Origin of the sequence: Sphaerospermopsis kisseleviana CS-549 (assembly GCF_028329225.1) — a bacterium.
GTDB lineage: Bacteria > Cyanobacteriota > Cyanobacteriia > Cyanobacteriales > Nostocaceae > Sphaerospermopsis > Sphaerospermopsis kisseleviana.
In genome coordinates this window covers 57,672-115,342 of the sequence record NZ_JAQMTI010000108.1, presented here as the reverse complement: position 1 = coordinate 115,342, position 57,671 = coordinate 57,672, and the positions used below count along the sequence as shown (strand labels likewise).

General features: G+C 37.3%; 47 protein-coding genes and 2 pseudogenes (2 of these 49 cut by a window edge). 32 read left to right on the top strand and 17 right to left on the bottom strand.

Annotated features, from left to right (window positions below):
• From PN497_RS09130 to darT, 4 genes are all read right to left on the bottom strand, one after another.
• Positions 1 to 920, bottom strand: the 5' portion of a protein-coding gene (locus PN497_RS09130) for a vWA domain-containing protein (RefSeq protein ID WP_096572997.1). Its footprint begins 853 nt before the window's first position; only the first 920 of its 1,773 coding nucleotides appear in the window; the start codon lies at positions 918 to 920; its stop codon lies beyond the left edge, outside the window.
• The gene (locus PN497_RS09125; RefSeq protein ID WP_096572998.1) at positions 910 to 1,974 is read right to left on the bottom strand and encodes an AAA family ATPase; all 1,065 of its coding nucleotides are present in this window, start codon (positions 1,972 to 1,974) and stop codon (positions 910 to 912) included. The genes PN497_RS09130 and PN497_RS09125 overlap by 11 nt, the downstream gene beginning before the upstream one ends.
• 346 nt (positions 1,975 to 2,320) lie before the next feature.
• Positions 2,321 to 3,370: a type II toxin-antitoxin system antitoxin DNA ADP-ribosyl glycohydrolase DarG gene (gene darG / locus PN497_RS09120; protein WP_096572999.1), complete on the bottom strand. Its 1,050-nt coding sequence runs from the start codon at positions 3,368 to 3,370 to the stop codon at positions 2,321 to 2,323.
• A 209-nt stretch (positions 3,371 to 3,579) separates the two neighbouring features.
• Positions 3,580 to 4,209, bottom strand: a complete 630-nt coding sequence (gene darT / locus PN497_RS09115) for a type II toxin-antitoxin system toxin DNA ADP-ribosyl transferase DarT (protein ID WP_096573000.1) — start codon at positions 4,207 to 4,209, stop codon at positions 3,580 to 3,582.
• A gap of 61 nt (positions 4,210 to 4,270) precedes the next feature.
• On the opposite strand from darT, the pseudogene PN497_RS09110 reads away from it, so the two are divergent.
• A pseudogene (locus PN497_RS09110) lies at positions 4,271 to 4,456 on the top strand (element excision factor XisI family protein); the annotation flags it as partial.
• 495 nt (positions 4,457 to 4,951) lie between these two features.
• On the top strand, positions 4,952 to 6,349 hold the full coding sequence (locus PN497_RS09105; protein WP_096573002.1) for a hypothetical protein: 1,398 nt from the start codon (positions 4,952 to 4,954) through the stop codon (positions 6,347 to 6,349).
• A 31-nt stretch (positions 6,350 to 6,380) separates the two neighbouring features.
• On the opposite strand, the gene PN497_RS09100 is transcribed toward PN497_RS09105, so the two are convergent.
• Positions 6,381 to 7,988, bottom strand: coding sequence for a hypothetical protein (locus tag PN497_RS09100; protein ID WP_096573003.1), 1,608 nt, complete (start codon positions 7,986 to 7,988; stop codon positions 6,381 to 6,383).
• 391 nt (positions 7,989 to 8,379) lie between these two features.
• Between PN497_RS09100 and PN497_RS25910 the strand changes: the two are divergent.
• From PN497_RS25910 to PN497_RS09075, 6 genes and pseudogenes are all read left to right on the top strand, one after another.
• A pseudogene (locus PN497_RS25910) lies at positions 8,380 to 8,497 on the top strand (IS630 family transposase); the annotation flags it as partial.
• A gap of 42 nt (positions 8,498 to 8,539) precedes the next feature.
• Positions 8,540 to 9,394, top strand: coding sequence for a bile acid:sodium symporter family protein (locus PN497_RS09095; RefSeq protein ID WP_096573004.1), 855 nt, complete (start codon positions 8,540 to 8,542; stop codon positions 9,392 to 9,394).
• 66 nt (positions 9,395 to 9,460) lie between these two features.
• Entirely contained in the window at positions 9,461 to 11,815 is a 2,355-nt protein-coding gene (locus PN497_RS09090) for an arylsulfatase (RefSeq protein ID WP_096573005.1), read from the top strand.
• A gap of 244 nt (positions 11,816 to 12,059) precedes the next feature.
• Positions 12,060 to 12,443 carry a hypothetical protein gene (locus PN497_RS09085; protein WP_190647363.1) on the top strand — a complete coding sequence of 128 codons (384 nt, stop codon included), beginning with the start codon at positions 12,060 to 12,062 and terminating at the stop codon, positions 12,441 to 12,443.
• Positions 12,444 to 12,858: 415 nt separating this feature from the next.
• Positions 12,859 to 13,308 (top strand): hypothetical protein, encoded by a 450-nt coding sequence (locus PN497_RS09080; protein WP_096573006.1) that lies wholly within the window; start codon positions 12,859 to 12,861, stop codon positions 13,306 to 13,308.
• A gap of 15 nt (positions 13,309 to 13,323) precedes the next feature.
• Positions 13,324 to 13,938 (top strand): PIN domain-containing protein, encoded by a 615-nt coding sequence (locus tag PN497_RS09075; protein ID WP_096573007.1) that lies wholly within the window; start codon positions 13,324 to 13,326, stop codon positions 13,936 to 13,938.
• Between the two features lie 404 nt (positions 13,939 to 14,342).
• Here PN497_RS09075 and PN497_RS09070 read toward each other — a convergent pair whose 3' ends face one another.
• The 5 genes from PN497_RS09070 to PN497_RS09050 form a co-directional block, all read right to left on the bottom strand.
• Positions 14,343 to 15,491, bottom strand: a complete 1,149-nt coding sequence (locus PN497_RS09070) for a cytochrome P450 (protein WP_190647361.1) — start codon at positions 15,489 to 15,491, stop codon at positions 14,343 to 14,345.
• A 346-nt stretch (positions 15,492 to 15,837) separates the two neighbouring features.
• The gene (locus PN497_RS09065; RefSeq protein WP_096573009.1) at positions 15,838 to 20,037 is read right to left on the bottom strand and encodes an SNF2-related protein; all 4,200 of its coding nucleotides are present in this window, start codon (positions 20,035 to 20,037) and stop codon (positions 15,838 to 15,840) included.
• Positions 20,038 to 20,228: 191 nt separating this feature from the next.
• Entirely contained in the window at positions 20,229 to 20,960 is a 732-nt protein-coding gene (locus PN497_RS09060) for a hypothetical protein (RefSeq protein ID WP_096573010.1), read from the bottom strand.
• Between the two features lie 4 nt (positions 20,961 to 20,964).
• Positions 20,965 to 21,312, bottom strand: coding sequence for a hypothetical protein (locus tag PN497_RS09055; RefSeq protein ID WP_096573011.1), 348 nt, complete (start codon positions 21,310 to 21,312; stop codon positions 20,965 to 20,967).
• Between the two features lie 329 nt (positions 21,313 to 21,641).
• Positions 21,642 to 22,220, bottom strand: a complete 579-nt coding sequence (locus tag PN497_RS09050; protein ID WP_096573012.1) for a PDDEXK family nuclease — start codon at positions 22,218 to 22,220, stop codon at positions 21,642 to 21,644.
• 231 nt (positions 22,221 to 22,451) lie between these two features.
• Between PN497_RS09050 and PN497_RS09045 the strand changes: the two genes are divergently transcribed.
• Positions 22,452 to 24,122, top strand: coding sequence for an ATP-binding protein (locus tag PN497_RS09045; RefSeq protein WP_096573013.1), 1,671 nt, complete (start codon positions 22,452 to 22,454; stop codon positions 24,120 to 24,122).
• Between the two features lie 369 nt (positions 24,123 to 24,491).
• Here the strand turns inward: PN497_RS09045 and PN497_RS09040 are convergent, their stop codons facing one another.
• The gene (locus PN497_RS09040) at positions 24,492 to 25,094 is read right to left on the bottom strand and encodes a helix-turn-helix domain-containing protein (RefSeq protein ID WP_137668265.1); all 603 of its coding nucleotides are present in this window, start codon (positions 25,092 to 25,094) and stop codon (positions 24,492 to 24,494) included.
• Positions 25,095 to 25,297: 203 nt separating this feature from the next.
• Between PN497_RS09040 and PN497_RS09035 the strand changes: the two genes are divergently transcribed.
• From PN497_RS09035 to PN497_RS08975, 13 genes are all read left to right on the top strand, one after another.
• On the top strand, positions 25,298 to 25,654 hold the full coding sequence (locus tag PN497_RS09035) for a hypothetical protein (RefSeq protein ID WP_096573014.1): 357 nt from the start codon (positions 25,298 to 25,300) through the stop codon (positions 25,652 to 25,654).
• A 255-nt stretch (positions 25,655 to 25,909) separates the two neighbouring features.
• Positions 25,910 to 26,515 carry a hypothetical protein gene (locus PN497_RS09030; RefSeq protein WP_096573015.1) on the top strand — a complete coding sequence of 202 codons (606 nt, stop codon included), beginning with the start codon at positions 25,910 to 25,912 and terminating at the stop codon, positions 26,513 to 26,515.
• Between the two features lie 201 nt (positions 26,516 to 26,716).
• Positions 26,717 to 27,067 (top strand): hypothetical protein, encoded by a 351-nt coding sequence (locus PN497_RS09025; RefSeq protein ID WP_371851459.1) that lies wholly within the window; start codon positions 26,717 to 26,719, stop codon positions 27,065 to 27,067.
• 82 nt (positions 27,068 to 27,149) lie between these two features.
• Entirely contained in the window at positions 27,150 to 30,029 is a 2,880-nt protein-coding gene (locus PN497_RS09020; RefSeq protein WP_096573104.1) for a hypothetical protein, read from the top strand.
• Between the two features lie 654 nt (positions 30,030 to 30,683).
• On the top strand, positions 30,684 to 31,442 hold the full coding sequence (locus tag PN497_RS09015) for a hypothetical protein (protein ID WP_096573017.1): 759 nt from the start codon (positions 30,684 to 30,686) through the stop codon (positions 31,440 to 31,442).
• A 94-nt stretch (positions 31,443 to 31,536) separates the two neighbouring features.
• Entirely contained in the window at positions 31,537 to 32,679 is a 1,143-nt protein-coding gene (locus PN497_RS09010; RefSeq protein ID WP_096573018.1) for a hypothetical protein, read from the top strand.
• Between the two features lie 39 nt (positions 32,680 to 32,718).
• Positions 32,719 to 33,501 (top strand): hypothetical protein, encoded by a 783-nt coding sequence (locus PN497_RS09005; RefSeq protein WP_096573019.1) that lies wholly within the window; start codon positions 32,719 to 32,721, stop codon positions 33,499 to 33,501.
• A 169-nt stretch (positions 33,502 to 33,670) separates the two neighbouring features.
• A complete protein-coding gene (locus tag PN497_RS09000; RefSeq protein ID WP_190647355.1) occupies positions 33,671 to 35,386 on the top strand; it encodes a TrbI/VirB10 family protein in 1,716 nt (571 codons plus the stop codon).
• Between the two features lie 42 nt (positions 35,387 to 35,428).
• Positions 35,429 to 36,217 carry a hypothetical protein gene (locus PN497_RS08995; protein ID WP_096573021.1) on the top strand — a complete coding sequence of 263 codons (789 nt, stop codon included), beginning with the start codon at positions 35,429 to 35,431 and terminating at the stop codon, positions 36,215 to 36,217.
• 212 nt (positions 36,218 to 36,429) lie between these two features.
• Positions 36,430 to 37,716 carry a hypothetical protein gene (locus PN497_RS08990; RefSeq protein ID WP_096573022.1) on the top strand — a complete coding sequence of 429 codons (1,287 nt, stop codon included), beginning with the start codon at positions 36,430 to 36,432 and terminating at the stop codon, positions 37,714 to 37,716.
• Positions 37,717 to 38,224: 508 nt separating this feature from the next.
• Positions 38,225 to 39,955 (top strand): type IV secretory system conjugative DNA transfer family protein, encoded by a 1,731-nt coding sequence (locus PN497_RS08985; protein ID WP_096573023.1) that lies wholly within the window; start codon positions 38,225 to 38,227, stop codon positions 39,953 to 39,955.
• 78 nt (positions 39,956 to 40,033) lie between these two features.
• Complete coding sequence (locus tag PN497_RS08980) at positions 40,034 to 40,354, top strand: nucleotidyltransferase family protein (protein WP_096573024.1); 321 nt, start codon at positions 40,034 to 40,036, stop codon at positions 40,352 to 40,354.
• A 72-nt stretch (positions 40,355 to 40,426) separates the two neighbouring features.
• Positions 40,427 to 42,715, top strand: coding sequence for a hypothetical protein (locus tag PN497_RS08975; RefSeq protein ID WP_096573025.1), 2,289 nt, complete (start codon positions 40,427 to 40,429; stop codon positions 42,713 to 42,715).
• A 152-nt stretch (positions 42,716 to 42,867) separates the two neighbouring features.
• Here PN497_RS08975 and PN497_RS08970 read toward each other — a convergent pair whose 3' ends face one another.
• From PN497_RS08970 to cmr1, 6 genes are read right to left on the bottom strand one after another with little or no spacing between them, the layout of a single operon-like run.
• Positions 42,868 to 43,737 carry an RAMP superfamily CRISPR-associated protein gene (locus tag PN497_RS08970; RefSeq protein ID WP_096573026.1) on the bottom strand — a complete coding sequence of 290 codons (870 nt, stop codon included), beginning with the start codon at positions 43,735 to 43,737 and terminating at the stop codon, positions 42,868 to 42,870.
• Entirely contained in the window at positions 43,734 to 44,168 is a 435-nt protein-coding gene (locus PN497_RS08965; RefSeq protein ID WP_236103999.1) for a hypothetical protein, read from the bottom strand. The genes PN497_RS08970 and PN497_RS08965 overlap by 4 nt, the downstream gene beginning before the upstream one ends.
• The gene (gene cmr4, locus PN497_RS08960) at positions 44,165 to 45,259 is read right to left on the bottom strand and encodes a type III-B CRISPR module RAMP protein Cmr4 (protein ID WP_015364339.1); all 1,095 of its coding nucleotides are present in this window, start codon (positions 45,257 to 45,259) and stop codon (positions 44,165 to 44,167) included. The genes PN497_RS08965 and cmr4 overlap by 4 nt, the downstream gene beginning before the upstream one ends.
• A 7-nt stretch (positions 45,260 to 45,266) precedes the next feature.
• Positions 45,267 to 48,038: a CRISPR-associated protein Csx11 gene (locus tag PN497_RS08955; RefSeq protein WP_096573028.1), complete on the bottom strand. Its 2,772-nt coding sequence runs from the start codon at positions 48,036 to 48,038 to the stop codon at positions 45,267 to 45,269.
• Positions 48,028 to 49,440, bottom strand: a complete 1,413-nt coding sequence (locus PN497_RS08950; protein WP_096573105.1) for an RAMP superfamily CRISPR-associated protein — start codon at positions 49,438 to 49,440, stop codon at positions 48,028 to 48,030. The genes PN497_RS08955 and PN497_RS08950 overlap by 11 nt, the downstream gene beginning before the upstream one ends.
• 10 nt (positions 49,441 to 49,450) lie before the next feature.
• Positions 49,451 to 50,470 carry a type III-B CRISPR module RAMP protein Cmr1 gene (gene cmr1, locus PN497_RS08945; protein ID WP_096573029.1) on the bottom strand — a complete coding sequence of 340 codons (1,020 nt, stop codon included), beginning with the start codon at positions 50,468 to 50,470 and terminating at the stop codon, positions 49,451 to 49,453.
• 276 nt (positions 50,471 to 50,746) lie between these two features.
• On the opposite strand from cmr1, the gene PN497_RS08940 reads away from it, so the two are divergent.
• The 10 genes from PN497_RS08940 to dnaN form a co-directional block, all read left to right on the top strand.
• On the top strand, positions 50,747 to 51,616 hold the full coding sequence (locus tag PN497_RS08940; protein ID WP_334310634.1) for a bifunctional DNA primase/polymerase: 870 nt from the start codon (positions 50,747 to 50,749) through the stop codon (positions 51,614 to 51,616).
• A 9-nt stretch (positions 51,617 to 51,625) separates the two neighbouring features.
• The gene (locus PN497_RS08935; RefSeq protein WP_096573031.1) at positions 51,626 to 52,093 is read left to right on the top strand and encodes a hypothetical protein; all 468 of its coding nucleotides are present in this window, start codon (positions 51,626 to 51,628) and stop codon (positions 52,091 to 52,093) included.
• A 1-nt stretch (position 52,094) separates the two neighbouring features.
• Positions 52,095 to 52,529 (top strand): hypothetical protein, encoded by a 435-nt coding sequence (locus PN497_RS08930; RefSeq protein ID WP_096573032.1) that lies wholly within the window; start codon positions 52,095 to 52,097, stop codon positions 52,527 to 52,529.
• On the top strand, positions 52,529 to 53,275 hold the full coding sequence (locus PN497_RS08925; protein ID WP_096573033.1) for a hypothetical protein: 747 nt from the start codon (positions 52,529 to 52,531) through the stop codon (positions 53,273 to 53,275). The genes PN497_RS08930 and PN497_RS08925 overlap by 1 nt, the downstream gene beginning before the upstream one ends.
• Positions 53,254 to 53,961, top strand: coding sequence for a prokaryotic E2 ligase family D protein (locus tag PN497_RS08920; protein ID WP_096573034.1), 708 nt, complete (start codon positions 53,254 to 53,256; stop codon positions 53,959 to 53,961). The genes PN497_RS08925 and PN497_RS08920 overlap by 22 nt, the downstream gene beginning before the upstream one ends.
• A complete protein-coding gene (locus PN497_RS08915) occupies positions 53,958 to 54,569 on the top strand; it encodes a Mov34/MPN/PAD-1 family protein (protein WP_096573035.1) in 612 nt (203 codons plus the stop codon). The genes PN497_RS08920 and PN497_RS08915 overlap by 4 nt, the downstream gene beginning before the upstream one ends.
• Positions 54,570 to 54,807: 238 nt before the next feature.
• Positions 54,808 to 55,665, top strand: coding sequence for a ThiF family adenylyltransferase (locus tag PN497_RS08910; protein ID WP_272109953.1), 858 nt, complete (start codon positions 54,808 to 54,810; stop codon positions 55,663 to 55,665).
• A gap of 147 nt (positions 55,666 to 55,812) precedes the next feature.
• Positions 55,813 to 56,130, top strand: a complete 318-nt coding sequence (locus tag PN497_RS08905) for a hypothetical protein (protein WP_096573037.1) — start codon at positions 55,813 to 55,815, stop codon at positions 56,128 to 56,130.
• 221 nt (positions 56,131 to 56,351) lie between these two features.
• A complete protein-coding gene (locus PN497_RS08900) occupies positions 56,352 to 56,657 on the top strand; it encodes a hypothetical protein (protein ID WP_096573038.1) in 306 nt (101 codons plus the stop codon).
• A gap of 279 nt (positions 56,658 to 56,936) precedes the next feature.
• A protein-coding gene (dnaN, locus tag PN497_RS08895; protein WP_096573039.1) for a DNA polymerase III subunit beta crosses the window boundary here: on the top strand, positions 56,937 to 57,671 show its 5' portion. 699 nt of this gene lie beyond the right edge of the window; only the first 735 of its 1,434 coding nucleotides appear in the window; it begins with the start codon at positions 56,937 to 56,939; the stop codon falls past the right edge of the window.

Here is a 57,671-nt window from a genome sequence, read left to right as displayed (position 1 = left end):
CCCATTTCTATTAACCAAGAATTAATCACATAATCACAAGCAACATTCCACAAATAAGGCTCTCTTCCTTGACGACGGGTATCATGTCTCAGTCCGGCGTGTAATAATTCATGAGCCATCACAAATCGGTATTCTTCATTAGTTAATCCACCAGCAGGATTAATAAAAATTTGCTTATTTTCTACATCAATAGCAGCTACAGAAATTTCTAACCGTTGACAAATTAATGGGTCTTCAATAATTTCAAAATTAGTTGCTAAAGCTCCCAATAAAGGATAACTATTAATAAACCAAGCCTTAGCTTTTTGTGCAGGAGTGTTATTTTTACTTTCCCCTGCTAAAGAAATATCCTGTCCTGCGGCTACAGATACAGCATTAGTAACGGCTTTTGTTAAACCTTCTCCAAACACAGCTTGCCAATCAATTTTAGCATACCAATAATGACTTTTGGGAGTTTCTATAAACATATCAACAAAGTCATTTCCAGGAATACCACGCTCACAAAATTCTTGATATAAACTGTCTTCATTGCGGTTAGCAAAGTTGAGGGGAAAGAGGTATTCTTCTGGAGCAGTTCCTAATTTTAAATCTGCCAGAAATTTAGCAATAAAATAATTACAAGCGGCATTCCATTCACGGAAATAGGTGCGTTCTTGGAAGTGACCAAAGCCTAAATGTAGGAGACAATGAGCCAGTACATAAACCCATTCTTCAGGAGAACCCCGTCGGGTGGGATGTACATGAATTGTACCTAAATTATTAATGACAGCCCAATGTTTTGGCGGACATTGATTACTCGGTTGACGATTAATGTTAGCATGATAAAGTAAAGATGTAAAAATTGGATGCTGTCGCAAGATATTATATCCTTGCTCAAATTGCTGTTTAGCAATATCTTTTTGATTCTGTTTACGTGGCATTTTCTTTTTTGACTAAACGTGGTAAGTCTCTAACTATTTCTACCATTAACCAACTAGGTAAAACATCGCCTTTTTCGGTTTCAGAAACCACCATTTGGGCAATTTCAAAGCTGATAGCGGCTAAATCTTTGAGTAGTCCTTTGGCGCGATGGGCTAAGTCTTTGTGATTACCTGTAATTGCTTGACGTTCTTGGGGTAATTCTTTGATGAGTTGAGCGCGGAATGATTGAGCTAAAAAATAGAGGACATCTCTATCTTCTGGTAGGTGTGGCCAACCAATTTCGCCTTTAAGAATTGCTGTTAGTTGGTATTTACTTTTAATTTGTTTAATAAAACCTTTGAATTGGGTAGCATGGTGGGGAGAAAGACACCCCAAAGCGAGAACTTCTAGCCAGTGGTCTGTTAGGTTGTCTCCATATTCATGTAAGGTATCACTTAGCATATGCCAAGAGCGGGGGGTGGAAAAAGGTTCTTCATGTTTAGGAGGTTGACTCCATAGATGATCTGGGCGAGTTTGAATATATTCAATTACCCAAGGATGAATATTATGATTTTTTGCCCAATCTAACCAGTCTCGATGGGAAACTTTTAAATGAACATGAACCATACGATTTAGCAAGGGTGAAGACATGGGTTTCACAATTGCACTATCTTGAGCGCGATTACCTGCACCAATGACGATTGAACTTTGGGGAAGATAATATTCACCAATTCTACGTTCATGGATGAGGCTATAAAATGCTTTTTGCACTTCATGAGAACAGGCGTTAAGTTCATCCAAAAATAGGCAATAGGGTTCTTCTCGTGCAATCATTTTTGGTGGACAGAAGCGACTTTTTCCATCTATGATCTGTGGTACTCCGATTAAGTCTTCTGGTGCTAGTTGACTACCAAGTAGTGAAACGCAAGGTATTCCTACCTCGGTTGCAAATTCTTCTACTAATGATGATTTACCAATTCCTGGCGCTCCCCAAATAAATACGGGTCGCACTACTGCGACATTGAGCAGAAATTCTGAGAGTTGTTTTTGGGTTACTGTAATTGCTGGGTTCATTTAAGTAGTCGTGCAAAATAAATTTTATATTTGGGAGAGGGAACAGGAAGTAAGAAATACAGGCATTTTGGTTTTCAATCAATATGTTAAATTAATTTTGCTTGGGTACTTATATTTGGGAGAGGTAACAGATAAGGAATACAGAGATTTTTGTTTGTTCCAAAAATGTTAAATTAATTTTGCCCAGGCACTTACCAAATTGATAAAAGGGAATAGGAAACAGTGATAATGCCAATCATTACAAGTCAACGCAGATCCCCTATCTCCCACTGTCTACTCTTCAATTTCTACATCTGCTACTAAATCTTTTTCGCTCATTTCTTGGTTATACATCATCAATATATTTTTATTTTGCAGCCAACCAATTCTGCTGTTCTAATCGCTGCCAAGCTTTACGTATATGTTGTGGTTTAAAGATGGTGCGTTTGCGGTCGCTCCAGGAATGAACTAACTCTATGGCCTGTTCACTATTTTGGGCTGGGTTGGTTTCGTGAGTTCCTACCCAATGAACTGTAGCCAATACTTCCATGCCATAAGGAGTTTCAAAACCGTTTATGAGGTTACTAACTCGTTCTAACCGTTCCTGTGCCAATGGTTCATTGGCTAAAAATGCCTGTGCAGCTTCTCTACCTGCGGGTAAAACGTAAATTTCCGCGTTTTCTGCCTTGGCTGTTCCATCGCCATAACCACATATATAATACCCTTCTATATGTTTTAAAACATGATTTAAGTTATGGGCATAAGGTCCATATTTGTGTTTTACATACTCAAGGCGTAGGGGTTCACCAGCTACTTGTAAAAAATAGGCGAGTTTTTGAATTTCTAGTTTGGTTAATTCATAACCGGGAATACCGTACAATTCCAGTAAGCGAATAAACAAGGCACGGGCGCGAGTCATATTTGGCTTTTTGCTGGCTACGGGCATTTGTGCGGGTGCGGGTGCGCCACTGGGTTCAAAAATAATGACTTGGACATCTGGAAGTGCAGCAAAGGCTGATTCTATTAAGGGTTTTACCTCACTCCAGTCTAAGCCACCGTTACCGCATCCCAAGGGAGGTATAGCAATGGAAGTAATGTTTAATTGCTGTACTTGAGCGACTAATGCCACCAGTCCGGTTTTGATATCTTCTAATTTAGATTTGCCCTTCCAGTGGCGTTTGGTGGGGAAGTTAATAATGTACAGGGGGTTAAATAAGTTACCTGTAGCGACGGTAAACATCTGCCCCGGTTGCACCTGTCCAGCACGACAGGCTTTTTCGTATTGGCGGAAATTTTCTGGATAAGCTTGTTTAAATTGCAAGGCGATACCTTTACCCATGACACCGACACAGTTCACTGTGTTTACTAGGGCTTGGGCTGGTTCTGTTAATAAGTTGCCTTGCTTAATTTCAATCATTGTTTTTACTGGATTAAAAAAATTTAATTGTTATTTATACTGCTGTATTTTTTGTAGGATTTGCTGATTGGGAATAATTGATTACCAATTACTGATTATTTCTGCTGGAACAACTAGAAACTAATTTTAAACCAATATTATTTTACTACTTTATCTGCATTTTGATTTATAATAATGTAAAATATTATTTTCAGTCTGGATTGCAGATTTTAATAATACCAACTGGGATAAATATTTACTGGTGTTTCTATATTCAGTTGATTAAGGATTTGTTGTACCTGTTGAGCAATGGTTTTATTGATTACGCCTATTTGCTGAATCAAATTCCAGGGACAATATTCATAAACTAAAAATTCTGCTTGTCTTCTCCATTTGCGGTTGGGGTCATCTGGGGTATTAGCCCAATATTTTGATTTCATTAATTCCCAATCAATGACAGATTGTAAATCAGATATATCATCATAAAATTCGCTATATGCCATGATAGCGTGTCCATCAGTAAATGCAAATTTGAGTTTTAAAGAATTGATGGTATGGGCTTCTGAAACTAGATGGATAATTGGCTGTTGTCCACCGCTATAACTATCTACATTTTGTTTATGAATGGCATAAAGCATGGGTGAACGCGGAGCAAAATAAAAGGGGACATAATCATGTAAATATCCCCCAGCACTACAGGGGACTTTTGTGGTGGCACGTCTATCTTGAATGTGTCCGTGTGCGATGTCAAGATAATTGGTTTGTTGTATCTTGAGTTTACTGTTTGCTATCAATCCCCCACTGGTGATTATGGAGGTTAAGTTATCAATGTGGGTGATGTGATAAATCGGTGTAGACATCTAGTGATTTTAAATTATACTCTTGGAGATTTCAGGTACAAACAAACCTATTCTCTAGATTTTAAATCGTCTTTATCGGAATGTTATACACCTAGATATTAACAACGGCAAAATTTGGTTACAACAAAATCTCACAGAAGAAAATCCCACCGCAGATTTAGTAAAAATGGGAGTACCTAAAGAAGATATTGTACTAGGTTTACATCCTCCTTATAAACGCCCCTATACAGATTATGGAGTAGCCTAAAAATCTCTTCTTATCTTTGCTCCTTTGTGTCTTTGCGTGAGATAAAAAAGAAAGGTAGAACCTTTCAAAAACCATTCTCAGTCTCCAGACTGGGAATGAGAGACAGATGTTGCGATCGCAATGAGTAGTTTTGGATCATTTATTGGTTGGAACATTCTTATAGAGATTTTAGAAGGTAATTGTTAATAATCATAACCTGTAATTTTTTTACTGTTAATTATGAGAGCGATCGCCTATAATTTTTATACCTGATAAATGCCTCTTTTTTCAACGTGGCTTTCAGGCTCTATCCCTTATGAAACAAGCTGTTTAGCCACCTTGCCACCCATTAAGTGAAAATTGGCTTTTGGATCAGACTTGGGAAGCGAAGATGGATGTTGTGGAAAGGGAAGGTTGTTATCGGCTTTGGAAGAAGGCTGTTACTAAGACTTTTGATTGGGTATAATCAATAAAAGCAAAATCTACAGTGATTAAATCTATACTTTCTAAAAACTTATGAATAAAAATAAAATGATAGAAAAAATTATGAAAAATTGGCGGGGATTTCCTAACATAAATATCGTCGGTAAATATGACTTTCTAAGCCAAACTGTATGCGCTAATTCTTTGGAGATAACACATCTATCACATTTAATAAACAATCCTAAAGATATACAGATAAAACGAAAAGTTTTGGGAATATTTATCCATGAAATAACTCACTGGCTAGACCATACTAGCACTTTATGGGGGCAAAAATTTTTAATTGATATCTTTAATGCTTTCAATGCAAAATATAACGAAAACATTGATGAATTGTGGCGAATACAAAAGTTATTTTCTGACTTAAGTAGAATTTATTTTGCAGACTACTATACAGCTAATGGTTCTGCTGCTAACAAAACTTGGAATCAGAAACCTTGGCGGTATCAATTCGGTTCTGGCTTACAATTTGATAAAGATGGCAAAATCAGCGAACAGTATCCGTTTTTATTTACTAAATTTTTCACGAGTGATGATGAGCTTATCAAAAGAGTTCCTCTATCGGTAGTTTCTCTGCTAGAGACAAATGCAGTAGCATCCGAAAAGAAACTAGAAATATCTTTATTATCATCACTTTCTCAGGAAGAAATGTTAATTGAAAATAACTTAATAGAGCAAAATTCATTAAAAACATTATACGATCCACAGCTAACTGTTTATTCTGTTGCTGCTCACTGTTTGGCAAATCTTGTTGGAATTTCAGAGATAACAAGTGCTTATTTTTTATCATCTGCTTTATCAACACTTTGCCTTAATCTTCCTTCTCAAGTATTTCCATTACTAAAAATTCCTTATGACATTCAAGAAGCTATAGGTGATAGAACTAAACAAATGTTGAAAATTCAAGACCGTGGTTTTGTGTTTTATCTTCTAGCAAATTTCGCACCTAAAGACAATTTATCAGATGTATTAACCAATTCAGATATATTAAACTGGTTAGAATCAGCAGTAAATGCTGCTGGCTTACCATCTCTTATGCAATTAGAAGAACTAGCATTCATAGAAATGAATGAATTAGATAAGGAAATACTAAAAGATCCTTTAATGGAAAATTTTCAAGAATTAGGTGCAGCTATTGACGAAGATAACTTTATATCTGAATATTCTCGATTAAAAACTCTACTAAAAGCCGGAAGGGAGAATTTTACAAAACGAGGTATTTGTGGAAATCATGAACTGAGTCTTAAATCATTACTTTCTGAAGATGATAGCTGTCTTAAACTACCACCAATACTTTTAGATGATGATGAGGTAATTCAGTTAGGAATAGAGGCTTTAGGACAGCAATATCAAAACTTAGAAGAATGGATATATTATGTATGGAACATTGAAGATAACCTGAGAGAGTTTAATAAAGCTTGTTTTGTGTAGAATTCCTTTTGTTTTGACACATAAGTTTTTATCATAACTCATGTTTCTGGACCCCAATAGCTTCAGCCATAACATAATCTGAAGGTCTATATCGCAGTTTACCTGGCATTTGACTGTTGACATTAAATTCTCTTATCAATATAAAATCGGTATTCATACCTTCATTTATAGCATTTTGAATAACTGATGCAGTCATTTGATCATCTGCAAAAATTCCTACAATATTATATCCACTTTTATTCATAAAGTAACGATTACCATCTTGGCAATATTCCCTTAATTTCATTTCTACACATTCCGCCAAAAACAGATTTTTTTTAATTTGTGCAGAATGTATTTCTATAATTCTCGAACCTATTATGGGTATTTTTTCACCATTCATACCTAAAATATCCTTATATAACTGTAGTTTTGTATCTCTATATAATTCATTTATTGATTCATAATAATTATTTGGTAAGTAGAAATACAAAGGAATAACTGTACCTTTAGAGTTAAATCTAAAATTTTGAATTAATGATTTTAAAATTGACCCAAAATCAAACCCATCTCTTTTGTAGAAATCTAATACATAAAAAAGTTTTTCAACTAAGTATTTAACATCAATTATTGCTAATGATCTACTAAAATCAAATGTCAGATTATTTTTGTCAGGTTTTTTAGTTTTTTTAGTAAGATTTTGGCGTTTATTATATCTTATAGTTTCAAGTTCATTCCACGAAATATGACTTAAACTTATTAATTCACTAATAATTTTGCTAATATAGTTTTGAAGTTCAACAAAAAGAGATTCAATGTCAATAGGTTCATTAAAAATCTCAGTAATGTGTTTGCCATTATGAACAACATCGGTTCTATAATCTTTGCTAAATTTCATAAATCTATCAACTAGAAAAAGATATTCTTGGTTATTATTTGCTATCTGGGGTATGAATTTCTTTTTCGCATCTTGAAATACTTCAAATTTATCAGGATTTGCCAAAAACTCAAACAATGTTATTATTTGTATAAATTTTGTTGTCAAATTATCTTGCTCAAGTATTTGAGAATTTAACCTTAGAGCATAGTTAACTATATGATATACTTCCCCAATTGTTTTGATATTACTATAATAGCTCTTTATTTTGGACAAATCTCTAACTTTCAGACCATTTCCAATCACTATTTCTGTACTATATTTATTTTGGATTGCAAATCTGCAAATTACAGGATAACGGAAGATAAGGACAATTGATTTGCTATTGTATATCTGTCCTACTCTACCAGGAAGAGAATGAGGATAAAAGTAATCACAATAGTAAAATCTAAATAAATCTAGAATTGGTTCTAACTTCTTGGTGGCTATGTCTATTATTTTAGGATCATGTTCTACTGAAATAGGTAAATATGTTTCATCAATTTCCGATGTTTTTATTTTAAAGCATCCTAAAACGTATGAATTTATTTTATCTTTAAGTAAATTTTGTTCATCATCTGCATGAAATATATTGCTGAACAATTCATCTATATTTACTGTTTCTTTTGGATATAATGTAATATCATTTATAGTAATAACTTCAGGAATATCAAATCTTGGAATAGGAACAAGCATCAAACATTCATCACTTTGTAGATTAACTTGTGAGATTGCTGAATACATATCAATTTTTTCCTGTATTTATAATTTTGTGCTAATATTCAGCATTTATTGTATACCAAAAATCTCAATGAGTAACGAAACTACGGGAAAACTCTAAAGAAAATTTAGTATAATTTTGAACACATTATTAATTATTCAAGTGTGATCGCCCTTTTCTTACTTTCTCTTTCAGCAAGCGATCGCCTAATAATATACTCACCGAAAAAAGCCACCCCTCAATAAGAAAGCCAGTTAAGTTAAGAAACGGCTATCTTGTAAAGGCTCTTCATCGCTTATAGTAAAGGTTTCAGTAGCCAATGAGGTGTAACTTCCTTGCGAAGCCGAGGAGGCTAAATTGGCCTTGATAAGAGATTGACTAAATTCAACTCTTGTTATTGATATCAAATTCCCAAGGCTATTCCCATCAGTAGATGAACTGAAATTTTTACTAAATAAACTATTGAATCAGGGCGAGTTAATCAATCATTAAGTGGCATCGTCAGATAAAAAACAAATTCAATAGTGACTACCAACTATTTTTGACCAAACCCAGCATCAACCATTTAACAGCTATGCACAATCCTCTAATTCTGATGCTCGTTACAGTCACTATTTTTTTTCTGATGTTAGCACTAGGGAGCAAACTCTCTGTTGAGAATATCCTCTGCTTCTGGCGAAAACCAGCCTTAGTATTGCGTGCGCTTCTAGCCGTGTTGCTGCTTGTTCCTCTAGAGGTGATTGTGCTGATGAAATTTTTTCACTTACCGCCGGAAGTAACGATAGGATTAGCTTTATTGGCGGCTGCTCCAGGTGCGCCTCTAAGCACAAAGCGAGCGCAAATTGCTGGAGGCAACTTAGGTTATGCAGCAAGTCTTCAGCTGACCCTAGTAATACTTGCGGTTTTTGTGACTCCCTCTACCTTGGCGATTTTTGCGATTTTATTTGCAGATATTTCGCAAAAAGTGGCAATTTTAGATGTTGCCCGACAAGTGATGATGGTGCAAATATTGCCTGTGAGTCTCGGTCTTTTCATCAACAAGTTCGCTCCTACATTTGCTCAAAGAATAGCCCAACCCTTAACTTTGATAGCTGATAGTCTCTTTTTCGGGCTGGTTATTTTGGCGTGTATCTTCGGACTACCATTGTTGTACAAGCTTTGGGTATTACCACTCGGAGCGATCTCCATTATGGTGATTGCCTCTCTAGGAATTGGACACGCTTTAGGCAGATTCGACCATTATACCCGCTCTACCTTGGCGATTTTCTGTGTTGCTCGCAATTTTGGTTTAGCTTTGTTTATCGCTATTTTGAATGATGTAGAGCAGCAAGTGATACCAACGCTAGTGGCTTACTTAATTTTGGGAACTTGTATCGGTGTTCCTTACTCCATCTGGAATAAGCGCAGATTAGCTGAAAACCCATCATGAGTCAACAATAGGGTCTTGGGGGTAGGGTGTAGGCTGCATATTTCAATATTTCAGGAGTTTAGCTTTATGTCTCTGCGTGAATACAAACCCGGAACTACTTTCCCTGGAGTCATCGGCCGGACAGTTGATAAATCCAGTCCAGCTTGGCCAGAACCATTGCGGGCAAAAGAAGGCTTACCAAACGTGCTATTTATTGTCTTTGATGATACAGGATTTGGACAATTTGGGTGCTATGGCAGTCCCATCAACACACCCAACCTAGACGCATTAGCAGCCAATGGCTTGCGCTATAACAATTTACACACGACGGCGTTGTGTTCACCCACCCGCTCTTGCCTTCTCACTGGGCGCAATCACCATTCCAACGCTATGGCCTGCATTACAGAAGGGTCTACTGGTTATCCCGGTAGCAATGGGAATATTCCTTTTGAGAATGGGTTTCTCTCCGAGATATTACTACAGAAGGGTTATAACACCTATGCGATCGGCAAATGGCATTTAACCCCCGCCGACCAAATATCTGCGGCTGGCCCCTATGATCGTTGGCCTCTCGGTCGTGGTTTTGAACGTTTTTATGGTTTTCTCGGCGGAGAAACTCACCAGTATTATCCAGATTTGGTTTATGATAACCACACTGTTCAGCCAGAACAGACCCCCGCACAAGGCTATCATTTGACCGCAGACTTAGTAGACAAGGCAATTAGCTTTATTGCTGATGCCAAGCAGGTTGTCCCTAATAAACCCTTTTTCATGTATTTCTGTCCTGGGGCGATGCACGCTCCTCACCATGTGTCGAAAGAATGGGCTGATGCCTATGCTGGACAATTTGATGATGGTTGGGAAGCTTACAGGGAAAAGGTTTTTGCTCGTCAGCAAGAAATGGGCATTGTCCCCGCTAACACAGAACTATCCCGCCATGACCCCGATGTTGCATACTGGGATTCTCTCTCAACAGCAGAAAAACGGCTTTATGCCCGGATGATGGAAGTCTTTGCTGGCTTTTTAACCCATACTGACTATCACATCGGTCGCTTATTCGATTTCCTCAAAACTATTGGTGAGTTCGATAATACTCTAATTATGGTCATCTCCGACAATGGGGCAAGTTCTGAAGGTGGGCCAACTGGTTCGGTTAATGAAAATCTATTTTTTAACAATGTGCCAGAGTCTTTAGAAGAAAACCTCAAAGCATTAGATAAACTGGGTAGTCCAGAAACCTTCAACCATTATGCTTGGGGCTGGACTTGGGCGGGTAATACGCCTTTTCGTCGCTGGAAACGGGAAACCTATCGGGGTGGTATCAGCGACCCGTTGATAGTCCATTGGACTCAAGGTATTGAGGCAAAAGGTGAAATCCTTACTCAGTATGCCCACGCCATTGACTTAGTACCAACGGTACTTGAATTATTAGAAATTGAGCCACCAACAACTATTAGGGGTGTCAGCCAATCCCCAATTCAAGGTGTCAGCTTTGCCCATACTTTTAATAATAGTAATGCACCCACTAAGCACTTGACGCAATATTTTGAGATGATGGGACATCGTTCGCTTTACCATGATGGTTGGCGGGCTGTTTGTCCTTGGCCTGGCCCCTCATTTACAGAAGCAGATGGGTTTTTTGGTGCGCCTATCTCGGCGGAAACTTTGACAGAGTTAGATACTCATCATTGGGAACTGTATCACGTTGCTCAGGATTTTGCCGAAAATCACAACATTGCTACAGACAACCGCCCCAAGTTGATTGAGATGATTGCCACTTGGTATGTAGAGGCGGGTAAATATAATGTGTTACCTGTGGATGGCAGGGGTGTACAACGATTAGCACAAGAACGTCCTCAGATTGCTGTCAATCGTAGCTGCTATACTTACTATCCTGATACTCAGCCAATACCAGCTAATTGTGCTGTTAAGTTGCTCAATCGTTCCCACAGTATTACAGCAGATGTAGAAATTCCCACAGGTGGCGCACAAGGAGTATTACTTGCTCACGGTGGTAATGATAGTGGCTACTCCTTCTATGTCAAAGATGCTAAACTGCACTGGGTTCATAATTATGTAGGGCGATCGCTCTACCATGTCGAGTCTGAGTCATTAATCTCGGAGGGTCGGCACCAGTTACGTTTTGAGTTTAAAGTGACGGGTCAGGCAGATTTAGCCAAGGGGATAGGATCACCAGGTCACGCCCAACTTTATATTGATGGGAAATTAGTTGGGCAAGCGAATGTTCCTGTAACTACTCCCTTAGCACTAGGTCTGACCAGTGGTGTGATCTGTGGGATAGCCCCTGGTGCGCCTGTAACACCCGATTATGAACCGCCCTTCAAGTTTACGGGCAAAATTCATAGTGTGATAGTGGATGTTAGTGGAGATTTGATTCAAGACCGTGAAGCTGAAATGCGTGTGATAATGGCACGACAGTAGCAACAAGATGAAAGATTCTTTTACCTGAAACAGCAAGAAGGCTTACGTCTCATCCGAAGAAGGTTGGAATGCAAAAGCTATAGCTCGTCAAGTTGGTATTGGTGTAACAAGTGTACTTCGCTATTTACGTACTCCTACCTTCCCAGAAACAACTGGACGAAGAAGCCGAGGTCGAAGCATCCTAGTCCCTTACCAGGAATATATCCTTAGACGCTGGAATGAAGGTTGTCACGAAGCCTTAGTCTTGTTTGCAGAGATTCAACAGCAGGGTTACAAAGGGAGTTATGATACTGTAGCTCGTTACACACGACGTATCCGTACAGCCCAAGGAATTAAGCCACGAAAACGCCATTTAGTTAAGTCTTTACCAAAAGTCACTCAACCCAAAAAACTTTGTCTCACACCACGTCGTGCAGTATGGCTAGTGCTACGAAAACCGGAGTCGCAACAGCCAGAAGATAAGGAATTAAGGCTGATGAATATTGACACTCTGCGTCCTAAAGGAGCGCAGATTCTTAGTTCAACGAGTCCACTTAGCTTAGATCCCTTGCGGTGTCTAACCCAGAGGTGGTTCTCTCCACGCCAGTTGCTTCAAGTCGGGAAACCCGCCCAACGCACTGGCTCCTAAGCGTTACTTTCCCCCTGCCCGGAGGTAGTTGGATTACTCCAAGTTTTGTTTGAGTTTAAATTCTGTTTCGTCCAGCCCCCATGAAGATTTTACCTATTCCTGGTTAGGAACTAGAACTATGGAATAGAACCCCATATCTTCAATTGTCAAGGTACAGATTGCCGTTAGGCAGTTAGGTTTTTATACAGGTTGTTTACCATTCCTGTTAAAGCTATTGTAGTATAACTGCCCCTAGAGGGGCAAGCCGCTCCCCTACATCCATCGTCTAAAGCACGATAAAATATTTACGCCTTGCTCCGATACTTTATCTCGATGGTTTTAGCTCGCTCGATTTTGTTATAAAACTATATTTCCCAAAGCGATCGCCATTTATAATAACAATATTATAATCTTCAATGTCACAAGGATAAAAAGAATGGACAGTACAAAACTGAGTGACACAACAATAGAACTATCAGATATTACCGCTTGGGATAAAAACGGAAATAAACTGCTAGTATCAAAAGTTAGAGCTAGGGATATTGTAGAGGATATTACCGCTAAAATCGAAAATATCCTCAAATTTGAGTATGAACATAACAGAGTGATAATTCCCTATGCTATGACAGCTACCCGTGAAGAAATTAAAATCTTTCAATGGGATGGTGAAACGTTAGAAAATGTCTACATCTTCCCAACGCATGAAGTTTTATCTGAATATGATCTAGAATTTAGTAAAAAAAGGATTTTTGAATATTATCTAGAAACATTAGTTGAAGGATGGTTAAGAGATTTAGCTTATCATTGGAAAACAGAAAATCCCCCCAAGTTACAAGAATTACAGCAAATAGGATTTGTAGAAAATCTAGCAGATGCAGCACAATAAAGGTTAGAAAATTGAATGATTACGCTTTATATAGAAACTAATTTTTTTATTGAGTTTGCGAAGAATCAAGAGCAAGAAGCTGAAGAGTTAGTATATTCTACTTCTCCTGAAAAAATGTCGTTAATAGAAATTGTCACTCCGGCAATTTGTTGTATGGAATCTCTTTCGGTTTTGGAAGATGAACGTACAAGGAGAAATCGTTTTCAAGTTAACTTAGAAAGAGAAATAAGTGAACTAAGAGGAAATACGAATTCTGAATACTCTGTAGAAATTATGAAATCTCTTCAAAATGCAAAATATAATAACGAAAAAATGGCTAATAATATTAATATTCGTCTGTTTGAAGTTTTAGAATGGGCTAAAAATTATGTAGAATTCATACAATTAAAACCAGATATACTCAGTACAAGTCTGGAAAATGTACTTATTACTGATCCTACAGATAATTTAATTTTACATTGTATTCTTGATCATGCCAAAACATCTTTAAATAATCAGAAAGTTCTATTGAGTGGAAATTCTAAAGATTTTGGTACAAAAGAGATTAAAGGAATATTGCAGGAAGCAGGTATACAAAGATATTTTGTCAAGACGGGCGATTTTTTAGGCTGGTTAAATTCACAGTTCTAATTATTGTGTTAAATCCCACATTTTGCACTTCAAAAAGTAGCATAATCAAACTACATTGACGGTCAATTAAAACATTAAAACTTATGGTTTGAATTGGAGTGCGGAATGTGGGTTATAGAAAGCTTTGAATTTACCAGTTTTCTCCAAATTGATCAGGTCAATATTTAGCAAAAACATGGGTTGAAAGCTCCTCGCCCCTGTTTGCCCACAGGCAAGCTTCTAGGGCGACTTTTTGATAGAATAGTACAAACAGGGCATTGTCTGTTGGGCGAGACAGTGTAAGACGGGGATTCCTGCAACTGTTGTTTGAACCCAGAATCTTCGCGCTTCTAGGGCGGGGAGTGTGTCAACCCAAATAGGTCTTTCCGCAGTATCTATAGCGTCTAAACTTGAAATAACAAACTTTAGCGAATACGCACTGGTAGAGTGACAAACCCGTTGCCAGGGAAGGTTTCGCGCTCTAGGGTCTCGTTTGAGGCAAGCGATATCTCTGCGGTGTGGGCGAGCAGCGTTTCGACAGTAACGCGCAACTCCAGTTGAGCGAGAGGCGCTCCCAGACAGTAGTGGATACCCCCGCCGTAAAGCAAATTGGCTTGCTGTTCGCGGTCGAGATGGATTTCATCCGGGGCGTTGAACGCTCGCGGATCTCGGTTAGCGGCGATCCACATCAGCGAGATCCGCTCACCTGCGGGAATCGTACGGCCGTTGATCGTGGCTTCCCGCGTTGTTACTCGGGTGTTGGCAACCAATGGACCGTCCATTCGAGGAATTTCATTGATGGCGGCGGGAATTAGCTGTGGCTGTTCGCGCAGACGGTGTTGGAGGTTCTGGTTTTCTGCTAGATGGGCAATGACAATGCCGATTGCTGCGGCGACGGTGCCATGCCCTGCTATCCAATTCCGCAGCACCGCGATGATATCCTCGTTGCTCCAGCGGTGACCGTTTACCTCGGTCATCATCAGCCGACCGGTAACATCGTCCCGGATGTCCTGACGACGATGATCCTCGATTGCCTCGGTAACAATTGCCTCGTACTCCACTGCGATCGCACGCGCAGCCTCATGATCGTGGTGGAAAGTCGCCGCCTGATTGCCGTGACTCCAGTTGCGGACGCGTTCCCACGTTGTCTGTGGCCAGCCAAGAAACGCACACATCGTTCGGAAGGCGATCGGCTCGGCAATGTCTGCCACTGCATCAGTTGTACCTGGCATCTTGATCGCCTCCATTACATTCGTAGCGATTTCTCGACACTTGGGTTCAATCGATGCCATCTCGGAGGCTGAAAAGTAGGGTGCTAGGATTTCGCGGTATTTCGTGTGTTCGGCTCCATTCATGGCATTCGGAATAGCACGATGCAGCGAGGCATTGATAAAAGTGTCCGGGTCATCCAGCACTGCGACAACATCCGCGTGGCAAAAGAGTGACCAGTGCATTGCATCGCTGTAAGCAACGGGACACCGCTCGCGCAGCTCGTCGTAGGCGTGAAGCTGATCGGCTAATACTGCTGGGTCTCGCGGATTCCAATCCTGTGGGGTGTGGTCAGACATTGTCATAGATACCTCCAGTAGATCAATTAATGTTTGCAAAAGCATTGATCGCGTTAAATGTGAACACACCTTTAATAAAATTAGGTCTCTAAATTGTAATTGGGATATTATTAACAGAGGTATCTCTTATGAAATAAGTCTCATGACAAAGAAAGGCAGAGAGAGGAGGACATCTCTACTATCTATTGAGAATATCTTTTTAATTTTTTCTACTATTCCTATCTCATCTATTATTCCTGAGTGATCTATAACTGAGGATTAAGGGTTGGGGGTTTGCAAGTGATCGCCTGCGGCACTGGCGTAGCCAATCGCCCTCCCCACTTCCCACTACCATCGCCTAACACCTAAAAACCTAACCTTCATGAATCAATTGTAACAAAGCCTCCGTTGATATCTTCCCACTCATATCAGAACCCTCCAGCAAACTATCCGCCAAATCCCGCTTATGGTGATGCAACTCCACAATCTTATCCTCAATAGTGTCCTTTGCTACCAACCTATAAATCGTCACCGGGCGTTGTTGGCCAATGCGGTGGGCGCGGTCAGAAGCCTGGTCTTCCACCGCCGGATTCCACCAAGGGTCTGTATGAATAACATAGTCAGCCGCAGTTAGATTCAGTCCTGTACCCCCAGCCTTCAAACTAATCAGAAACACATCCCCCTCCCCAGCTTGAAACGCATCCACACTTTTTTTCCGTTCATTCATTGGGGTACTACCATCTAAATATTGATATTTAATACCTTGCTCATCCAAGTAATTGCGGATAATATGCAAATGATCTACAAACTGACTAAACACCAAAGCCTTATGGCGATTTTCCAGTAGTTCACCCAACACCTCACCAAAAAGTTGCAACTTAGAACTAGATAACTCAGTATCAGGCATCACCAAACTAGGATTACAGCAAGCGCGACGCAACCTCATAATCTCTGCTAAAACTTGCAAATGTTTTTGTCCTGCATCCGCATCACTTTCACTCAATTTAGATATAGCTTGACGACGCAAAGCCTCATAAAATGCCTTTTCCTCTTTACTCAACTCCACATGAAGCAAAATTTCTGTGCGAGAAGGTAACTCTTCCAACACCTGATTTTTTGTACGTCTTAATAGAAATGGTTGAATTAGTTTTTTGAGTTTATTTCGTGCTTGTTTATCTTGATATCTTTCAATAGGATTTGCAAAACGTTGATTAAAACTTTCAAAAGAACCCAATAAACCAGGATTAATAAATCGGAACAAATTCCACAACTCACCTAGATGATTTTCAATCGGTGTCCCAGTAGTCAATAATTTAAAATTAGCTTTCAAATTCATAGCCGCCTGGGAACGTTTAGTAGACATATTTTTGATAGCCTGTGCCTCATCTAGAACAATGGTTTGCCACTGCACCCCAGACAGCATTTGTGCTACTTCATCCTGCTGCAATAAACCATAACTACAAACCAACATATCCAATGGTTGTAAGCCATCCAGTAATTTTTGGCGGTTAGAACCTGTAAATTGAATTACATTCAAAGTTGGGGCAAATTTCTCTGCTTCACTTACCCAATTCATACAAACGGAAGTCGGGGCAATTATTAGAGTCGGTCTATGATGGGCATTTCTAAGGATAACAGCTAATGCTTGCACCGTTTTACCCAGTCCCATTTGGTCAGCTAAACAAGCACCTACACCCCAATGTGCTAAACGTGCTAACCAACAAAAACCTTCCATTTGATAATCTCGTAATTCGGCTTGAAATGTAGATGGAAGTTCTGGTTTAAGGTCTTGTACTTCTTTGAGTTTCTTGATATGTTCTTTCCAATGTTTATCTGCTTTTAGTTTCCCAACTTCATCTACAAAATCTTCTAACCCCAATGTCGCTAAGGGGTGAAAACGCATCCCTTTACCATGTTTTTCGGAAAACAGTCGTAACTCATCCAAACGTTTACGAAAGGCTTGGGTTAAAGCTAAAAATTGACCATCACCAAGAGGAATAAACCTACTGGGAGTTTTTTCTAATAATTCTAGAAGTTGCTGCATATCTAATACTAAATCTTCACTTAATTTCAATTCACCAGTAGCAGCAAACCAATCTTGTTGACGTTGAATTGATAAGTTAAAATCTTTCAAGTCTGCATTATGACTAACCCGCAGTTTTTCCCCTTCTGGCCATTCAATAACTACGCTGTTTCCTAATGCTTGCAGTTCTAAAAGTAGTTCTAAACAGTCCTCTGGGTTTTCTATTAACCATTCATTATCTTCTTCTTCTGTGCTGAGGGTGGGACAAGCTTGAATGGCAGTTTGGGCAAGTTGTTTTTCTTCTGATAAGTTTCTTCTAGTTTGTAGACGTTTACCTTCAATTTCAGCAATGACTGTTTCTCCACCTGCACCGGGACGGAAATATGGTCCACCTTGGGCAAAGGGACGTGATAACAGGGTAATTTTTAAACCAGAATTAGCAGGTAAAAGATGAATGTGGGGTAGTGTTTGGGCGGTTACTTCTTCTGCACCTTCTACTCCTCCACCAATGTCAGAATGAACGGTGACAATACCGGAAACGGCGTTGATGGCTGCTAAAACTTTTTTCTCGGCAATGATGGGGACGTTTAATTTATTTTCTCTACCTAGAATTTCGCCTATACGTCTGTGTTCAGGTGTAATTTCAATGACTTTAATGCGGGTGGGTGTTTCTTTGATATTGATGATATTTTGTGATGTTAATTTGGGTGAAAATTCTAAGGTGAGACGACCTTGTTTTTCTTTTTTAACGAGTAGTTCTGGTTCTCCTTTGACTATTTCTACGCGAATATTAGGGGTATCTTCCCAAAAAACTAAGGGATGTCCAATTAATGCGAGGATGGCTTTGTCATTGAAGCGATAGTTAACTTTGCCATAATAGCCTTCGCCATAAGTTTCAATACAATTACAAGCCCGAATATCTTGGTAAGTAAGATAATCATACTCATTTAAATTATTACTCAGATTTTTAAGGGCAATGGGACGACCTTTACTCCATTGTCCTTTGGCATTAATTTTTTGTTCTTTGGGTTGCAGGCCACATTGGCTAGGATAGAAGGTAATAAACCATGCTAAACGCAGTTCTGATTGGGGTTTTGTGGGTGTTGGGTCTTCTTTTTGCAGGTTTGCTAGGGCATTAAGGCACATTTCCCAAGATTCTTGGGGTTCGATTATGTCTATGATGGTTTCAACTTCGTTGTCTTCTCGTAGTGCTTGTGCTTGTTGTTTGTAGTTGCTGCTGGGTTTGAGTCGGGATAGGAGTTCTGCGGTTTCCATTGCTAACCAGTGATGACCGGATGCGATCGCTCTCCGATATAATGGTTCTAATAAATCAGGTAATCTTCTTTTTGCACTGTCCATATCCATCCAGTACAGACATAGGGAAAGAAAGAATGTTTCTAAACTATTTTCTTTTTCTAAGGGAGGAATGGGAGCATTAACTATTAATTCTTTTTTGGTAATATCACCTTGCTGGACTTGCAATATAATGCTCAGTCCCATATAAACTAAATTAAGAAAATGATCTGATTGCCGAATCATTATATTGGTATAATCTTCTGCTTCTTTGAGGCGTTCTGGCGAACCATCTTTCAACAGTGCTAAAATAAAGAATAAGCCAGCAATTGTATTAAAATATATTTGGCGTTTGCCTGTGGCTTTTTTCAAAGATTTTAGGGCATCTGTATAATATTTAATAGCTTTCTCGTTCTCACCCCGCAAAAAATTTGACCAACCCCAACCAATAGCGGCGTTATTTTGAGATTCTTCTGATATCTCTTTCAAACTATCCTGTGCATCTTCCGTATCACCACGTAAGAAATATTGTTCTGCCAACATCAAAAGCAAATAATCTGAGATATATTTTTCAGGTTCATCACATTTATCTGCCAATAGTATTAACGCATCTTCAGAATCAGATAATTTTAAGAGTGAAATTTGGAAAATACTAGATATACAAAGGATAAATAATTCTTGTGGTAGAGTGCTAAACCAATGTTCATCAAATGGATTATTGCATATCTGTTCAAAGATATTTTCTATAACTATTTTTTCTTTGCTATTACAGTGCTTATGGTAATTTTCAATTTGACTATTAATAAAACTTAGGTCTTTGCGGTAAAGACCAATACGGATTTCTCTTATACATTGGCTTAGATTACGAAAAATCCGTATACTTCCGTAACTATGTACAGGAAATTTTTCATTTACAGCTTTTACTAAGAGTTCAAATTTTCCCGTTTCTACAGCATGACGAGTAGCAATTTCTGTCAGGAGGGGATGGCATTCGGGACTAGATTTACTTTCCTTGACTAACAAACCTGCTTTTATCAATTTATCAATTTGAAGACTAAGAGTTTTAGTATTCCAAGGTTTATTGTTTTCATCTAATGCAGCAGTTTCACTGAGACAATTGATAAATGAATTTTTATCTACTGGTGCATAGATTACCGAAAATAACTGAATAATCTTTTGGATAGCAGGAGATAAATCGAAGTATTTTTTAGTGAGTTGGGTTTTTAGTTGAGTGTTATCAATGTAAAAATTAGACATAGTATTAATAATTGACACCATTTTTAGGTATCAGGTGTAGATGTACCAGGGAACTATTAACTTTTAGAATATCATTATAGTGTTAACAGCAAGAGACAGAAATGAAAATAAATTGATGTCTGTGTTTAAACTTGCTGTACCTGATTGTTCTGTAATTTATAACATTGCTATCATATCTATATCTGATTGTACTACATTTCACTGTATTCACTGGTAATTGTTTGCAAAATTGCATTTACATCAATTTTGTCCAAGGAATTCCCGTAAATCTTTTCAAAAGATTCAATTTCTGCTTGATAATTTTCTTCGGAGTCGCAGTGCTTTTCAAAAAAATCTTGGCCTTTGTAACCATACAATATTAGATTAGAATCAATTCTCTTCAAAAATGGTTTGACAGAATTAAACTTCTGAAACGTCCGAAAGCATCCTATTAAATAACCGTAAAAATAAAATAAAAAATAGTTAATTTCTTGTTGAGTAAATTCCTCGCTAAATGTTTCTCGCAATATTTGGGGGTCTTGTCTATTTATGTAATTATGGTCAACAATTCTATACAGCCGAAAATACAGCCAACCGCGATGATCATAAATATCCATCAAGTAGTAGAATGTTCCACTGGTTTTAATAACAACAAGTAATGTTGGAAAATAAAAAGCTCCTTTATATTTATCATACAAATCGCTACTTTCACCTAATAAACATTCTAAAATTGTCAATAGTTCTGCTAAGTTAAGTTTATCATTTTGTTCTTCTCTAGATAAATAAAGATGCTTATGTAAATCAAAATTATTTGCAATTGATAAACTATTTTTTTGTAATTTTATGTATTCTGTATCATCCAATCTCCACAATTGATAGTTGATATCCTGAGATTGTAAGTCAACTTTGTATCTGTTTTTGATTTGCTTAATTACTTCTTGCATAAAATTAAACCAGAACTCCTGCCATTTCCCTAATTCGATTTGCCCAGGTTTGAGACAAGGTTGAAATTTCCAGACGACTAGAATCACTTGCCCAAGTTGACAACCAATGAATATGCCATCGAGACAATTGACGTTGCATTTGAGCCAGTTCAAAGGCACTGTCCACATCTAAATCAATAGCTGTCAGTTCTAAAAATACTTTACTTTCTCTAACAATTTCAAGTACCGCTTCCCCATTAACCCCATCCAAACTGAGAGATGCCATTTGTAGAAAGTTCTGTGCCAATCTTTCAAGACGTACAGAAAGGCGCTCGCATCGAAACGCAATTTGTTCTACAGTCCAGTTATTCATACGCCTCCTAATAACTTATGGATGATTTGTTTGACCTTTTCTCAAATCTCTGGGTCTAAAATTTCCATCGCTCTATTTTGACGTGGACGGAGATTTACCATTGATTCATAGAAAATTTATTGAAAAATATGATTCCAACTCGCGCCCCAAACAAGCTTTCACCTGTTCTGGGTTGGGTTAGACTGAGATTGGGTTATTCATGGTTAACCGGACAGGATATAAAACCGCTCATCCACAAGAGTTTAAAAGTGTTTAATTGCATTTTGTGACCCGTGGGTCACATTTTTTGATCCAGAAACATTTAGAAATACTCATCTTATGTACTATGATCACCGATCAACTGACAAGTAGCCTTGACGATAGTTGTTTTTCTTCAAAGAAGCTGCTTGTTTCCTTGACCATTGCTTGACAGGAGTTAGTGGGGCAATATCTACGAACTGATAACTAAATGATACATTTCCACTTAACTTTGCTACCACATTACCAATAAAGCGACAACAGCGTTCTGGTTGACTAACTACTTGTTCTTCGGCAAACCGTATTATTACCCACCCAGCTTTAAGAAAACACAGATTTCTATAATCATCATCACCAATACAATGGGTAGGTACTCCTGTAGAAAAACAATGACTTTCGTCCACTTCAATATCAAGATGTAGCTCAGTATTTGGTTCTACAATTACAAAATCTGCTGTGTAAGGACGGTCATGACCATTTGGTAGCATTTCTTGTTGGGGAAATACCCAATTACCAAAATAATATTTCAGCACTTGCCCAAACCGTTCTTCAGCAGCACCCACGGTAACACTACCACTACCATTTGCTTTAATCAAAGGAGCAAAATTTTGATGTTCAGCAAAGTTGGGAATTAAAACAATAGGATAAACCGGAATTGATTTTTTCGCCATTAATTATTGAAGATAAATAATAACGCATCTATCTTACAATTACATTTTTATACAGAAATCTATAAATTAATCTATTTTTGAATATTCACGAATATATATCAATTGATATAATAAATTCCACATTTTTATACTAGCTATAAAATTAAATACCGTTTAAAATTTTACAGTATAATTCATGACTTATAGATGCTATCAAAATTTATCGAAATACATATCTTATAAATAAACAAGATGTCATCAGATTTTTTAAACAAGTTGCCACAATTAATCAAACGTAAAGAACCTGTAATTATTTTGGAATCGCCAACCCAAGAAAGATACAGAATGATTCGCTATATTTGCCAATATTGTTCAGTGCTAGGAATTAAATGCTACTTGTGGAATTTAGGACAGGAAATAATCAAAGAAGTTGAATGTGTTAATAATGTAGATTTAAATTTTAAGGATTTTGAAGACTATACTCCTGTACCAATTAAAGAATTAAAAGACCAATTTAGAATCTTGAAATTTTGGGAGTCTTTTCAGGGAGAAGGAATATTAATTATCGAAAATATTTACCCTTGGATTAGTACCAATGTAGCCCAAGAAACCCAATTCTTTCTACTATCTGAGTGGGTTAAATCGAATTTACTCAATCTTTCTTTTTCTCCATCTGCTCCTGGTAAAATCAAATCTGCTATTCTTTTAGGTTCTCAAGCTAACTTACACCCAGAACTTGCTGCTCAAATTCCTGTCATTACTCAAGAATTGCCAGATATCTCAGAAATTACTGTAACTCTCAATGAAGAACTGCATGGAATTTTACCACTAACATTGAGCGAGATGGATAAAAAGAAAATTGTCCGTAGTGGAATTGGGTTATACATTTCCGACTTAATCAAAGGACTAAAATCAATTGATTTCCATGATGAAAAAAGTGCAGACTCTATAGCTAAAGAACTACTAGATTATAAAATAAATTTGCTCAATAAACTTTATGGAATTGAATTTATCCCTACTTCCGAAGTTCCCTTGGGAGGACTAGATTTGATGCAAGAGGCTTTTAAGAAATTCAAAAGATTGTTTAGTCCTCTTGCCAAAGTCTACAAACTCAGAGTTCCTAAAGGTATAATGCTGGTAGGTCCTCCAGGTACGGGTAAATCTCATTCAGCTAAAGTATGCTCACAAATTTTAGGTATTCCCTTGATTTTAGTAGATTGGGGTAATGTGAGAAGTTATGGTAATGAAGCAGAAATAAAATTAAAACAACTACTAAAATTAGCAGACCGTCTCAATGAAGTGGTTTTGTATTTTGATGATTTTGATAAAGGTTTTGCTGGAGATGATGATATAGCTAGAAGGTTAGCAGGTCAGTTACTCACTTGGATGCAAGAACGTACCAGTGATGTAATTGTAATTGCTAGTGTCAATCGTTTAGAATGGCTACCACCAGAATTAACTAGGGCAGGAAGATTTGACTATATTTATAAAGTTGACTTGCCTAATTATGGGGAAAGACACAGTATTTTTAAACTTCACTGTGCGAGATTTGATGATAGATTTAGTAGTGATGTTTCTGGTAGCATTGATCCTTATAGTCAAGAGGAATGGCGACGAATACTTAAAGAAACTAATCGCTGTGTAGGTGCGGAAATTCAGACTATTGTTGAGAGGGCGGCGGCTACTACTTTTTGTCAAATGTTTCCAGAAGATATACCTGTTCCTAGCAATGGTAAATTACCACCATTGGAAATTTCTGTGGCGACGCTGTTAGCAGAACGTCAACAAATTAATCCATTAGCTATTCGAGAAGCAGATAAAGTGGAAAGTATGAGGAATAAAGCTGAACTTCAGGGTTTACCATCTTCTACTATAGATTCATCGGAGTATGCAATTGGTAATATAGATATATTTGGTGAATAATTCATCATCACCAAATTTACAGCGTTGGTACAATTTTTCGCGTTCAGCTTGCCATTGAGCTTTCTATTCTTGGGTCCACTGAATTTATGGGAAGATTCTTCCCCGACGTAGTGTACTATTAGACTTAACTTCACTCATGGTTAGTTACAGCAGGGAACAGGCTTGAAAGTTTTTTAGTATAAGGTTTTGTCCCTAAAATTTGTACCTCATTTACTCCAAATCTGCTGTATACCTTCTGTAATATTTATATTTTGAGCGGATTGAGGGTCGCCCCTGTGCGAATCAAAATTGTTCGACAATTTCTGCTTGACTTAAATTAATTTCATCAGTTTCATTAACCAAATTAACAAACTTCTTTAACTCAGCTTGTTACATATCATTAACATTTTGCAGTTGCGCTAGTTCTTGTTCCTGAAATGCTACTACCGCATTTAATCGTTCAACTTCTGACATCAATGGTGCAATTGTTTTTTCTAACTCTGAATTAACCAAATTTGCAGCTTGTTTAGAAAATGTGTTGTGCCACCTGCTTTGATTCGCTTCTTCTAGTGATTTTTCTAATTCAGCTACCCGTTGTTCTAATTGCTGGTTTTTAATGAAGCACTTTTCAAAACTGTAACCAAACTCACGGGGACTATGATTAATTAGTTGTTGTAACCGCTCTAAATATTGCTCATTGACGATTTTAGGACGACCAATAGGCGATGAATTCCATTGGTGTGCCATCCCACTACGAGCTATATGTATCCAATGTCTTGCTGTTGCTGGACAACATCCTAATTCTTTGCGAATTTGTGTTTGAGTTTTCCCCTCATCTGCCAACAACATAATTTGGATACGCTGGCGGGATAATTCAGGTAAATCCTGTTCCAGATTTTTTTGTAGTAGTTGACGCTGGAATGGTGTCAAGAATTTTCCCTGGCAAATATTTGGTGATTTAATTTCATCTACTTTTGGCAAATTAGTAACCATTGCTAACTTAATTGGGATAGATTGTTAACCTGAAATCACTCACAGTGATATATACCTCTCGCCGGAGAGACCATATGTAAACATTGAGTTTTTGTTATGTATAGTATTTACAAAATTTTTTTGGCTCTCCCAAAGTTGGTATGATAATTTAATAAAAAATAATGCATGACCATTACCATTTGACTGGCTTGATTAGGAGGTGTATGAATAACTTGACTGTAGAACAAATTGCGTTTCGGTGCTATCGTCTTTCTATACGTCTTGAACGATTGGCACAGAACTTTCTACAAATGGCATCTCTCAGTTTGGGTGGGGTTAATGGGGAAGCGGTACTTGGGATTGTTAGAGAAAGTAAAGTATTTTTAGAACTGACAGCGATTGATTTAGATGTGGACAGTGCGTTTGAACTGGCTCAAATGCAACGTCAATTGTCTCGATGGCATACCCATTGGTTGGAGACTTGGGCAAGTGATTCTAGTCGTCTGGAAATTTCAACCTTGTCTCAAACCTGGGCAAATCGAATTAGGGAGATGGCAGGAGTTCATTCAACAAATACCTGATAAATAGGTTATTTCAGGGTCTTAAGAAACAAAATGTATATTGATTTTATCGTGCCGACTTACTTAACTTGCAGCTAATTTCTTATATCAATTGATAGATGTTGTAATAATTTTTATACCAATGTTTTAGAAACAAGTGTTGAAAAAAAGTAGACACAATCTTATATCTGCAATTACGAAATTTGATAGCTGACTGTAAGCAGTAAGATAGGAGAAAATGATGCTTATTCGTAGGCATTTATAAAATATCGAGACATGAGAATACACAATCATCCTGATTGCAGTAATTACCAAATTCCCAAACAACAGACAATTGAAGTTTGTCCAACGGGTTCTCAGAATCGCACAGTTGATAAAAAAAGTTCAATTTTTTTATTAGTAGCAGCAGCAACAGCATTAGTCTTGGCAAATACATCCATTAATCACCTGCTAATGTCTGTTCTAATTCTGCTAACTGCCATCATCGCCGCAGTTCCTAATTTAGCCAATAAGTTGCTGACTAAATTTGAAAAATTGCAACGTCGTTGGGGAATCAATGTTTATGGAATTTTAGTTGGTATTATCTGTATAATTTTCACCTTTGATATTACCACCACATCAGCTAATGCACAATTTTTTAATGGCGCACAAACATGGATGACAGGAGCTTTTGCAGGTATTCCTGCTGATGCTGTTACACTATTTTTTAATGTTCTGAGAGCATTGTTTTTGTTGTATCTTGGTATTTCATTGGTGAGAATTGTCAATGCTGCCAGAAATGATGAAGATTGGCAGAATTTAGCCAGAACTCCTTTAATCATCAGTGTTACTATTGTAGTAGGTGATATTCTCACAGGTTTGATTACTGGTAATGCAGTGTAATTAGCTCAAAAAAACAGGTCTTAAATTCTCTGATTTTTCAGTAGAGTGGTTTCTGGATATTCGTAACGGGCGCTCGTTTTTAAACAACTTATATCACTCTTGGATAAGTTAAACATTTTCGACTACACAGCTTTTTTCTCAGTTTGATAAAAGCGGTTTAGGTCAAATTCGCACGTTTAAAAACCTCAACTAACAGAGATGATGAAGCGCAAAGAATTTAGAACAGTTAACCGAGTTTTAGGGGAACAACCGAGAATTGGACCTTTTCCAGCAGATCAATTTTTTCCTTGGACAGCTATTGCTTTGATAACTTACTTGATCTGTAAGCTAACTTTTCAAACTTCTTTGTTAGTGACTGGGTTAGTTACAGCTTGGGGATGTGCAACTTGGTGGACTCTTACCAGTAATAAAACCTGGTTATCAAAGTTTCTCACAGTACCCAGAGTTACCAGAGGGTATAAACGTTTTTATTCTCTGATTCATGAACCAAAGATAATAACATCAACTCAAAAAAAGATATCTAAATCACGACGAATCTCAACTTTAAAATAGTGTTTTTTGTGTTGGTAAATCTTAAAAAAACAAAATGCACTCAATTAATTTTGAGGCTTGTATTTATATTTTAGTAAAAATTATGACATCAAGTTTTTCAGCTAAAGAAAAAATACCCAAAGATAAGGTAGGTAGACAAAATATCTCTGCTCAAGAGATTTCTGTAGCCAAACGCCTTACTCCTTTTGAAGACTTAACCCATATTGCAGCGATCGCCAGTATTTCCATAGCTGGCAGAAAAGATGTTGGTGCAATTATCCTCAAGCGAAAAGACGATATCCAAATTAAATTCTGCTTTGACTGTCAAGGTATCCATTCTTCACTTCCAGATAGTCAAATTTTACCAATTTTTACAGGTATAGAGGCAGGACTCAAAGAAATACCCTATGGTGAAACTTTAACCTTTCATCTGGGTTCGTTTACCGATGACCATCACCGTCAACAGGAACTAAAAGCATTAGAAGAAAATTGTCGCAGTAATGAACTGATGCTTTTAATTCGGTCAGAACGTTTGCGAATTAGAGATTTAACAAATCAAGGCAGTCGGAAAAACAAATTTTTGCGAATTTACTGTACCTACACTGTTGCTATTTCTGAAGCTGGTAAAACAGCAGACTTGGTGGAGAAATTAATTCTCCACGCTAGAGAAAGTTGGCATAAATTTACTGGACAAATTCACGAAGTGCGACATCAACGCATTGAATCAATACTGAAAAATAGCTTTACATCTGGCTATCAACTTTGGGAACAAACTCTAAATAATAAAATGGGTTTGAATATCAAACCATTGGGTTCTCAGGAATTGTGGGGAGTAATTTGGAATCAATTTAACACTAGCAAACCTCCAAATATTCCGCATTTACTAACCTTAGATGATGATGGACTGCGGGAAGAACAAAATAGCGACTTTCACATCCGTCATTTAATTTTAGAACGAGAAGCATCAGTTCCTTTCTTCGATAGAGCTTGGGTAAACTTGCAAAATCGTTACATTGGAGCATTAACGTTTACAGAAAAACCAATTGGTTGGGTGGATGAATATGCACAATTACGGTATTTGTGGGAACTAATTGCTAGAGATAAGGTTTCTGATACAGAAATCATCTGTCAACTGACGAGAGCTAACGAGGGGTTAGCTAAAACAGCACTGCAACGTCTAACTAAACAATCTATCGTTTCCTCTGCCATATCTGCGGAAAAAAACAGCGTGGATGTAAAAGCCAATTTGAACATGGAAGAAGCGATCGCTGCACAAGAAACCATTTATAAAGGTGCAGTACCAATTAATACCGCAGTAGTCTTTCTAGTACACCGTCCTTCACGCCAAAAACTAGATGAAGCTTGTCGTTATGTTTCTAGCTGCTTTCTCCGTCCGGCTGTTGTAGTGCGAGAAATGGAATATGCTTGGAAAGTGTGGTTACAATGTTTACCAATTGTTTGGCAAAATTTGCTGACTAAACCATTTAATCGCAGATTGCCTTATTTTACCAATGAAGTCCCCGGACTAATGCCAGTAATAAAAACTGCAATTGGGGATAAAACCGGGTTTGAATTAATTGCCGATGAAGGTGGTACTCCTATTCATTTAGATTTATACAACCACCACAAAAATTTAGCAGTATTTGGGACAACTCGTGCAGGTAAATCAGTGTTGGTGGCTGGTTTACTCACCCCTGCTTTGGCTCAAGATATTCCCGTCGTTGCTCTTGATTATCCCAAGCCTGATGGTAGTAGCACTTTTACTGATTATACTAATTTTATGGGGGAAGATGGGGCATATTTTGATATTAGTCGTGAAACAAACAATCTGTTTGAATTACCAGATTTGAGGGGGTTAGAAGCAGAGTTAAGAAAAGAGCGATTAACAGATTTTAAGGATTTTCTTAAATCCACAATCATGACAATGGTGATAGGTACTAATCCTGTTGGTGTTGATGCCACAATGGTGAGTAATATTGAAAGTATCATCACCTTAGCAATTGAAACTTTCTTTGCCGATGATGACATTAAGTTACGTTATAAATTGGCATTAGAAAAAGGTTTAGGGACGGAAGAATGGAATGATACGCCTACACTCAATGACTTTTATAACTATTGCTCTCCTGGTTATATTAAACTAGATTCAATTGCTAGTAATAGTGAGGAGCAATTAAAAGCACTAGACCAAATTAGGTTGCGATTAAAATTTTGGCTTAATAGTAGAGTTGGTCAATCTATTAGCCAACCTTCCAGTTTTCGTACTGATGCTAAATTGTTAGTATTTGCCTTGCGTTCTCTTTCTTCTGAAGCAGATGCAGCAATTTTATCATTAAGTGCTTATGCTGCGGCTTTGCGTCGCGCTTTGAGTTCTAAAGCTTCTATTTTCTTTTTAGATGAAGCACCAATTCTGTTTCAATTTGAGGCAATTGCAGAATTAATTGGTAGATTATGTGCTAATGGTGCTAAAGCTGGAATTCGTGTAATTTTATCAGCACAAGAACCAGATACTATTTACCAAAGTAAATCAGCCGCTAAGATTTTTGCTAATTTGACAACTCGGCTTATTGGTAGAATTCAAAGTAGTAATATTGAGTCGTTTATCAAATATTTTCAATATCCAACCGAGATTATTTCGCGCAATAGTACAGAATCATTCTTTCCCAAGAAGGAAAGTATTTATTCACAATGGCTATTAGATGATAATGGTAAATTTACTTTTTGTCGTTATTACCCTGCTTATTGTCTTTTAGCTGCTGTTGCAAATAATCCTCAAGAACAGGAACTCAGAACATTGTATCTCAGGAAATATAAAGATGATCCTATTACTGGAATAGTCAGGTTTTCAGAAACATATATCAAGATGATTAGAGGTGAAGAACTTACAGAGGAGGCTAATGCAATTTTAGAACAGGTGAAACTGAAATCAAAACAAATTCATGTTTCAGAAATTAAGTCTGATAAACCCTTGAAAATAGTGGCATAAAGGAAATATGAATAAAAAATATCTCATCTTTTTTAGTGCAGGGGAGCAGGGGGAGGAAAAGTTGTTTTGATAGGAGTGAAATTACATCATCTTTTTCGTGGAGTTCTTCAAAGGAAACAGGGGGAGCATCCCAATTTTGAAAAAATAACCGCAGCAATACCAAAAACTCTCTTCTTCCTTCTTCCCTACCCTGCGGGAACACCTTCGGTGAATGTGGTTCGTTCATTTCACATCTTAAACTCAAGCAAAAAATAAACCTACACATTTGGAATGCTCCCGAAACAGGTTCTATCTAAGGAGGTGGAAGTGAGATACAAAAATGTGTGAATAAAAGTAAATAGGACTGAAATCATTTTTACCCTACCTAGTCTCAAGGACTATTTTTAGAACCAATCTACTTATCTGGAATTGAATCATAAAACTTCCTGCATGACTATAATTTTTTCCATAAACCAGATACCCAATAACAAAAGACACACCTATAGGAATCTGACTTAAATTTTGAACGCATACTGAGAGGGAAAATACCGTTAAATAAGGATTTTATCTTAAATCCTATTCACAAATAAAATAGAAGTCCTATATCAAACTTATTTGTTGTTATCCAATTTTCTAAATTTATCTAGTCTTTAACCATAAAACAGGAAATAACTCATGAAAAGTAACAAGAAAAAGGTAATATCAACTGCTATTTTATCAAGTTGCGTCTTAGCAGCAATAACTGTACCAAGTAATGCTTTTGCAATTGATTTAGGAGGACAAATTGAAAACTTCTTTAATCAAACATTTGGATACATAAACGGCTATTTCAACGAAGTAGCAAGTCAACTAAAAAAAGAAGTAGATGAAAGTTGGGAGAATCTTCAAAAAGATGCTCAAGCAGCAATTGAAGAATCTACAGGAAATATGGGAATACCTGACCCTACAGTAGCTAGTCAAATATTAGCTGATAAATTGCGAGACAAAGGAGGAATAGCAGCAGAAAGTAGCAGTGTTATTGGTGCGGTGGAAGCTGGAAAACAACTAGAAAGAGATAGCACTCGCGCTGCGGTAGCTAGTGTTTTAGGGAAAGCAGGACAACAGCGTACTCAATCGGAAATTGATGCTACCAACAAAACTGTTGGACAAGCACAGCAGTTAGCTGAAGATACTCAAAATATGGATGCTTCACAAGATGTTCTCAAAGCGATCGCTGCTCAAAATGCTCAAATTGTCTCCATGTTAGGACAAGTACGTACTGATGGTTTACAAGCAAGACATGATGCCCAACAAACCAACCTCATGCTCAATCAAATTGCTGAAAGTCAATCAGAACAAAATCGTGCCAGAAGAGTTTTAACTACTGGTATGACCAGTCAATATTTAGAGTTAACTGGGTGGAGTAGATTAGACCCTGCTTATGTCAAGAAATAAGATATATTGCCCCTAAAATTTTAACACTAATCACATTCTTCAACAAGGAGTTAATCAACTCTTTTTTCACTTCTATCCTACCAGGAATAACGCTATGTTAGGTCGAACAATACTAGCAGCTAATAACTTCGGTGCAGGGGATTTAATTGAAAATGCCTCTGCTGGTGCCAGCTTGGTAGCAGAAGGTTTTAATGAACTATGGCAACAAACTCTTACAGGTGGATTATATGCTTCGCTGTGTAAAGTTGGAGTATTATTTGCAGTTGCTACCCTCGCATTATTCATGGTGCAATGGGGTAAGCAAATGATTAATGACGAAGAACAAAGGGCATTCAGTGAATTAATTTGGCCTTTAATTGTCACTGTTCTTCTTGCTAATAATGGTTCTCTACTAGCGAATAGCACTTTGGCACTGAGGGAATATATTAACAGTGTCAATAACTATATATTAGAGTACACGGCAGCAGACGCTGATTTGAGAGCAGCTTACCAACAAGCACTGGGACAAGCAGCATTAGAAACAGCCGTAGGTAATGCGATTCAAGAATGTCGTTCTTCTCAATTATCAAATGAAGAAGGAATACAATGTCTCAAACAAGCAAGAGCAGATTTAGAAGCTAAATTTCCTGACATTTTTAAAGATGCAGAAGGTGGTAGCTATTTAGGAGCAGCAGACAGTTGGGTAACTCAAGGTTTGGATAAAATTAATCAAGCAGTTTCTGAAGCAGAAGGTGATGGTTTAGTGGGTAGTATTGCCAATAAATTTACTGCTGCATCTAGTGCTGCAATTGGTGCAGTTGTTACCACTTTTATTACCAGTTTATTATTAGCACTAAATAATGCTTACCAATGGGGATTAGAACTAGCATTACTTCTCACTGCATTAATAGCTCCTTTAGCAGTAGGAGGTTCTTTAATGCCAATTGGTAATAAAGCAATTTTTGGTTGGTTAACAGGGTTTTTTACTGTTGGTCTTGCTAAACTTTCTTTCAACATTATTTTAGGTTTAGCTGGACAGTTAATTGCTACAGCCAAAGCTAGTCAACCGATGATTTTTTTGGCATTTATTGGTTTAGTTGCCCCATTTTTAGCCACAGGAATTGCTGCTGGAGGTGGTCTAGCAGTTCTAACTCAGCTTAATAATGGCGCTCAATGGTTAGCTAGTGGTGCTATCTCCGCAGGTAATATTGCTCTTTCTGCTAGTGTGTCACGAATAACAACAATGATTCGCAAATAAGAATTTTATCAATAAGAACTTTATCAATTTTGAGAAATTATGCTCAATCACACGAAATCTAAAATTCCAAAAAGGGAAGCATTACAGTTTTTAAGTTCTGGGCAATCGGTATCTAATCCCATTGCTATTGTTGCTGTAATGTCTCTAATTTTTAGTTCTTTATCTTTTCTGTTACAAGTTTTTAATTATGGTGCAACCTCAACTTTAGCTCGTAAAAAGCCACCATCTTTAGTCCAGATTGCTGATGGGAATACAATCAATGTTAAAGCATTAGAACCTGATGACCGTTCAGCAGAAGTGATTAAAAAATTTGTGGTTGATACTCTAGTGAAAATATTCAATTGGGATGGACTGATAAGATTAAATAAAAATGGAGAAATAATCACTCAACAAGATAATGGTATTAGTATAAAAGTTAACAAAGTAACTGCACGAGTTACTACAAAAGCTTGGGAAGCTGCCTTTGCATTAAGTGAAGAACAAGATTTTCGATCTAGTTTTCTGAAAAAATTAGCGGAACTTACACCACCCAGTGTTTTTCAAGGTGGTTTACAAAGTTCTTTAGTTCCAAGATATGTTAGTGAACCACGCAAGATAGGTCAAGGAAAATGGCAGATAGATGTGATTGCTACTCTGGTGACTTTTAGTAAGGATGATAATGCTGGTAATGGAATAGCTTTTAATAAAACTGTGACGGTTCAAGCTATACAAAGTCCTCAAAAGCCTCCTGAAACAACAGAAATTGCTCATAAGATTTATTCGGTTCGCAGGTCAGGTTTAGAAATTATCGAAATCACGGATTTGAATTTAGGTAAGAATTGAATAATTTTAAACAACAAATATTGATTGATATTTTACCCTAATTAAATCCTAAAAGCAATGATTAAAACACAAACAACAATAGCAATTTACAATGTTCCCTGTTCCCTAAAACTAAAAAACCTTGTATTTGACGAACATGGGAACTGCTATATATAAAATAGGTGAATTTATGAACCCGATTTTAGAAAATCAAACTGACCCTAACAAGATAAATAATTTACTCAATTTTCAAGAAGATGAAGAAGAAAATACCATTAGTGAGATTGAACATGAAAATATTATTCCTGAAACGGAAGCGGATGTAGAATTATCAGATGAATTGGCATTAATAGAAACACAACATTCACTTGTTAATTCTCCTTGGTCACGCACAATAGTAGTTGGGGGAGGATTTGGATTAGGATTTATTCTACTTTTTATGTTCCTTAATCCCATGATGAATGGCAAGGTAACTAAAGAAGAAGCAATACCAGAAGTTGCTACTACTTCTCCTTCTGAAGAAGAAGTTCCCAAACAAGATGGTGATATTTATGCCAAGTTAGCATTACAAAAACAAGCAGAGGAACTGGAGGCATTTAAAGAACAAAATAGAGTCAGGCAAGAATTACCCGTTGCAAAACCGGATAAGCAGATAATTGAAAATTTGCCCAAAACTCAACCTATTTCTACTAAATCTGTCAGGAGGGAAACATCATTAACATCCAACAGAGAACAACAACCTAGAAGAATTATCAGAACACAAAGACTTGAAGAATTGCCAATCGCACGCTATTCACCTCCAGTAAAAACTGCTGTAACTTCAAGAATATTACCCCAACAAGAAACCACTTTTAAAACTTCTACAGAACCTACTGATCCTTTAGCAGAATTAGCAAGATTACGTTCTCTTGGTTCTGGTGGTCAAATTGATTATGCAGCAGCAATTACAAATGACAAACAGGAGGTAGCAAGCACGCAGACTCAAAATGTTGTCACATCTGATTATGTTCCTAGACGTAGGTCGAGTTATAACCGCGATTCTCAACTAGAAACAGAACTAGCAACAGTTACTACAAATCACTCAGAATCAGATTATGACAGCAATTTTGATAATAGCAAAAGGGCGATTGAACAACTAAAAGCTAAGTGGAATCCGGTAATTAGTGCGAAAAGTTTAGATAAAAGTGATAACGTAACTAATTTCAATGAAAGCAACAATTATTCCCCAGAAGAAGCTGCTATTATTGAGGGCAGAGAAGAACAGTATTTAAGAGTAGGAGAACACGCTGCTGGGATATTAGAAACACCTGTTGTCTGGTCAGCAAATATTAATTCTCATAATTCTCACATTCAAAATAAGTTTGTGGTTAAACTCACCCAACCTTTACTAAGCAATATTGGGGAAGAAGCGATTCCTGCTAATACACTTTTGAGTGCAGAAATTCAAGAAGTTGATTCATCTGGGAGAGTTACTGCTGTAGTTACTGCCATTCTCAAAGATGGTACTGAATATACATTACGACCAGGAACAATTGTTATACAGGGGAAAGAGGGAGAACCTTTAATTGCTAATCAATATCGGGACAAAGGTAAAGAGATTTTAAGCTTGGATGCAGGATTAGGTTTGATGTCAGGACTGGCCAAGGTGGGGGAGGTGGTTAATCAACCTGATATTCAAAGTAGCATTTCTCAATCCAATGGTGGGTTTAGCAGCATCCAAACCAGTAGAAGTGGCGATCGCTCTTTATTAGGTGCTTTTGCTCAAGGAGCGTTTGGTGCAGTTTCCAAACAGGTGGAGGAACGAAATCAAAAAGCGATCGCAGAAATTATGAAGCGACCCAACATTTGGTTTATCCGGCAAAATACCCAAATTACTGTTCAAGTAAATCGCTCTTTACGACTTTAAACTACCGAATACAAATTGATGAAAGTCTCCTGGAGGATGAAAATGAACAAGTTTTTCTGGTTATCTCTAACTGTCACAGCTTCTTTGTTGGTCAATATTCCATCTCAGGCACTACCGACACCAAGAACACAATTAACTAATACCAAAAGTTCTGTACGTATTATTCCCAGAAGCAAGGCCACAGGCACTCAAGCACAACTACAAACTGTAGAGGTATGGCCGGGACATGGTGTATCTATCTCTTTTTACAAAACTGGTGAGGTGATTCAACGAGTGTGGTTAGATGACCCTTCCCGCATACTTATGGATGTAGATGGTTGTTTGCAAGGTTTGTCTGATAGGTCGAATTGTCAAAACCCAGGAGCAGGTTTAATTCATCTGAGACAAATTAAACCGGTTAATATTCCTGGAATACCCACTGCTAAAAATGGCGCACACTTGACGGTGATCACGCAATCTTCAGCCGGGACTCGCCAAGTTTACAACTTTCGGGTGCTAACAAGCAAAGGTACTCCAGCCTATAGTACCATCTCTATCACTCCTGATGTCACCCGCAAAGAAACACCACCTACAGATTCTATCATTGTCACAACTATTACCAAAGGATTACAGGTAGCAGCAGAAAAAGGGTGGATAACTCCTAGTAATCCTTTATGGCAGAAACTACAACAACTAATTCAAGAGTTAGAGTCTGGTAAAAATCTAACCAGTGCTGCTCAAAGTGTTAAAGTTTCGCCTCAACTGGTTGAGCGTTTATTGCAATTAGGAACTGAATCAACTAAATCAAGTATTCCTGCTCAAAAAGGTAAGCATTTAACTGTCAGTAATTAGCTTTAAAGATTGAAACAAATAACAAGATAAAAATACACCAGAATTCAGGAGTCAGAAGTAAAACTGTCTTTGTGTATAGGTTTTAATTTAGATTCTGTACCTCATTGATCTGCAATCTGCTGTCAGAAGTGTGTAAATTAGGGATCATCCCAAATGTGTAAGTTTATTTTTCAGGTGTTCATTCTAAGAATTAAGGTAATCAAGGTGTAAATATGTTACATAATCCTCAATCTCGAAATAATCACCAACTCGTTCAAAGCACAAAAAATAATCATTTTAATTTAAAATCCAATATCAAATACTGGATGTTTTTGGGTTTATGTACAAGTTTATTATTGCATGGCTTAATATCCTTTCGCCATCATAATTTACTTGGTTATATTTTAGGAATTCAGCCAGCAACAGCATCTCCTACACCAACAGTGAACACTATCCCTAGTAAATATATAAATAATGCACCAGTTCCTGATTGGCAAAGCATTACATTTAAATCTTTTGTTTTCTCTAGTCCTGGTAGTGTTGAACTTCCCAATGTTGAATTTCCTGGATATAAATCAATCAGAAGTTGGCAAGCAGGACAAAGTTTAGATGAAGTGATGGAATTGGGAGATTTTGAAAATGTATTTAATTTAGAAAATTTCAGTTTACAAACAATTGGTCAACTGAGTGGTATTTCTCTGGTAAATACTAAGTTATCAGATTTTCAAACGATTAAATGGCAAACTGTCCCTGAATTAACTAAAGCCATTCCTACTCTAGTTAATGAATATGTAGAAAATGTATTACCTATTCAAGATTTGATTAAAAAGATATTGGGTGGTACGAATATTAATGGACAAACAATAGGAGAAATCATCAATGATTTACCACAGATAAAAGATATAGAGTTAGGAGAAATTGATTTATCTCAATATAAACTAACTTCCATTCCTGGAATAGAAAAAACTGCTCTTAAACAATTTAGTAATTGGCAGAATACTAGCATATCAAAAATACCTGGACTAAATCAGGTAACATTCGCTAATTTTCCCAATGCACCTGTACCCCAAGGAAGTATTGTTGGTAAATTAGATTTGCCATTAAAGGAAGTAGAATCAAACCGACAACGTTCGATTAGTGGTAGTGACCAAGTTGGATTTAATATTCCATGTACTAACAACTGCGCTCACATAGAATTATCAGGTGCAGGTGGAATCACAGGTACTCAATGGATGAGTGGTAAATTTCAACAAGTAAAGGGTGGGTTTGGGATATTAGGCAATCTTAATGGTGGAAAAGAACCGACAGGAAGGCATCCTTTTGGTAAGGGATTTAAACAAGCTGTGTGGGATATTAATGAAGGTGATGGAACTGCATCAACAGCTATTTTCTTCCGCATTTGTCGGCGAGGTGGTTGGTTTGATTTAGGTTGTTCCCCTTATTTCATTGGACCGTTTCCTTTTTTCATATATCAAGAAAAATCACCTATATTTCTTGGTACTCCTTTAACAGTTCCCTAGATAATTTAATGTTTTTTGAAGTTGCATTTTAGTGGAGATAGGATGTTATGTGTAATGAGAGTTTATATATCGTGCTGATATCACAATTTTATCTAATTTGTGTTTTTAGAGGATGCGTGACAAAGCATAAATAGATTTTTTATTTCACGCAGAGGCGCAGAGAACACAAAGAAGAGAATTGCAACAAAAAATAATTTTTTATGACTGATACAGAACTAATATAGGCATCCTATTTGATTTCTGAAAAAATCAGTTACACTTAATTTTTCATAATCCTCTTACCTGCCTAAAAAAACTATCAGCAATCAAATCATATTACTATATATGTTTTAAAATATTCATCTACAACAACTTTCAAATTTTCAAACCACACTCTTGCGCTCTTCTCTGCGCCTCCGCGTCTGGAGCGTGAGATAAAGAAAATGTAGTTATCTACTTGAAATGGCTGTAATACTAAATTTCTCAATCTTAGATTTAGATCAATCATTTTGAAATTTATATAATCACAATGAGTACAAACAACTTTATTTCCGAACTACAAAATCCCCAAGCACCAATTGGTAAATACACTCATTACCTCTTCTCTTCTAATGGGTTAGTGCTGACAGGATTATTACTCGGTTTTGTCTTCCTACAAATATTATCGGGAACGAAAAAAGGCAAATTAGCTACCAGTTATTTTGGGGGAAGAAAGGAGAAAGCTAAAGCCAAAAAGAAAGCTATCAAACAAATAGCTAATCCTCAATGTGATAGTGCTACTCTCTATATTGGTAGACACAAATTTACAGGTAAAAAAACTCAAGATAAAGAACCAGGAAGTCCCATACCGTTATACATACCAGATGTACAAAGAGGAACGGCAGTCATTGGTGCGCCCGGTAGCGGTAAATCATTTTCTGCTATTAACCCGATGATTTATAGTGCCATTGACCAAGGTTTTCCAATTGTTTTATATGACTTTAAATACCCAACTCAAGCTAAAGTTGCCAGTTATGCCAAAAAGATGGGTTATAAAGTCCATATCTTCGCTCCTGGTTTCCCTGAAAGTGAGGTGTGTAATCCCCTTGATTTTCTCCGAGATTCTACGGACGCGGAAACAGCAAGGCAGTTAGCAACTGTAATCAACAAAAATTTCAAAATGATGGCTGCTAGTAATGAGGATGCTTTTTTTGGTCCTGCTGGTGACCAGTTGACCGAAGCTATCCTGATGCTGACTAAGCAAACTCAGTATCCAGATATTATGACAGCGGCGGCTATTTTGAGTAGCGATCGCATGGTAGAAAGATTAATGGCTGCTAATCTCAATCCCTGGATTAAGATTGCTTTTGGTCAGTTGTTTAGTTCTGCTGGTTCTGAGAAAACGATTGCAGGTATCGCCGGTACTGCCAGTTTGATGTTTACCCGGTTTATGAAAAAGAATACTTTGGGGTGTTTTGTGGGTAAGACGACTCTACCTCTGGAAATCAAGGGTAAGCAGATGATTATTTTTGGGTTAGATAGGGAACGACGGGATGCTGTGGGTCCACTGTTATGCAGTATTTTACACATGACGGTAGCTAAGGCGATCGCTAAAAAAAGGCAAGATCCATTAGTTGTTGTTCTCGATGAAGTGCCTTCTTTATACCTACCAGACCTGTTTAGATGGCTCAACGAATCTCGTAGTGAGGGTTTTTGCGGCATTCTGGGTTGGCAGAACATGGGACAGTTAGAGAAATACTACGGTAAGGAGGTTGCTAAAACCATGCTGGGTGCTTGCGGTACGAAGTTCATTTTTAATCCAGGTGAAGAAGAATCAGCGCGGTTGTTTAGTGCTTACCTGGGAGATGAAGAAATTAAGTATAAGCAAAAATCTAAAAGCACTGGGGGAGGTAAAAGCAGTACCTCAATTTCCGAACAGGATAAAACACGGAAGTTATTTGAACCAGCACAGTTTTTGAAGTTGCCACCGGGGAAGTGTATATTTATTAATCCGGCTTACTGTAATCAAAATGAAGCTTCTGTTCCTTTATTAAAAACAATTAAAATACCGAAAGTTTTAATTAATATTGAGCAAGAAAATGACTCTAGATGGACAAGTTTGATTGCTCAATTAACAGAGAAAAGCACTCAACAACGTCCTACTCAAGAAGATTTAGATAAACGAGTGGCGGAGGTAAATAAATTATTTCCTGTTCCTCAGCAACCTGTACAAGCTGGTGCTGTACCATTACCTATTGATGCTTATAAAGGATTTTTCTAATTAGCAATGTTAACATAATTTAGATAGGGAGATTAAGAAACAGTTAGCCAAGATAGATTTTTCTCTGGAGGAATAGAAATGATACAGGATAGTGAACGAAAAATTGTTTCAGAGTTTCGCTCCCAACTGGAAGCAATAATTCCCATTTTAGATTTGCGGGTATTTGGTTCACGAGCGCGGGGTGATGCTACAGACGAATCAGATTTAAATGTGTTTATTAAAGTTGCTGAATTAGATAGATACTGTCGAGAAAAAATTAGTGATATAGCCTGGGAAGTAGGTTTTAAATATGATCTAGTTATTTCCACCTTTGTAGTCACAGAAGCACAGGTAGAAAGGGGAGCTATGGGGGCTAGTCCCTTAGTGGCTAAGGTGTTACAAGAGGGTATTTCTATATGATAAATCAGCAACTAAAGTTATTAAATGAATCCTATTAATCCTTAAATTCTGACTTAAAATGGATATATTAATATGTTTGATGAAAGAGTAACGCAATTAGCAACTGCTTATCAAAAAACTGTTGACCATATAATTGATGAACTTCAAATCACTGCCTCAGTATTAGCAGAATTAATCCAGGCTTTAATAGATAAAGCTAGAGAAAAATTGCAGCAAGAACTAGAAAACATATCTGAAATTGAAGTACAAATAGGAAGTGAGAAATATCGGCTTGTTCCCGATGAGGAATGTCCTGGTGCTTGGAAATGGGAAGCTGCCGAAATGTCTAATGTTCAAGCGCAGAATATCGCCAAGCAGTTAATGTTAACAGCAGCAGATAATTCTCAAGACATCACAGATATTGTTCTATATAATAATAACTCTTCCTTAGCTATCATTGCTACTATTGAATCAGGTGATAAATTAACTGTTTACCAGCAAGATAATAAAGGTAAGTGTTATCATAACTGGGTAACGGAAAATTTAAACACTGAGGAAATTATTGCTGTTGTCTATGAACCCATAATTCGTTATTTACCTCCTAGTCAAAATTCCACAAGTAATAAAACAGAGTTAAAAGAAGAGTTAACAACAATTGTTAATGAACTGTTAGGTCAACTTTTTGGAAATCAAGATATTGAAAGTGAAGTTTTTGATAATGCTACAGAATCGGAATTTACAACATCAACAGAAAACACCAGAGAAAGCATTGAAATAGAGCATGAATTTACATTTGTTTTAGGTTCACCATTTGAAGAAGAGACTTTCATTTTTTGGGATGAAAATACTCCATTACCAGAACCACCTGTAGATGATTCACCAGAGTGGGATGATGCCAGGGATATACCTATGGCTGAAACAACATACATAGAGGAAGAAAATCAGACTGATTTTACTGATAAACAAGTTTCGACGAATGAGATAAAAACTGAAGAAACAGTCACAGATACAACACCTGAAACTGATACTAATAAAGAGAAGAATTCAGATAAATTTGTTGAAACAACAGAGGAAAAAATTGAAACACCAAAGCGAAGAGTTGCTTTTGCACCAAACTACAATGGTGTAGTTTCATCTCCAGCAATAACTTCTCCAAATCAGAAATGGGTTAGGGAAGTAGAAGTTCCTATTAAAAAGGATGTTGCAGCTAGTTGGCAAAAATTTCTAGGTTTGAACTGGCTGAAAATGCGGCATAAACTTAAAGTTGAAAATGCCAGAATTTCTGAAGCAGCAGTTGAACTTCTCAAAGCTTATGGAGAGACATTAACTGATGGTTCTAGAATTTACAGAAGTGATGCTTTTGTAATTAGAAAAGAAGGTGACAAGTATAGTATCCATCATCGCCGTGATGAATTATCTAACTTTTCTCATTCTCTAATGGAATTTACTGTCAATTCTCGTCAGGATATAAAAATTAAAGTTCCTCCTACACAAATGTTAGCAGTAGAAAGACAGGAGTTTTTGATACTAGCTGAGAAGATTTCGGGTGAGAAGAAATTACCACAGCTAGAAAATGCGGATATCAGAGATATTGCTAACCAACTAGGTTCTTTAGCACCTGCTGGCACTTTTGCAACGTTGGAAAGTTTTAGAAAGACTGAGGTATTGGGTTTACTCAATTCGGCTTTACAACAAGCTAAGACTGATAATTTAACTATAGGTGAATACACTATTTCTAGATCCAGAAATGTAGAAGCTGGGGTGGCACATTTGCAGCTACATAAAACTAATCATCAGGGTGAACAAGAAGAAATGGTATCTTTTACTCTCCATAAAACAGCAGAAGGTATTATTAAGCAGGTAGATTATCTTAATATTAGCGATTGGGATTTAACACAATTGAAGTTTATATCCCGCAATGCTCATTTGTTTGATTTGGAGAAGTATGGTTTAGTTGATAAAACCAAGGATGGTAGTAAGGAGGTTAAGAATATTGCTGATATACCAGTTCCTCTACATCCTGCACTTAAAAAAGTTTGGCAGGAAGTGGAAAGGGATAATTCTCATATTAATTCTTCTCTCTTTAATACAGAAGAGGTTAAAGCCGGTATTCGAGATAAGCTTGAAAAGTCTCAGGAGATGCTTTCTGTGGGTGAACAGAGGGAATTATATTTTCAACTTTTGGTTTTACAGAATTTAAAGGATGATGATTTGCTAAATAAAATACCACCATTGAGAGAGATAATGAATGATTTGGAAAAGTGGCGTAAGGAAATCATTGCAAATAAATATACTCCCAAAACAAGTATTTTGAGACAAAATATAGATGCCAGTATAAAATTTAATACATCTTCCAGAGAGGTATCTAAATTATCACTCTAAACAGCACTAAATTAAAAACAAAGCTTTTATGCCTTTATTATATTTTCCGAACTAAGGTTTTTATTTTTACAAATTGCTGTACAATTTCCCCTTGGTTGAAATTGAAGTTTCCTTGTGGGAATTATGTAAATCAGGTACTCGAAATATTGGATCTAGTCGTTAAACTTCCAGATGCCGAATTTTTGAATCACAAAAGTGGATGGTTGCTTTACCATACTCCCTGGAGTCCAACATAGTCCAGAAAATGCCACACTTTCTCCTGCTTGATTAGCTACTTTCCATTCTCTACCCACCAACGGTTCAATTTCTCCTTGAACTAATAAATTTTCTCTAGTTTCTGTATGAGCCAAAAGTCTGCTATTTCCTATATTTTCTACTATTTGAATTACAATAGAGATATTTTCAGATGTCCAAGTATAGGCATTAAATATTTTTTCAGATTCTGTTATTTCTTTTATTTCTTTTACTGCAACATCACCCCAACCATAACCTCGCTCACCTCCCATCTGTAAACGATAACAAGCCTCTTTCCATTGTACCGCACACTCTTCTTTTTCAACTTTTTCAAACACATATCCCACTAGATAAACCTGTTTACCCTCATCCAAAGTACGAGGTGAAATAAACTCAACTTCATGTAATAATCCTGGCTCTGCTGCTTGTTGAGGATATACTAAAGCAGTGCTGGCATAACTACTTAAAAAACAGCGCCGAAACAGACTTTCGTTTTCGTTTTCACTTCCCCAAGGCCATTTAACTTTATAAACTCCATTTGATTCAATAGCAGGATAAAAGTAAGTAAAAGCTAAATTATCATCAACTTTTTTCCCGTAGCATTCATACTGTTTTGTATCAGTTGCAGGTTCATCAGTTCCATTACGGGTTAATCGCATTGTCAATGCACCCCAAAATACACGCCCAGTCAAATAAGAACGGGTACGTTGTACATTCCCCACTTTGCCACAACCAATATGTAAAGGAGATTTGAGTTTAAAAACTACTTGATAGGCTCTCCAAGTCAAAGGTTTCCCTCCTGTTGATTATTATTTTTTGCTGTTTCTTCTTGACGAGCTTTTGCACCATAACGAGCATAAATCAACATTTGCTCTAATATTTCTTTTGTAAGTAATAATCGTTCTAAATCTTGAGTTACATTATCAGTAATATGTTTGAGTACAACACTGGAAGTAAGATCATTGGTTCCATTTTTTTGAGGTTTATTCCACTCAAAACCTAGTTTTTGTAATAGATTTAGCATTTCTTGAACTACAGCTTGACCATTAGCTTTTTCCTTAGCTAGTAAATAAAGAAAACAAGCATATACGCCATCTTCTTGTAAAACACCTAATGCTTTTGTGACTGTATTTTCTATATCACTAACTTTTTGATTTTTGGTATTAGTAATAATTGATTGTGCGTGTTGTGCCGCGAGGCGATCAAGATTAGCCATCATGCTTGACCTCCTTCAGTAGTTTCTATAGATGATCCAGAAGATGTTTGTTGATTACTCTGCAACGGGTTAAATAGTTCTTGAAGTTCAACAGTCTTAGGATCGCCAATCATTGCCATTCTTCCAAAACCCCGCGTTCCCATACCACCAACTCCCAGCCATTCAATCATTTTCAAACCAGATTTAACTACGCATAATGGACATTGCCAAGCACCTCCGGGTAAAGGATTTTTTGTTCCATCTTCCTTAAGCTTACCTGTTTCCTTAATTTCACCTAATGACCATCCTTTTTCACCACTGCGGTAATCATCTAAAACAACATCTGCGGTAAGAAAAGTAGCACGGGGAATGGCTTCATAAGTAAACAATGCCCCATCGTTGGCTGCACCAGTTTCTGGGTTAATTGCGACAGATGTTCTGACTTCTAAATTACTATTTACTACTTGGCTAAAAAGAGCATCTTTAACAATAACAATTTTGTTGATGGCTTTGTAGCGTTTATCATTTTGCCATTGAGGAGGTGCTTCTATTTCTGCTTTTATCTCAGCATTCAGCATTAACCAGCCTAGATTTAATCGTTTATCAGGTTTATCCGAATTATCCCAATTCAAAATAACAGTTTCAAGATTATCTGGCTCATCAGGTAAGTTAGTAAACCCTGCATCATCTAATCGCTCTCTCGTACTCACCCACACGGGACCGACCATTGAATGCACAGGGAATAGCAAAATGTGAGCATCAAAAATATTTACAACACCTGAGTAAGCAATCTCTTTCTTTTTAGGGTTTGGATTACCAGTTTGTGGATTATCACTATTACCTGAATGTAAATAACCAAAGGTGTAACAGATTGGGTTATTTTCAGGATTTTTAACATATTTTTGATCTTGTCCTGCGGCTTCGGGGGTTTCATATAACTGTGCTGCATAGGATCGCGCCGCACCATGTAAACTTGTACCGGGAATTTTCGGAATTTTAGTTCCTGGTTCTCGCACGATGCTATTATCAACTCGTCCTAAACGATAGCCTCCTGTACCGATATGAACAGGATCGAGAGTCATAAATAGGTAACGTTGTCGTTTGTAAGTTGCCATTAGTGTTTTACCGTTCTTTTAAAATTTCCATATACAAGTCTGTTATGTCTGCCAGTTCTCCTCGCACTGCTGCATTAATTAGTAGCTGGCGATTTTCTTGAGGAATATCTATCCATTTTTTATAGTCTTTAGTCCAAGCTGTATTAGCTAGTGTATCAGTGACAAACTGCTCAAATATTTTATCTTTCCATGATTCTTGTTTTATATCTTCCCCGTACCAGATATCACGGGTGGCTTCAATGCTGTAAATCACCTGATGACGCTGGGAGGTTTCGAGGTTTTTGAGAATTTTCCAGAGTGTTTGAATACGGTCTAGGTCTTCGAGGTAGAAGGGGCGAGTTTTGCGGGGACGGCGGTCTTTTTCGTCGTAGTGAATATCGAACCGTCGGGCGGTGCTGTCGAGGTATTCAAAGTCAAAGGTGGAGGGGGTAAAATAAATTTGGTCGCCTTCTTTTAAATCCCCAGCGTGAACTAACCAACAGGGTTCAGTTATACCAGGTCGCTGACTTTTGATTTTGCGCGATCGTCCATCTACTTCTTGATCATCTTTTGTTTTTACAAAAACGTAAGGATACCAATTATCATCTGTTGTTCCATCTCCCATTTTGTTAGGAACGTGCCAGGTGATTTTGCGATCGCCTTGAATTAACTCTGTATCGCTTTCAACTAAGTTTATTAGGCTGATAGTGATCGTTTCTTCAAATTGCTTCGTTCCATTTGCTAATTTCTGTTTTTCAGGAGGTAGTGTTCCTTGAGTTTTTGATTGCACTTGCCATAATTGTTGACTACTAGATTTATAGCTCAACATTTGTCGTCCAGCGTCTAAAGCAGACCGGAGGGGAGTACGACGATCAAAGTAGACAACACCTAAATGTAAGGGTAAGCGGTTACGGACTTTGCCCATTTCTCGTTCATATTTTGTTTTTATCACCTCAACTACATCAAGAGATTTTTCTGCTGGAACAAGAGCCATAAATGTACTAGGTTCAGAGAGAATAGGAATTATAGGACTGTATTCTTGTTCCTCAAATAAAACATTATTAATATTTAACTTACCTGGTAATTTATTAGAGCTTCCATATCCAGTTGGTTCTTCTATAAAGAATTGTTGATAACGTAACTGTTCAGCAATAAATTCAGCAGCTGATTCAATTTTTGAGTATTGTTCAGATTTAGCACCTAATTTCTTAGCAGCATAGCAAAGATTATCTGTGGTAATGAGCTTACAACCATTATGTAAAACACTTAGTTTTGTCGTTCCTAGAACCAGGTCATAAGAACCTAAAGACTGTAATTTAATCTGGTCAATATTATTGAATTCAATGCTAAGACGACCTTTTATTTTTGGTAGTTTTGTGTCTGCTAGTGCTGTTTGCCAAAACTGCTGAGTGGTACGCCAAACGCGCTGGATACGAGCAAAAGATGGCTTTTTTTCTGGTTCTTTAACACTTGGACTACACACAACCAATAAAGTTTTGATCATATCGCCACTCAGCCAATCATTCAAATCAAATTGACCAACAACTAAGGCTAAACGAGCATTATTATCAGCAACTTCATCAATCCAGATAGTATCTCTAGTTTCTATATCTTCTTTAGTTAAGTCTTGTAGCCATATTTTTGCTCTGTTACTGCGTCTTTCTAGGCAAATACTGCAAACATTTCTCGATTTTGCTTGTTCCTTTTTTTTCTTATCATTTCCTCCCCATCCCTGTGAACGAACACCACAAACTGTACAGATGTTAGAGATTTCTGATTGCCACCAGATATCTGAACAATCTTGAAAAGGAGTTATGTTAGGTAATTCCTGTTGTAATGCTTCATGTAGAACAATAGCTTTTTCATGTGATTTTGTAAGATAAACTTGAGGCTTTAGCTCTCCATTTATCTCAAACTCACGTTTCCACCCATTATTTAAGATTTGATTTTCAATAAGATTTAAAAATTGGTTGCCATCAATATCATTCTCTAATTCTGGCACTAAAAAAGCACTACCATTTTCATCTCGATATACTTCATTTCCTAATGCGTAAGTTTCCTCCAAAAGTCTACGGACACAATTTAGTGCTAGTTGTAATGATTTTTTTCTTCCGTGCAAATCACCAATAGTTAGTGATCTCTCTAAAAAACTGAGTCCATCAAACCTAACCGATAAAATACGCCACTTTAGGTTATTTTCAGTAACTTTATTCTCTAAAATATATCGAGCGGCTATTGCTTTCCAAAAAGCTGCTGTAGCTGCTCCCCACTCTGAAAGTCTTACTTCATTAAGAGGTCGCCTTGTATCTCCAACTGCATTATTAAATGCTTGTTCTATGTTATGAATAAAAATATCGCGCTGATCAATACTTTGAACTGCTTCCAAAAGTTTTGATGAATTTTCTCCTAGTGTAATCTCAAATCCAAAAATAGACCCAATGAACTTGCTTTCCTCTCTAAGTCCTTGTTCTTCTTCAGGCTTATCTACATGAGCAACATCATGACATTTCCCTAATAATTTAATACGCCAGTCTAAAGAAAGTTTAGCTTTAGAAGGATTTTTCCCTTCTTTTATTATTTTTGCAAGCGAAGTATCTGCCGTAGATAAATTAAGTGGATCTTGTAGAGAACATCCTTCGAGACTAGATTTGACACGGGGAGTAGTTTGACTTGGATTAAAGTTGTTCCCCAAGCTGATCCACTGCTTAATACACTTATCCCAATCATGTAGAAATGCAGCCACTTCTCCTAAAAGCAAAGCGTCACGGTTATCCGCTAAATCTTGTAAATCATGAGTCATGGCTGATTTCCTTTCTTTGGTGTAGATGCTTTGCTATTTCCTTGGTGCGATCGCCTAACTCACTCAATTTATTAAAAGAAACTTCAGTCATAGCTGGTTTTGGCGTTAGTTTAGGTTCAGGTATTATTTCTAATATCGCAGTTTCAGCTATAGGCCGTTCATTATCCCACCACTTTTTAGCCTTATCGTAAAGTTGTCCAGTTTTTTTCCCAGACTTTCCTTGTAAGTATCGTTCTTTAGACTTGAAAGTACCATCAGGATTTAGAAAATCTGGATCTATTTGTCCAGGTGCAACCAGATAGCGAGGTAGATCGGGTTCTGATGGTTTTACTTCTGGTTCTGGTGGCTTTAGCTCTGGTATATCAGCCCGAATTGCTAACTCTCCCTGACTGTCAAGTTGATCCTCCACAATTCCAAAACCACTACTGGTCTTTGCTCCAAAACCATAAACCGTGAGCATCGCTTTTACCCCTTCTGCCACAATTTCTAAATCTTTAGCAACTTGGCTCTCATCAATTGCACCAAAAGGTACGTACAAAATCATAAACTTACCTGTTGCCCTGATTGGAACTGACTCAATCAAAATGGGATTTTTGCCTGTACTTTTTTTGCGATCATGCGGATTAATTACTTCCAAGGCAATCTTATCAAAGAACGTTGGATAAAAATAAAGCCGACCTGAAAAGAACCCGGTTGAAGATAGATAACGTCTAATGTATCGCTGATACAAACGCGCCAAATCTCTACCACCAAGATTATCGAGATAACTATCAAATTTTTTTTCATCTATCTGAAATCCATTTTCAGTGCCAAAAAGTCGCCCGATACTAACTCTTTTGGCTACAAATTCTTTCTTTTGCTGACGTTGTTTTCTTACCCCTTCATCTAAACCACACCACCACCCTGCCAATTGTTGAAGCATTGCATTATGTAAAGCCCCTTTCCAGCTTGTTGAAGCAACCATTGGGGTTTGAAATACCTTGTCTTTACGTACTGGATTATCAAGTAAATGGAAGGAGCGATCATCTTTACTCAAATAGGGTTTTTGTAGTTTGAAAGGTACACACAGCATAAAACTGAGTGCTGGTAAATTTTCAAGTTCTGAAATATTGGGAATGAATCGAAAATCTTCTGGTATTTTTTTTGTAGTGAGATTCTTTTGCCAAGCATCACGAACATGATTTTTGAGATCAGAGTTAAGAGCCTCATACCACAAGTAGGATAAGTGAGGTTCAATTTTAACAGCATCTGTAGCAGCTTGCTTTATTTCGTTTCCTGCTTGTTCACACACACTTTTATTATTGTCTCTTTTGCCTTTTTTAAATTTTTCTGAGGCTAGTTCAAATTTATTCAAAGAATCAATTAAATGCTCTTTTTCAAAAGCATAGTAATCATATTGCATTGCCATCCTCCTATATTTTTAATAAGCTTTGCAGAAAGGCTTTTTCATCAATCATTTTTCCAGTTTCAGAATCTCTACCTGAGTTTATTTCACGCCAAAGGGTTAGATTGTGGTTATTCTTCAAGTGTTCATGAATTTTCTCTACAACCGTTTCTCGATTCCAGATAGTATTGTAAATATCTGCTTGTTGAGGAATATAACCCCATACACGGATTACTATATTTCCATTTTCATCTTTATAAGGTCGAGATATTTTAACTTTAGCGGCTATAACATCACCTTTAACTGTACCCATAATAAAATGACGTATATTTTTATCTGATCTGAAAAGTTGTCGTAAATCATATTTCAAATCAAAGGTACTTCTTTCATCAAAATTTGAATCTTTAGAATGTATTTTTGCAAGAAAAATGTTTTGTAACGAAGGTAGTTTTCTATCAGATTCACTTCCGTTAGTGAGAATGAGCCAATCGTATAGAGGCTGAGTATCAATAATGCCAGCACACTCAATTTTAATTACACCAAACCCCATCTGAGAACGCGCTCCTAAAGCCGACCAATCAGCAATAAATTGAATTAGTCCAGCAATAATTTCAGGCTTGAATTTTGGATTGAAGCTTTGAATTTTAATAATAAAAGTGCCATTTTTAGGGGCATTTGGAGGGTTAGAATCTCGAAAATACCATTTTAGCTTACCTTGATCATTTGTATAAGTTCGATCTGCTGTAATAGTATGCTTAATTTGTGCATCAGAGATTTCAATCTCCTGTACCTCCAGACGAAACTGACGTTTCCAACCAGTTGCGCCAAACACTTCGCAGACCTTACAAAGTCCATTGTTAGGCTTCTTGGAATCGTATGAGCATTTTTGCTCAGTCGGATCACAGACCACACCCCCCATCCCGCGCACCAGAACCTCCATCCACCAGCGCAGACTACCAAGCAGTCCGGTTTCGTGAATGCGATCGCACTTTCCGGCCTCAATACCGCCTGTCCAGATTGGAGTGAGAGTTTTAATTTTTACTTCCATTGCCACTATCTGATACCCTTCACCAAGCGTATCCAATTTTTGAAGTTTTGGCTATAAAAGCAACTGTATCTACTGAATTTTATAGTAAGTCTGCTAACGCAGACTTAGCTAAAGAAATCAACAACTAAATTAACTACTGTTGTTTACTTCACTCTTTGCACAAGCAGCAAATCATACACCAAAAGCACATTATTTAGGTTTAATAACTTTTCTTCCCTTTGCAACCCCAATCAAAATTAAAACCCATGCTGAAAAAAACCACAAACCCAAAAACTAATTGATACCCTAAAACTACTCCCCCCACACTGGCCTATCATCCCCACTCAGGGAAAAAGACCATTAGGGTATCAATGGGAACAACACCCCTGGTCTCCTCAAACATTGCTGAACCAACTCCAACAATCTGAAAAAGTCCCAGTCAGAAACCGCTATCATGGTTTTTACACAGTAACCCCCACAGGTATAGGTCTCCTTTGCGGTCAAAACTCCCAGGAATTTTTAATCGCCATAGACTGTGATGGATACAGCGCCCATGCAGCAATTATCGCACATCAACCACTACCGACCACAGTTGCATTTACATCAGGACGACCAGGACGAGCGCAATACTTACTGAAATTGCCAGGTAACAATCATCTTCACCTCAAATCCCGCAAAATCACCACCGCCCCCGGTGAAGTTTTAGAATTTAGAGGTACTAAACTACCATCAATACTTCCCCCCAGTATTCATCCACAAACAGGTTATTATCGTTGGCTGAGTGGTTGTCGTCCTGACCAGATCGAAATAGCGATCGCACCATCTTGGGTAATCGAACAGATGACCAAACGTGCGAAATCACCAAAAAGAGATTACCACAAAAACAGTAACTTTTTACCAACAAATCCAGAATTTACAGGTGAGGATACAGAAACAGCACTGTTACTACTGGAAATTATTCATCCTCGCTTTGCAGATAAATATGATTCATGGATCAAGGTGGGAATGGCTTTGAAATCAGTCAATCCTACCCTGCTTTCTGCTTGGAACGAATGGAGTCAGCTATCAGCTAAATATACACCAGGGGAGTGTGAATACAAATGGCAATCTTTCAGGAAATGGGGTATGAATATGCAGATTTTACACCGTTTAGCTAATCTTTCCTAACTACTAATTATGTCAAAAATTGAAAATCAACAAATTGTGGATGCAGATATTGAAGCTGACGATAACGATGCTGATGTCACCACCTCATTCACAGAAACTGATGTTGTTAATGTAGCCTTTGAAAAAGAAGATAGATTTGATTTTGACAGCAACACTATCATCTTAGGCATCCAAATTTTACCAGCAAATCAACACGATTTACGACAAGTGTTTATCACGGCTGGAATCAAAGGAGAACCACCAGTCATGCAAGTTAGTACACTGCATGAAATTGAGGAGTATCCAGTAATAGCTGGAGTTCTCACAAAACTAAAAGCTATTTTACCACAAATAGCAGAAAAAACCCAACAAAAAGAAGCTCAAAAACAAAAAATATCTGTCAACCAATCAGAGAATAACAAAATTGTCAATCCTCCTGATTTACCACCAACTAATCCTCAGAAGACCAACCCATCTAATCAATTAACACTGTTTTAATATGCCTTACATTTTGATGATTGAAGGTCAAGAAATACCCATAGCTGATGAAATTGCAGCTACTGACGAAACTCTCCGCAATGCCCTGACACCATTCTACCCAGAAATTGCTCATGCAGAAATTACGCGAACAGATAAAGACGGAATTACCCAAATTCGCATGGTCAAGAAAGCAGGTACTAAAGGTTTAGGTGATATCCTCCAGACTCTAATTACCAGCGAACATCAATTTAACCCAGCTTTACTATTAAGCTGGCAAATCAAAATGTTAGAAATTCAAGGTCATTTGAATATCGAAAACCTGCTGTTATTACAAGATGAACTTGAAACAGCAATTACCACTGGGAGAGAATGGCAAACTGAATTAGAGAAGAGTTTAAATATTCTCAAAAAATCTCCTTCTAGACCTTCACAAATACCAATTTCCGGCTTCTAATGCAGTCTCAATATCAATTGGCTGCTGAATCTTTGAAAAAATACCAGATTCCCCAAACTGTACAAGAGGGGATTTGGTATTTAGAAGAAATCAGCGAACAAATTAATTACCTCATTCTCTACAAAGAACTATTCCCCTGTGAATGGTCATCTTCAACAACTCCCTTGAGACAACATTCATATCCCAGTGTTTACAGTGACATAGAAATTGAGTTTTTAGAACTGGTAAATGAGTGGCTATTTACCATAGAATACCACGAAGATTTTCGGGGATGCACAGAAAAATACACAGAAATTCCCGTTTATTCCCAAAACACAGATTGGTGGGAAATGAGTTTAGAAGAACTCAGTTTCACAGAACAATTTCTATTATCAATTATAGGTTATGGACATCCTCAAGAAGATTGGCATTCTTGCTTTGGTTTCATTCCTGATAAATTGGTGACTGTGGATAAAATCAATTGGGATAAACTTTCATCACTTTGTCAACAAACAACATCACCTTTGTCTCTACTTTATGATGTCATATCTATCATTGACCACAGCACAGAATGTATTTGGTTAGATGTCACCCATGCAGAATATGTCTCTTTTGAATGGGAACAAGAAGTGCTGAAATATTTAGCCGAACAATGGCAATTATGCCAAACATATTGCCAGAAAATGACAGAATTTTCAGAATGGATTGAATCTTCTATTGACCATAGAAAACAGGTAGTCAAACTATGGAACAAAGCACAGAACTAGCTAACGTTTTACCTCAACTCAACATTGGTGATATCTCACATTCAATTATCAACCAAACTACTCATGCAGAAACACTAGCACATCTGTTATTTCTGCCAGGACAATATCTGCTAGTTTATAAAGAAGGAGAAACAACAAATTACAAATTTATTGCTCCTGCTGCATTGAGAGAAGCTTTTGCTGCTGAACCCATTGACTCAGGTTATTTACCAGCAAATACCGTGAGGTGGGGAAGATGTCACAAAGGAGAATGGTTAGTGCAGTTTTATCCACCACAACGTTATTGCATCTCCTTAGAAAATACGACTTTTAAAATACCTATGCCGGGGTTAATATTTGCCGGATATAATCGTCAATATTGGATTTGGGCTATTAAGAAATTCAAGCAAAATTCTCCCCTGTTTTATGCACCTTTACCAAACGTGATGGAGAACGGTTCTATCTGTTTTGGTGAAAATTCTGTTCCCCATTGTTCCCCTGAAAATATCATGCAGGTGTGGCAATTATTTTGGCATAGTCCTTTCAATCAAGATTTTGTGCAGGGTAAGTCTAAATTATATCCTGAAGATGTGCGATCGCTTCTATATCAACTACATCATAAAAACTCTAAAAGATACCCCACACGGGATTTAGTGCCTTGGGGTAACAAAACCATTACCACTGCAATTGAAGAGATTATCTCATGACTATACCTGCGCTCATCAATTATCAATTTGCCACCAGCACCGACTTACCACCGATAACAGGCAAAATGATGGAATACTGGGTAGCTGGGAACGGAGTATTTGTCCGTACTGCACGTCAAGGACTATCTGCGTGCTTTCCTATCAATCAATGCAGTATTCGCGGTTTACCCCATCTTACACCTTATTTTCACCTGCAATATCCCTTGGTTTCCGCTAAATTAACGTTGCAAATTTTACAGTTAGCTCAAAATGTGGGACACCAAGAAATACTCTTCTATCTCTGCTTTACGGACGGGGAGTGGCATCTGCACACCCCAGAACAAACTGCCACATCTACCAGTGTAACTCCAGTAGAGGCAACCAGCTTATCATATCAGACTGCGATGATTGAAGTACACAGTCACCACAGTATGAGCGCAGAATTTTCTGCAACTGACGATGAGGAAGAAGCTGGAAAGTTTAGAATCTTCGCTGTTTTAGGTGAGATTTTCACTAATCCCAATATTTGTGTTCGGTTGGGTACATACAGCCACTTTTGGCACATCCCTGCTAACTGGGTATTTGATTTACCAAGCTGTATCACATCCAATTCAGTAGCATCTACATGATTACAGCTATTTTCAGGTAAACCACAGTTTTTGTTTCGCGCAGAGTCGCAGAGGAACAAAGGCGCAAAGGAATCAATGTGTGGTTTAAATAGTTGAAAACGGCTGTAAATAACCACAGAGACACAGAGAACGCAGAGGTAAAAATTCAAGGAATAATACCGTTACAAAATGGATTTGATGTCACAGATATTACACCATGATGAAATTAGACCTATCTTTTGCTCATTCTGTCCCGCTTATGCTTCCTGCACATAATCACGTTGAGTTTATAATTGTGGGTGCTGGTGGGACAGGGGGTTTTTTGGTTCCGTCGGTTGCTAGACTGATGCTGGAGATTGAAGCAAACAGCAATAAAACCACTTCTTGTATAGTTGTGGACCCAGATATCATTGAACCCAAAAACATTCCCCGGCAGAATTTTCAACAGTCTGAGGTTGGGTTATACAAAGCGGAAGTTCTAGCAGCTAGATACAGTTTAGGATTGGGAGTGCAAATTAGGGCGTTGGCGAAGCCCGCCGAAGGCATCGCTAAACCATTCACAAAAAAGATTGTATCAACCAAATGGCGCAAGTTAACAGTTGTTATCGGTTGCGTAGATAATGCTGCTGCGCGTGCTGAAATTAGCAGTTGCTTAGACCAAAATTACTCAGGTTCTCTACCACAAATTTGGTGGTTAGATTGCGGTAATCATGCTGTTTCTAGTTCCGGACAAGTAGTGCTTGGTTCTACTAACCAATTTACCTTAGAAGCTGCTTTTGATAATCTTCAAAAACCTAACTTTTGTTTTAATCTTCCCAGTCCTTCTAGACAACATCCAGAACTGCTAACCCCATTACCTGAAGAATCAAATTCAACAAGTTTATCGTGTGCTGAAATTCAAGCACGAAACCGCCAAAGCTTATTTGTTAATCAACAAGTAGCTGTTATTGCTGCGGAGTATTTACTGGCATTAACATTAACTGGAAGTTTGAGAAAATTTGCAAGCTATTTTCATAATACTACAGGTTCTTGTCGTTCACTATATACCTGTGTAGATTCTCTGCAAAAGTTTACAAATGACGAAATAATTTCATCAAGTCGTTCAATTTCAGTTTAGCACTACAGGATTAAATCACTTTCGCTGACGCGCTTCTTCCTTGGAGAAATTCAAGGGAGAAGATTATTTATAACATTTACAAAAATCCTTGAAACTCTTATTTTTATGTATTTTAGGTCTTTGTAACTAACCACAGAGATAAAACCAATGATCAACATTATCAGAGTACAACTTAGTGCTAGTGGATGGACTCTCAATATCCTTTCACCCAGAGTTGCTACTATCACCAGTCCTTTGGGACAAAGAAAAGTCACATATTTCGGTTTTGAAACTGAAGAAAAAGCAATCCAATTTAAACAATGGCTAGTTGAAAATACTACCAATTCCTCTAATTATGTAAGAAAAGCAGAACGATTAAGTCAAAAATGGGAATGTAAATGTTGGAATGTACCAACAGAGTTGATTATCCAAATAGCCGAACTTGATATAAACCAACAAACCCAGTTTCAAAATCAACAGAATTAGTTAAAATAATAAACTTTTGAAAGAAAAACCACTAATTTATTATGCGCTACGCGCCAAGTATTTGATGATTTTAATCAGAAGGTACAATCTCTTTTTTTAGAGAGGTTTTCCCAACTTTAAAGAGGTGTATAACCATAGAAATATGGTATACATTAAACGCTTTCATCGTCAATTCTATCATCATACTTTCTTGCCCAAAATTGTACAATCTCTATCTAAACATGAAAATATCTCATTCATTTACGGCCAATATTACCAAAGACACTTATGTCAGTTCATACAGCAATGGTAATAATCAATCCTGTTCATTTTTTGCAGATGGAGAAACAGTGACAATAAATTTTAATACTGATTGTCTTCACCAAGTACGAGAAACTATTAAAGCTCTTCAACACATTTATCAATCTCTTTCACAACAACGACAACAACAACTTACAGATGAGATTGAACAGTTAAATCCTCATAATCTCATCCCAGTTTCTCCATGTCATAACGGCAAATCTCACACATTAGAAATAGGTTCATAAACAAACCTTTTTTATTGATTTACACAATAATTTGTAACGACATTACCACTTCAACCAAAGCAGAAGATGAAAAATCGTAAAAATTGAGAAATTTTCATCTGTAATAAAACGCTAACAACTTTTATGCTGATGGTTTTTAGCGATTAATTGGAACTTACCAAACATGAATCACAAAAAATAATTGTCCTGTATACAAAGTACAGACTGAATCAAGGTGTTTAGTGACAAACTAAGCACCTCTTATTTCATTACTTCATTGACATCAAAGAACCCACAATTATGAAATTTACCATTTCTCAGAAAGAACTAGCTGATACCCTCGCTGTGGTTAGTTATGCTGTACCTAACAAACCTCACCATCCTATTCTCAACAATATATTGTTGGTTGCTGACCAGCAAGAACAACAAATTTTAGTTACTGCTTTTGATTTAAGTTTAGGAATTCGAGTTCAATGCAAATCTAGAATAGAACTAGAAGGTAAAATTGCTTTACCCGCTAAATTATTCACCCAAGTAATTTCTAGTCTTCCCAAACAAGATATTACTCTGGAAATTGTAGATAATGCGGCAATTATTACTCACTCTTGCGGTAAATGTCGCATTCAAACAGTTAGTCCTCAAGAATTTCCATCTTTACCAGAAATTGAAGGTAAGAATATTACATTACCAGCAATTAAGTTATTACAAGCATTAGAAGCAACATTATTTGCTGCTAGTAATGATGAAAATAAACAAGTTTTAGCTGGAGTTCATTTTCAATTTACTAATAGTAGTTGGGAAGCAGCAGCAACAGATGGACATCGGTTAGCAGTTGTTTCTGGAATAATAGAAACGGATGAACAGTTAACAGAAACTACACAAGGTAATGTTGATTCAAATACCGTAGAAATCACAATTCCTCAACCAACACTCATAGAATTACAAAAGATTCTGGGGACTGTAGGAGATAACAGCGAATGTACTATTAGCATTGACAATAGTATTGCGGTGTTTACCTTACCCACTATCCAAATT

What these genes read in the sequence shown, in the direction of transcription:
- PN497_RS09125 (WP_096572998.1), bottom strand. Translation starts at nt 1,974, where the DNA reads ATGAACCCAGCAATTACAGTAACCCAAAAACAACTCTCAGAATTTCTG.
- darG (WP_096572999.1), bottom strand. Translation starts at nt 3,370, where the DNA reads ATGATTGAAATTAAGCAAGGCAACTTATTAACAGAACCAGCCCAAGCC.
- darT (WP_096573000.1), bottom strand. Translation starts at nt 4,209, where the DNA reads ATGTCTACACCGATTTATCACATCACCCACATTGATAACTTAACCTCC.
- PN497_RS09105 (WP_096573002.1), top strand. Translation starts at nt 4,952, where the DNA reads ATGAATAAAAATAAAATGATAGAAAAAATTATGAAAAATTGGCGGGGA.
- PN497_RS09100 (WP_096573003.1), bottom strand. Translation starts at nt 7,988, where the DNA reads ATGTATTCAGCAATCTCACAAGTTAATCTACAAAGTGATGAATGTTTG.
- PN497_RS09095 (WP_096573004.1), top strand. Translation starts at nt 8,540, where the DNA reads ATGCACAATCCTCTAATTCTGATGCTCGTTACAGTCACTATTTTTTTT.
- PN497_RS09090 (WP_096573005.1), top strand. Translation starts at nt 9,461, where the DNA reads ATGTCTCTGCGTGAATACAAACCCGGAACTACTTTCCCTGGAGTCATC.
- PN497_RS09080 (WP_096573006.1), top strand. Translation starts at nt 12,859, where the DNA reads ATGGACAGTACAAAACTGAGTGACACAACAATAGAACTATCAGATATT.
- PN497_RS09075 (WP_096573007.1), top strand. Translation starts at nt 13,324, where the DNA reads ATGATTACGCTTTATATAGAAACTAATTTTTTTATTGAGTTTGCGAAG.
- PN497_RS09070 (WP_190647361.1), bottom strand. Translation starts at nt 15,491, where the DNA reads ATGACAATGTCTGACCACACCCCACAGGATTGGAATCCGCGAGACCCA.
- PN497_RS09065 (WP_096573009.1), bottom strand. Translation starts at nt 20,037, where the DNA reads ATGTCTAATTTTTACATTGATAACACTCAACTAAAAACCCAACTCACT.
- PN497_RS09060 (WP_096573010.1), bottom strand. Translation starts at nt 20,960, where the DNA reads ATGCAAGAAGTAATTAAGCAAATCAAAAACAGATACAAAGTTGACTTA.
- PN497_RS09055 (WP_096573011.1), bottom strand. Translation starts at nt 21,312, where the DNA reads ATGAATAACTGGACTGTAGAACAAATTGCGTTTCGATGCGAGCGCCTT.
- PN497_RS09050 (WP_096573012.1), bottom strand. Translation starts at nt 22,220, where the DNA reads ATGGCGAAAAAATCAATTCCGGTTTATCCTATTGTTTTAATTCCCAAC.
- PN497_RS09045 (WP_096573013.1), top strand. Translation starts at nt 22,452, where the DNA reads ATGTCATCAGATTTTTTAAACAAGTTGCCACAATTAATCAAACGTAAA.
- PN497_RS09040 (WP_137668265.1), bottom strand. Translation starts at nt 25,094, where the DNA reads ATGGTTACTAATTTGCCAAAAGTAGATGAAATTAAATCACCAAATATT.
- PN497_RS09035 (WP_096573014.1), top strand. Translation starts at nt 25,298, where the DNA reads ATGAATAACTTGACTGTAGAACAAATTGCGTTTCGGTGCTATCGTCTT.
- PN497_RS09030 (WP_096573015.1), top strand. Translation starts at nt 25,910, where the DNA reads ATGAGAATACACAATCATCCTGATTGCAGTAATTACCAAATTCCCAAA.
- PN497_RS09025 (WP_371851459.1), top strand. Translation starts at nt 26,717, where the DNA reads ATGAAGCGCAAAGAATTTAGAACAGTTAACCGAGTTTTAGGGGAACAA.
- PN497_RS09020 (WP_096573104.1), top strand. Translation starts at nt 27,150, where the DNA reads ATGACATCAAGTTTTTCAGCTAAAGAAAAAATACCCAAAGATAAGGTA.
- PN497_RS09015 (WP_096573017.1), top strand. Translation starts at nt 30,684, where the DNA reads ATGAAAAGTAACAAGAAAAAGGTAATATCAACTGCTATTTTATCAAGT.
- PN497_RS09010 (WP_096573018.1), top strand. Translation starts at nt 31,537, where the DNA reads ATGTTAGGTCGAACAATACTAGCAGCTAATAACTTCGGTGCAGGGGAT.
- PN497_RS09005 (WP_096573019.1), top strand. Translation starts at nt 32,719, where the DNA reads ATGCTCAATCACACGAAATCTAAAATTCCAAAAAGGGAAGCATTACAG.
- PN497_RS09000 (WP_190647355.1), top strand. Translation starts at nt 33,671, where the DNA reads ATGAACCCGATTTTAGAAAATCAAACTGACCCTAACAAGATAAATAAT.
- PN497_RS08995 (WP_096573021.1), top strand. Translation starts at nt 35,429, where the DNA reads ATGAACAAGTTTTTCTGGTTATCTCTAACTGTCACAGCTTCTTTGTTG.
- PN497_RS08990 (WP_096573022.1), top strand. Translation starts at nt 36,430, where the DNA reads ATGTTACATAATCCTCAATCTCGAAATAATCACCAACTCGTTCAAAGC.
- PN497_RS08985 (WP_096573023.1), top strand. Translation starts at nt 38,225, where the DNA reads ATGAGTACAAACAACTTTATTTCCGAACTACAAAATCCCCAAGCACCA.
- PN497_RS08980 (WP_096573024.1), top strand. Translation starts at nt 40,034, where the DNA reads ATGATACAGGATAGTGAACGAAAAATTGTTTCAGAGTTTCGCTCCCAA.
- PN497_RS08975 (WP_096573025.1), top strand. Translation starts at nt 40,427, where the DNA reads ATGTTTGATGAAAGAGTAACGCAATTAGCAACTGCTTATCAAAAAACT.
- PN497_RS08965 (WP_236103999.1), bottom strand. Translation starts at nt 44,168, where the DNA reads ATGATGGCTAATCTTGATCGCCTCGCGGCACAACACGCACAATCAATT.
- cmr4 (WP_015364339.1), bottom strand. Translation starts at nt 45,259, where the DNA reads ATGGCAACTTACAAACGACAACGTTACCTATTTATGACTCTCGATCCT.
- PN497_RS08955 (WP_096573028.1), bottom strand. Translation starts at nt 48,038, where the DNA reads ATGACTCATGATTTACAAGATTTAGCGGATAACCGTGACGCTTTGCTT.
- PN497_RS08950 (WP_096573105.1), bottom strand. Translation starts at nt 49,440, where the DNA reads ATGCAATATGATTACTATGCTTTTGAAAAAGAGCATTTAATTGATTCT.
- cmr1 (WP_096573029.1), bottom strand. Translation starts at nt 50,470, where the DNA reads ATGGAAGTAAAAATTAAAACTCTCACTCCAATCTGGACAGGCGGTATT.
- PN497_RS08935 (WP_096573031.1), top strand. Translation starts at nt 51,626, where the DNA reads ATGTCAAAAATTGAAAATCAACAAATTGTGGATGCAGATATTGAAGCT.
- PN497_RS08930 (WP_096573032.1), top strand. Translation starts at nt 52,095, where the DNA reads ATGCCTTACATTTTGATGATTGAAGGTCAAGAAATACCCATAGCTGAT.
- PN497_RS08925 (WP_096573033.1), top strand. Translation starts at nt 52,529, where the DNA reads ATGCAGTCTCAATATCAATTGGCTGCTGAATCTTTGAAAAAATACCAG.
- PN497_RS08920 (WP_096573034.1), top strand. Translation starts at nt 53,254, where the DNA reads ATGGAACAAAGCACAGAACTAGCTAACGTTTTACCTCAACTCAACATT.
- PN497_RS08915 (WP_096573035.1), top strand. Translation starts at nt 53,958, where the DNA reads ATGACTATACCTGCGCTCATCAATTATCAATTTGCCACCAGCACCGAC.
- PN497_RS08910 (WP_272109953.1), top strand. Translation starts at nt 54,808, where the DNA reads ATGCTTCCTGCACATAATCACGTTGAGTTTATAATTGTGGGTGCTGGT.
- PN497_RS08905 (WP_096573037.1), top strand. Translation starts at nt 55,813, where the DNA reads ATGATCAACATTATCAGAGTACAACTTAGTGCTAGTGGATGGACTCTC.
- PN497_RS08900 (WP_096573038.1), top strand. Translation starts at nt 56,352, where the DNA reads ATGAAAATATCTCATTCATTTACGGCCAATATTACCAAAGACACTTAT.